This window comes from Bradyrhizobium sp. F1.4.3, assembly GCF_040548375.1.
GTDB lineage: Bacteria > Pseudomonadota > Alphaproteobacteria > Rhizobiales > Xanthobacteraceae > Bradyrhizobium.
This window is the reverse complement of sequence record NZ_JBEPRN010000018.1, coordinates 1-56,464: the sequence shown is the minus strand read 5'-3', so window position 1 is coordinate 56,464 and position 56,464 is coordinate 1. Positions and strand designations below refer to the sequence as shown.

The window sequence follows — 56,464 nt, the reverse complement described above, 5'->3', positions numbered from 1 at the left end:
CCGCCCTGATTGGCGACAGCCTGCGCGACATCGGTGCCGGGTGCGCCATGGGGCTCAGGGCCTATGGCGTGCACACCGGCTATGGCTGCCGCGACGTCGAGCGCTATCCGGATCAGGCGCCGCCAGTGCCCGACCGGATGTTTTCCGACGTCCGCGAGGCCGTCGCTTTCTGCGTGACCCATCGCGCCATTGCGGAACCCGGACAGGATGTCTGGGCAGAACGCAAAACTGATTCGGGTTAAAATCGACCATCATTTGTGCGGCGTGGCAAGGCCTGGCCCGACGGCTCCGTACAACTCCGGTGGATCAACGCGACCACTCTCAAATCACATAGAACCCGTGCGTTCCGTCGCGGCGGAGCTGGTCGACGAGGCCATATTCCCAGTCGAGATAGGCCTGCATCGCGCGCTCGGCGACGTCGGTGCCTTCATAGGGACGGCGGTAGCGGTGGGCCGGATCGGGCTTCGGCAGGACATACGGCGGGCCGACCTCGAGCGCGCCGTCATAGCCGCCTTCGCACACATAGACCTCCCAGCCCATCTGCGCGAGCCAGGAGGCCGTTATGTCGGCGCGCACGCCCTTGTCGTCGGTCAGGACAATGCGCGCGCCGCGCACCGGCGCGGCCATGTCGGTCTCCTGGACAAGCTGGCCGCCGGGATAGTGGCGGAAGCCCGGGAGATGACCGGCCGCATACTCCTCCGCGTCGCGCACGTCGAAGCGGTAGAGCGTGCGATCGGTCTGCGCGGCAAGCGCAGACATCTCGTTCGCGCCGATGTCGCGGACGCCGGCGTGATAGGCGACATCGCGGGCATTGGTCGCGCCGCCCTCGAACGGCCCGATCGCGCCGCGCCGGTCGGCACCATGATCGAGCGTGTGCCGCGCCAGCGTCCAGCCGATCGTGCCGTTGCGCAGCGCCCGCACCTTGTTGGGCACGCCGGCATTGATCAGCGACTGGGTGCCGATGATCGAGCGGGTGCGGCCGGCGCAATTAACGATGATCGTGGTGTCGGGATCTGGCGCGGCCAGCCCCGCTCGCAACACCAGCTCCGCGCCGGGCACGCTGACGGAGCCAGGGATGTTCATGATCGCATATTCGTCGAAGCGGCGGACATCGAGGATGGCGATGTTGGCCTTGTCCGCGATCAGCTTTGCGACCTCGTCGGCGCTGAACGAAGGCGTATGGCGGCGCGCCTCGACCAGCTCGCCGAACGCTTTTGAATAGGAATTGACGTCCTCGAACACTTCGTAACCCGCCATACGCCAGACCTTCAGTCCGCCATCGAGCGCGCGGACATCGGTGTAGCCGAGCGCGGCAAGGCGCTCGGCGCCGGCCGCGACCAGCCCCTCGCCGTCATCATAGAGCACGACCGGCACGTCCTTGCGCGGCAGCCTCACCTCGGCTTCGATCGCGATCCGGTCCACGGCCATGTTGGCCGCGAACAGCGGATGGCCGGTGGCGAAGGCTGCCTCGTATCTGAGATCGAGCAGCGCGATCTCCTCGCGCAGCAACAGTGCGCGGCGGATTTCGGCGGGGGTGACGGTCGAAAGCTTCATGACGTGGACCTTGAGAAGACGGCCACGAGCTTTTGAACCATTGTCGCGCTGTTGGCTAGCCATGCCAGGGAATACCGCGCAGACATTACGCTAATCACATTCGTAAGTGGCCTCGATCCGCGAAAAGTCGAGTTGCGCGAGAGCATCCCGGTCGATCCAGAAATGAAGCACGCACCCAATGTTGGAGTGCCAATCGAAGAATGCGAGATCACCTTGGATCTGGAGCAACAACATGTCCTCCAAATGCACCTCCGTCGCATCTTGCGGGCCGCTGCCGTACCCCAGCATCTGATGGAGGGCCGTGCTGAAATGGCGGCGTTGCCCGTCTTGCACGGTCGGCGTCTTCCAGCGATTCTGCCGCGCGAGATTCTCCAGGTAGCTGGGAGGGACGTCGTCGAGAGCATCGACATCCTGCGTCGCCATGCAACGGATCGTGTGGTTGATGGCGTTGCCTAGGTCGGCCGCGATTTTGTAGGTGTACGTGGACACCTGTTTGTCCATCCTCTCATAGGCCTGCTCGACATCGATCCACCAGGACCTGAAAGCCGCTTTAGTGTCCACATCAATGTCGTCCATTGGCGTCAGCGCCCGGCAGCGCTCAAGCCACCCGATTGCACCGGCGCGAAGGCGCTTCAACTCCAAGGCTGCTTCGTCTGTGAGCGGCTTGTAGTAAGATCCAGACGTCAGATCGCGCTGCACACGTGACAATACCGCCCGAACCACATGGGTGATCAGGAGCCAGTTGAACGGCCAATGCTCATCTTTCGCAAATTCGGCCGCTCCTCGAAACTGCAGCAGATCCCTTTCCTTCGGCTCACCCGGGCCTAACGCCTTACACAATTCCTCGATCATGAGCTCACCTCCGACAGTATCCTCTCGGAGAGTAAAAATCGCGGAAAAGCCGGAAGGAAAGTGGATATTTGAACTCGACCTTTGAATGGAAATCGAGAGTGGGATCGAGCCATTTGACCTGGGCATCACCGTCAGTGCCCACCAGCGGCATCAGATCTGGCGGTGGCGCCCGTTCAGGATACGCGCCACCATCTTTGGGACTATAGAGCACGCGGCAAGGTGGACGCCCTTCGCCAACGAAGACCGAGCTGCAGAAGAAATACAGCGTGCCTCGTTTCGGAAGCGGCGACCACTTGGCGCCAGGCACTTCGGCCAAGTCGATCTGAGCCACGAAGGTGAGCGCGACTCTCTCCAGCTCGACGTTCGCCCTGACCTCCGCCGTCGGCCACTCGAACTGCGGGGGTAGCCTGGGGAGGCCGCCGAAGAAACTTCGCGCCGGATGGGTCAGCGGCACGGGCAGATCGCTGCGCCTGACAAGTACTGCAGGCAGTGCGGACTCTTCGAGTTCGTCTCGTTCGGATCGCGCCATCAACCACCACGACTCTAGCGTGTACGGCTGGGATCGAACCATTTCGTGGACGGCCAGACAAGTGCTTCTTGTCCGTCGCGCGAGATACGGCTTCGCGTTGCAATCACCCGGGATGAGTTCAGCCCGTGGCCGCCACCTGCTTCTCGATGATGCTGGCGACCCGCACCGGGGTCTCCAGCATGGAATAATGGCCGGCATCATCGATGGTCTCGAACGTCACGCGTGGATAGGCGAGCGCAAAAGCATTCCGCAAGGGCTCGCCGCGATAGAAGAGGATGTCCAGCGCGCCGGTCACGACATGGAGAGGCGCAGCCAGCGCATGCGTGTCGCCGGTGATGGCCGAGGTCGTGAACATCGCCAAATAGCCACGCATGGCCTCGACCGTGCCGGCGCCGCGGGCGATGGCGAGCTTGCGGTGCAGCCAGCCGGTCCCATAGCGGCTGGAGGTGCGGGCCGTGATCGCGCGCGCGGCCGCATCGTCCTCGTCGATGACGGCATTGAGCGCCTTCAGCGCGGCCTCGTCGGCGCGGAAACCGGTGGGCGGCACCGGCGAGAACAGCGTCACGCTTTGAACCCGGCCAGACGCCTGAAGCGGGATTTTTTGCGCCACCAGGCCCGACATCGAATGTCCGATGAGATGGAAGCGGCCGATAGCGAGCTCATCCGCGGTGCGCAGCACGTCCGCGACGGCTTCGTCCAGCGTGTAGCTGCCGCTCACGCCGCGCGACCAGCCGTAGCCGCGCAAATCCATGAAGACGAGGGTGTGACGGGCGGGATCAAGATAGGGCAGCACCGGCTCCCAGTTGACGTGATCGCCGAGCCATTCGTGCAGCACCACGCAGACCACGGGGCCATTGCCGACGCGGCAATGGCCGAGCCGTCCGCCCGTCGCAAGTTGCGGTGCCGGCCAGGACGATAACGACGTCGATGGCGGCGCAGCGGCGCCTTGCGCAAACGCCGGCGTGGCAGCGATGGCGGCAGTGGCGGTCAATCCCAGGGCTTTCAGAACATTGCGGCGTTGCATGTGTTTCCCCCGCGCCTTCTGTCGCGACCGGCGCGCATGCCTGATAGCCCGAACTCCCCGCACGGGAGAAATTGATTTCTGCAATGGCTTCATTGATAAATCTCATTCTGACTGCCCGTCTCGCCGGAGTCGCGTCCGGCAGGCCCGTCCGGAGTTTTCCCATGCCGACGACCCTCGATATCGACACGCTGCGGTCCCTGCTCGCCATTGTCGAGTTGAAGAGCTTTTCACGCGCGGCGGCGCAATTGGGGCGGTCGCAATCCGCGATCAGCCTCCAGATCGCCCGGCTCGAAGGCGTGGTCGGCCATTCCCTGCTGGAGCGGGCGCGCGGCCGCGTGCTCGGCCCCACAGTGAAGGGCGTGGAGCTCGTCGCGCATGCGCGAGAGATCATCACGCTCAACGAGCGCGCGGTCGCAGCGATGCGCCGGCCGAAGTCGGATGAGCGGATCAGGCTCGGCATGCCTGCGGATTTTCTCGAGCGCGATTTCACGTCGGCTTTCGGCGAAATCCGCTCACGCTTCCCGAAGGCACGGCTATCGGTGCGCACCGACCTGTCGGCACGGCTCGCCGAGGACGTCGATTACGGCCGGCTCGATCTCGCCTTCTACAAGCGCGCGCCGTCGAACGCCGTTGATGCCGCGATCGCATTCGAGCCGATGGCGTGGTTCGGCAAGGTGGCCACGTCAAACCGATCCGACGATACCGTTCCGCTGGTGGCATTTGCGGACGGCTGCGCCTATCGCGACGAGGCACTGCGCGGCCTGCGCCTCGCCGGACGCGAATGGACGATTGCCTGCGAAGCGCGCAGCCTCTCCGCGCTGGTCGGTGCCGTCAAGGCCGGCCTCGGCTATGCGGCCCTGCCCATCATGCTGGGGATGCGCAAATCGCTGCGGCAAGCGGGCGATCTAGCGCACCTGCCGCAGCTCAATGCCGTCGAGCTCGCCCTTGGCATCGCCGAGGGCTGCGACCTGCCTTTCGCCCGTGCGATCGGCGGCATCATTGCCGAGCGTTGCGCGCTGGCGTGATGGTCGCAGCTTGCGGCGTGAGAGGTACAAGAACACGCCGGTGATCGCGAACAACGGCATCAAGGCCGCGGCGATCATGAAGGCAAGCTTGCCTGGCCAGCCCAGCGCCGCGCCGCGGTGGATGTCGAGCACACCCGCAATGGCCTTCTCGCCCAGCGTCTTGTCGGCATAGCGCTCTGCGGTGACCACCTGACCGGTGACGGCGTCGATGCGGAACTCGTCGCGCATGGATTCCAGTGTGGAGTCCTTCGGCCACGACCGGAACCGTATCACGGTGCCCGGGCCGGCCGGCAGCGTCAGCAGGGCCCGGGAGAAACGGCGGCCCTCTTCGTGCAGGAAGGTTGACCACGCCCGATCGAACCCGACCGGCTGAACCGGCTCGGGATGGCCAGGAGCGCGCGGCTGCTTCGGCTGCATCCGCGCAGCGGCCACCTGCGGGCGCGACAGCAGCCACGCGGCACCGTCCTTGTACCAGTCGAACGAGTACCAGAGCCCCGTCAGCGTCATCACCAGATAGATCGGCAGGACCCAGGTGCCGATGACGGCGTGCAGTGACCGGTGCAGGCCACGGCCGGTCAGCCCAAGATTCGGCTTCAGCCACATCTTCACGCTGCTGGTGCGGCGCGGCCAGCGCAGCACCAGGCCCGAGATCAGCATGACGATCAAGCCGAGCGCGGCAACGCCGGTGATCTGGCGCCCCCAGCCCTTGGCATCGCCGGGAACGAGCAGCCAGCGGTGCAGCCTGCGGACGGTTGCAAAGAATTCCTCGCCGCGAGGTGCGCCAAGCACGCTCCCGTCATAGGGATCGACATAGAGCGAGGACGGCCGCGCGCCCTGCTCGTCGCGAGCGAAGCGGACATGCACGGCCGCCGACGGATCGCTCGAAAGCGTCACGGCAGCGACCTTGCCGAGATCAGGCACAGCCTTCAGGCGCGCGACCAGCTCGTCCGGCATCAGCGCCGGCGTCGTTCGCGGCATGACCTGCATGATCCCGGCATTCAGATGGTCGACGATCTCATCCTCAAAACTCATGATCGTTCCCGTGAGGGCGATCAGAGCAAGCAGCAGCGCGAGCACGAGGCCCGCAATGGAATGGAGCTGAAGCAGGGCCGCCTTGATCTTGTGCCCCAGCCTACTCATCGAAGCCGACTCTCTTGATGAGCGCGGTCGCGGCCTGCTGATGCACGGCAATCCGATCGATCGGCATCGCGTCGGGAGTGAATAAACCAATCTCGGTGAGGATCTGAGCCCGCTCTGCCATGGCCAGTACGGGATATTCGAGCTCAGCGGCGGCAATGATCCGTTGCGCGGCCGGCGTGACAAGGAACTCGAGGAATTTTTGCGCGGCAGCTGGATGCGGCGCGTGCTTGGCGATGGCCGCTCCGGTGAGGTTTACATGTGTGCCGCCGCCCTGAAATGTGGTCGGAACCGCCTTGACCGCCGCCGCCCAGGCGCGCCAGTCGGCGCCCTCCCGTCCGTCACGCAATTGCGCCAGCGCCACGGTGTTGCCGATGCCGATCTCGCACGTCCCTTGCGCGATCTCGCGGATCACGTCGTTGTCCTTGCCGGCTGGCTTGTGAGCGAGATTGGCTTTCAGGCCGGTGAGCCAGGCCTCCGTCGCAGCCTCGCCGTGATGCGCGAGATAGGTCGCGACCAGGGCGACGTTGTTCTGATGTAAGCCTGCACGTATGCAGAGCTTGCCGCGCCATCTGGGATCGGCGAGGTCTTCATAGTCGATCGCGGCGAGCGCGCTGTCCTTGCGCGCAAATACGACGCGCGGGCGGATAGCGAGCGCGAACCATTGCGCGCTGCCGCTGCGCAGATTTGCCGGCACGGCCTGTTCGATGCGCGCTGACGAAAGCGCCTGCGTCAGGCCTCGGGCGGAGAGCTGAGTCGTCTTGTCGAACCCGATTGTCAGCAGGACGTCGGCGGGCGACGACGTGCCTTCCGAGGAGAGTCGCTTGACGAGACTGTCCTCGACGAAGACCACGTTCACCTTGACGCCGCTGGCCTCCGTGAAAGCCGCAACAGCAGGCTCGACCAGAGCCGCCTCCCTGGTCGAATAGAGCGTGAGCTCCTCGGCGGAACTCACACCTGTGGCAACAAGGCAGGCAGACGCCAGCGCGATGAGGACCGAGATGGCCTTGTGCCGCGCCGCCATCGCTAGAACTTCACCGTCGCCGACAGCGAGAAGCGTCGGGCATCGCCGATCGCGACGGCCAAGGCGCTCCCGGTGGTGGACGTATAGTAGACCTTGTCGAACAGGTTCTTGATGTTGAACTGATAGGTCACCGGCAGGTTGTCGATTTTGGTATCGTAGGTCGCAAAGACGTCTGCGACGGTGTACGCCGGCATGAAGAACGTGTTGGCGGAGTCGCCCGGCCGGTCGCCGACGTAGTGCGCGCCGCCGCCGAGCCGCAGGCGTCCGGGCAGCCGGTCACCGAAATCGTAGACGAGATAGAGCGAAGCCGTGTTCATCGCGGCGTTCAGCAGCTTGGCGTTGCCGACAACGGGATCGTTGATCAAGCGTGCGTCGGTATAGCCATAACTTCCGATCATGCTCCATTGATCGGTCAGCCTGCCGGTCACGTCCAATTCGACGCCGCGTGACCGGGCCGCGCCGGACGTGCGCCCCGTCGACTTGCCGTTGCCGAGATCATCCAGCACCAGCACGTTCTTCTTCTCGATGTCGTAAAGCGCCAACGTGCCCGAGAGCCGCTTGTTGAGATCGAACTTCAGGCCGGTCTCCCACTGCGTCCCCTCTTCGGGCGCGATGGTGGAGTCGACGACGAAACCGCTGGTGAACGCCGCGATGGTCGAGGTCGGCTTCAGCGACTGCGTATAGCTCACGTAATACGAGAGCTGATCGTTCAGCTTGAAGATGACACCGCCAAGCGGCAGCACCTTGTCGCCCGCCAGATTGGTGTTGGTGACAAAGACAGGCCGACCTTTTCCCGCGAGCTGCTCGTATTCCATCCAGCGCACGCCGCCGACCACGGACAGCCAGTTGGTCAGATGGAATGTGTCCTGGGCGAAGAAGCCGCGGGTGCCTAGCTTGTCGGTCTGCTCGCTGTCGGTTGCCGAAATGGTCGTGCCCGGCTGCGAGACCAGTCCGTAGACAGGGTTGTAGAAATTAAAGCTCGGGGTCGCCTGGCGAATCAGGTCGCGGCGATCGATCGTGCGATACAACGCCTCGCCTCCGAACAGGATCTCGTTGCGGAAGCCGCCGACCCAGACGTCACCCTGCAGATAAGAGGTGCCATAACTGGCGTTACTCAGCGAGTTCTGGGTGCCGTCGTTGCTGCGGGTCTCGACGCCGGTCGTGGTGTTGACGCCGGTGATGCGGAGCTGATTGGCGCTATAGCTCTCGGTGTTGTAGCTGTAGGCCGCCGTGACCTTCCAATTGTCGCTGAGCTTCTGCTCGACCGAGCCCTGGATCAGGTCCGAGGTGCCCCACATGTTGTTGAAGGGCTCGTCCAGCCGGCGCGTCGCCGGGATCGCCAGCGGCGCGCCGTTGACGAAGGCGGTGCCGCTAGATGAATTCGCGGTGCTCATAGGTGAGCTGGACCGTTGTGGTCTCGCCGTACCAGGCGAGCGACGGGTTCACCAGCATTTCCCTGTGGCGGCCGAAATTGCGCCAATAATCCTCGCTGACGCCGTAGCCGATGAAGCGATAGGCGAGACCGCCGTTGCCGATCGGACCGGTGATGTCGAGCGTGCCGTCGGCGCCGCTGCGGTTGTTCGCGAAGGTCGAGCCGAGCAGCGTGACCGAGCCGTGCTGGTAGAGCTCCGGACGCTTGCTGATGGTGTTGACGATGCCGCCGGGATCCATGATGCCGTAGAGCAGCGAAGCCGGTCCCTTCAGCACCTCGACGCTCTCGACCGCGGCGTTCAGGCTGCGGCCCTGCACCAGCGGCATGCCATTGCGCATGATCGAGCCGTCGCGGTTGTCGCCGAAGCCGCGGCGGATCACCGCGTCCTGGGTGCCGGCGAGCGTGTTGGTCTGAGTGATCCCGCTGATGTTGACCAGCGCGTCGTCGATGTTGCGCGGCAACTGGTCCTTCAGGACCTGCTCGGGCACGACGTTGACCGCCTGCGAGGTGTCGAGCGGCGAGGCGCCGCTGCGCAGCGTGGTCGCGCTCGGCATCGCACGATAGCCGAGCTTTGCGGCCTGTTGCGCGGCGGCTTCAGCCGCGGCGCGTTCCGACGGCGTCGGAGTTGCAGGTGTGGCGGCATTCCGGCTGCGCTGACGTGCGGCCGCTTGTGTGCGTCGTTGAGACTGCTCCGACGCGCGCGCCGGTTTCGGTCGCTGCATCGGCGCATCGACCGTCACCGGCGGCAGCGCCGATTGTGCCTGCGCGGTCGTCGTGTTGGAGGGGCATTCGGCGAGCAGCACAGCCGCGCCGATCAGGAGACCCGCACGGCTCTTGCCGGCGCGATTTCGATGACCGCTGACGCGCTGGCCATCCACAGAGGCACGCACTTTCGATTCACTTCCAGGTCAGAGACAGCATTGAAGCTGGCGCCTCTAGCAGCCGCGGTGAACGAAGAGAACATGGCGACGACTTGAATCGCTCTAGTGTTGAATCGTTCTAAGAGCAGTCGCGATCGCATGACGATGCGCGGATTCCGGGTTGCGGTGCTTTCTTGAGCATGAATCGGCGCGTCGCAATTCGAAGACGCGTGAAAATGAGCACGCCTGCATATCGGCGATGCTGACCGCGCGTCATCGACGACGCGAGATCTTCACCAAGCGGGCGGCAACGCGACGCCGTGTCGCACAATCACCCCGGGCCCCATGAACTCGCACAACTTCTCCATGTCGTCATCGGGCAGCCAGTGGCTCCCTGCTCACGTCATTTTGTACAGCTCAGCTGTGCAGATAATCTTTGCAGTCTATCTTCATATATGGCATTGACCCAGCATGATCAATTCGTCGGACCAACGCCCGTCCGCGCGCGCCGGCGCGCTCGCCGAAGACCTCCGTTCGCTGGTCGGAAAGCTGAAGCGGCGGCTTCGCGAGCAGGCAGGCCCGAATGACCTGACGCCGTCCCAGGTATCCATCCTGCTGCGTCTGGAAAAGGACGGCCCTGCGACGGTGTCGAGCCTGGCGCGATCGGAAAAGATGCGACCGCAATCGATGAGCACCGCGGTCGCCGGACTTCAGGCCGCAAGCCTGGTCAGTGGCGCCCCCGATCCGGAAGACGGCCGTCAAACCATTCTGTCGCTGACAAAGGCGTGCCGCGACTGGATCCGGGTCGGTCGCGCCGCGCGGCAGGATTGGCTCTCGCGCACAATTTCTACACGGCTTTCATTGCGGGAACAGGATGAACTGGCCGCCGCCGTCGCTTTGCTCAAGCGGCTTGTCGACGATTGACGCGGCCTCGCCGCATCCGTCGACGGAAGATTCGGCTGCCGGAAGGACACGATCATGGCTCTCACGACGCTCGACCCGATCACGGCCCTCATTGTCGTCGACCTGCAACGCGGCATCGTCGGCTCACCTTTCGTCGATTCCATCGGCGACGTCGTGGGGCGCTGCTGCACGCTTGCCGCTGCGTTTCGGCGGCATCGCCTGCCGGTCGTGCTGGTCAACGTCGATGGCGGAGCGCCGGGTCGCACCGAGCGGCCGCGTGCTGGCGGTCCGTTCCCCGACGGATGGACCGCTCTCATTCCAGAACTTGATCAACAGCCCGGCGATATCGCCGTCACCAAGCGGACATGGGGCGCATTCGCCAGCACCGATCTCGAAAGCCGGCTGCGATCGCGCGGCGTCACGCAGGTCGTCATCGCCGGCGTCGCCACCGGCACCGGCGTCGAGTCCACCGCACGCCAGGCCTACGAGGCGGGCTTCAATGTCACCCTTGCCACCGACGCGATGACCGATTCGCGTTCCGAGGCTCACGACTACAGCATCGCAAACATCTTTCCGCGGCTCGGCGAGAGCGGCTCGACGCAGGCGATCATCGAATTGCTGTCAACACGGAGCGCGCAGGCATGAACTGGCTTCAATTGGTTTCCTATTTCTTCGGCGGCGCTTTTCTGGCGAACGCCATTCCGCATCTCGTCAGCGGCCTGCGCGGAGAGCCGTTCCAGAGCCCGTTCGCGCAACCGCGAGGGCAAGGGCTATCCTCGTCGACGGTCAACGTGCTCTGGGGCTTCTTCAACATCATCGTCGGATATCTCCTCGTCTGTCGTGTCGGGGAGTTTGACCTGATGGACACGCGCGATGTCGCCGCGCTCGGACTCGGTGCCCTGCTCCTCAGCCTCTTTTGCGCGCGACACTTCGGCCGGTTTCACGGCGGCAACGCGCCGACAGGCTCGTGAGCGTGCCTGCCGCGGGCACGTTTCGCTCACTGCGGAACTTCAACTACCGTGTCTGGGCTGCCGGCGCGCTGGTGTCCAATACCGGGACGTGGATGCAGCGTGCCGCCCAGGACTGGCTCGTTCTCACCGAGCTCACACGGCACAATGCGTCGGCCGTGGGCGCGGTGATGGCGCTCCAGTTCGGACCACAGCTCCTGCTAATGCCATGGACGGGTTTTGCGGCCGATCACTTCAATCAACGACGACTTCTGATCGCGACACAGGCGACGATGGGCGTGTTGGCGCTGGTCCTCGGCCTTCTCACCGTCACCGGGTTGGTTCAGCTCTGGCACGTCTACGTGTTCGCCTTCCTGTTCGGCTGTGCCGCGGCCTTTGACGCTCCGGTGCGCCAGACATTCGTGGCCGAGCTCGTCGGCGACGGCGACCTCTCCAACGCGATCGCGCTGAACTCGACGTCCTTCAACGCCGCGCGGATGATCGGGCCCGCGATCGCTGGGATCGTCATCGCTTCGATCGGCACCGGATGGGCTTTCCTGATCAACGCCGCATCCTTCATCGCGGTGCTTGGCTCACTCTCCTTGCTGCGCGCCTCGGAGCTTCGCCCGAACGCACGAGCCTACCGGGCCAAGGGCGGCATGACGGAGGGTTTTCGCTATGTGTGGTCGCGTGCGGATCTCAGGGCGATCATGATCATGCTGTTCCTGATTGGCACGTTTGGGCTGAACCTCCCGATCTTCATCTCGACCATGGCCGTCACCGTCTTCCACACCGATGCGCGCGGCTTTGGCCTGCTGTCGTCGACGATGGCGGTCGGCACGATCTCGGGCGCGCTGCTGGCCGCAGGGCGTGCCCAGCCGCGGTTCGTCTCGCTGCTGCTGGGCGCTGCAATTTTTGGCGCCGGGTGCACGCTGGCCGCGCTTGCGCCGAGCTACTGGCTGTTCGCCGGCGCGCTTGTCGTGATCGGCGTCGCGGCCCTGACGGTCACCAATACGTCGAACAGCCTGATGCAACTCTCAACCGAACCGAAGATGAGGGGACGCGTCATGGCGTTGCGCCTCGGCGTCGCGCTTGGCGGCACGCCCATCGGCGCGCCGATCGTCGGATGGGTGGCGGACAATCTGGGCCCGCGCTGGGCACTTGGCGTCGGCGCGGCGTCAGGCTTTGCGGCAGCGCTCGTGGCGATCCGCGCGATGTCAGCACGCGTCTCACGCGACTGCCGCGAATGAAAAGCGGTCTTATGCGATGGCGGGGCTGGTCAGTTCGTCCAGCTTCGACTTGAACGCAGCACCATCGGACAACGCACGCAACGGCGGACGCACGCGCAGCCAGCTTGCATCGCCGGTCTGTGCCGCGAGGATGGCCTTGAGCGTCGGGAGGAAGGATGGTGTCTTCAGTACGACGTCGACCGCGGCCTGCATGCGCGCTTCGACATCCTTGCCGTCGATCATCGCCTTGACGAGCTCCGGCGCGATGTTGGCCATGCCGCAGATGGTGCCGGCTCCGCCGGCGGCGATCGCGCGGGCGATGTCGGCCTCATTGCCGACGGTGATGGCGAGTTCGGGTGCCGCGGCGCGGAACGCCTGGAACTGCTTGAAGTCGCCACTGGAGTCCTTCAGGCCCGCGACCAGCTTGCCGTAGCGCTTGCGCAAGCTCGCGGCGACCGTAGTCGGGATCGCAACTCCCGAGACCTGCGGGATGTGATAGAGCGAGGCGCGCAGGCGATCGTCGCTGACGCCGTCGAAGATCGCGGCGAAGGCATCCTCGATGCCGGCGGGCGTGACGTTGCGATCGAAGTAAGGCGGCAGCAACAGCACGTGGCGCAGGCCAAGGCCGAGCACCGCGCGCGTCAGGGCGACGCTGTCGCTGATGGCGGGAAAGCCGCCGCCGATGCCAATGCGCTCCGCGGCGACGCCGGCCTTGAGCAAGGCTTCGACGGTCGCGACGCGTTCGGCAACATTGAAGGAAGTCCCCTCGCCGGTGGTGCCGAACAGCACGACGCCGTCGACGCCTTTGCCGAAGAGCTGCTTGGCATGCGCGGCGAGCCTGGTGGAATCCACGCTGCCGTCCGACGCCAGCGGCGTTGCCGACGCCACCCAGAACCCGCGAATTGCCTCCGTCATAGCACCACCCATCGCTGCGCCTTCGGAATAAGCCCCTGATCTATAACGATCTTCAAGGCTCACTGAAGTCTTGTTTTTGCTTTACTTTTTATCTTGTACCTTACATACAAGGAAGAAGCAATTCCCTCGCCACGATGGCGCGCAATGTGCGTCCAGCCAGATCTGCAAGAGGTCTCACATGGATATGGTGACCCCCGCGGGACATCCCGACCAACTGCTCGGTGGCCTGCGCGAAAAGCTCGGGGCGACCGCCGTGCTGACCGGCACCGAGGTGCCCGCGCGCAATGGCAATGACTGGAGCGCGAGCCTGCCGCAAACGCCGCTGGCGGTGATCCGTCCGCTCGACGCGCAGGGCGTTGCGGACGCGATCACCACCTGCCGGCAGGCCCGACTGCCGTTCGTGCCGCAGGGCGGATTGACCGGACTGTGCCGCGGCGCCTCACCCGAGCCGGGCTGGGTCGCGATTTCGCTCGAGCGCATGACCGGCATCGAGGAGATCGATCGTGCCTCGGCGACGATGACGGTGAAGGCCGGCACGCCACTGGAAACGATTCAGAAGGCCGCAGATGAGGCCGGCTTCTTCTTTCCGCTCGATCTCGGCTCGCGCGGTTCGTGCGCGATCGGCGGCAACCTCTCCACCAATGCCGGCGGCAATCGCGTAATCCGCTACGGCATGACGCGCGAACTGGTGCTCGGCTTGGAGGTGGTGCTGCCGGACGGCACCATCATCACCAATCTTAACAAGCTGATGAAGAACAATGCGGGCTACGATTTGAAGCATCTCTTCATCGGCTCGGAAGGCACGCTTGGCATCATTACCCGCGTGGTGCTGAAGCTGTTTCCGAAGCCCCGCTCGACCATGGCTGCGCTCTGCGCGCTGAAGGATTATGCCGCGGTGATCGCGCTGCTGGATGCGGCGCGAAGCGGACTCGGCCCGCTGCTGTCCGCGTTCGAGGTGATGTGGCCGGACTATTGGGACGTGATCACATCGCGCGCGGGCGTGAAGCCGCCGGTCGCCGCGGGCCACGGTCTCTACGTGCTGGTGGAAGCGCAGGGCACCGACGAGGGCCTCGATGCGCCGCGCTTCCAGAGCTGGCTCGAAGAATTGATGGAGCGCGGGCTGCTCGTCGATGCCGCCGTGGCGCAATCGCTGGCGCAGACGCAAGCGTTCTGGCGAGTGCGCGACATCTGCGCCGAATTCGGCCAGGTGCTGGGGCCGCACATCTCCTACGACATCGGCCTTGCGGTGGCGCGGATGGACGAATTCGTCACCCGCTGCAAGGCCACGCTCGCCGACGGCATCAAGGGATGCGAGAGCGTGTATTACGGCCATATCGGCGATGGTAATTTGCACCTCGTCTCATGGGTCACCGGCCTTTCCGTCGAGCAACAGCCGAAAGAAGAGATGGACGCGATCATCTATAGTCTCGTCCGCGAGATGGGTGGAAGCGTCTCCGCCGAGCACGGCATCGGCACGCTGAAGAAGAAGTGGCTGGGCCATGCCCGCAGCGAAGCCGAGATCGCGCTGATGCGAACGTTGAAGGCCGCGCTCGATCCCGATCACCTGCTCAATCCCGGCAAGGTGATCTGACCAGGAGAGCGCATGAGATCGCTAAGGCTCGATACGCCGAAATCGCTGTCGCAGCGGGTGATGCAGCGGCTGCGCCAGGCCATCATCGACGGCGAGTTCGCACTGGGCGCTGCGATCTCCGAGGAAATGGTGGCAAATTCCTTCGGCGTCAGCCGCACGCCGGTGCGCGAGGCGTTGGGACAATTGCAGGCCCAGGGCCTCGTGGTGATCAGGCCGCAGGTCGGCAGCTTCGTCTTCACGCCGAGCGCCGGGGACATCCATGCGCTCTGCACCTTCAGGATCGCGCTCGAACCAAAGGCCGCCGAGCTCGCCTTTCGCCACGATCGAGACGGCGCTGTCGCGACGATGAGCGATGCAATCGCGGCGATGGAGCCGGCGGTCGCAGCACGAGACAACATCGCCTACGGCCGCGCCGACGCCGCCTTTCACGAAGCATTGTTCGCGCATTGCGGCAACCGCTACCTCGTCGAATCCTACCAGCTGGTCTCGGGCCGCGTCGCTGCGCTCCGCACCAACCTGACCTCGCCGATCGACGTGCGGACCCGCACTTCCTTCGAGGAGCATCGCAAGCTGCTCGACCTGTTCGCCCGCGGCGAATTTGCTGATTTCGAAAAACTGATGACGACGCACATCACCAATTCGGGCGTGGTCTATGCCAAAGCCTTGAAAGTTGAGGCCGTGAAGGTGGATTGAGCGCGGCTACCGTCCGCCGTTCGGTTCAGGTCTATCCAGAAAATCCAGCGCGGTGTTGATCTGCTCGAGCTGGTGCTCGATCTTGTCGCGTTCCTCGACCGTCTGCGCCATCTCGAGCTGTTCCACCAGCTTCTGCTTCCGCGCCAGCAAATTCTCTATGACCGTACTCACAAGTCCCCCATCGTCCGAGGCGAGCATCTAGGCAGAAATCCGGTTGTGGGTAACGAGCATCGAGATTGTGAAGGCGCATGCGAGCCGAGTTCGCGTCGATCCCATTGGTCAGAATGTTCGCGGAGGCAATTGGTTCCTGCGGCTGAACCACGGCGCATGCCGAAACTATTTGCGCAGGCTGGCCCAGACCCCGCCAAGGATCAGCAGGCCGCCGAAAAAGTGGATCAGCTTCGGCGGCTCGCCGAGGATGGCGAACGACAGCAGGGCACTGGCGACCGGTCCGATGTAGAGCACGAGCGACGTCCGCACCGAGCCGAACTTGCCGCCAAGCCAGGCAAAGCCGGCATAGGCGAGCAGGCCTGGAACGATCCCGGCGAAAAGATAGGCGGCGAGCGCTTTCGTGCTGAAAACCTGGGCCGGCATGGTCCACATCTCCAGAAGCGCCTGCGGCAGCGAGAACACGGCGCCTGCTCCCGCGAACAGGCTCATGCGCGCAAGCAGGGACGCGCGCGGCGCGGCGCGCGATTGCAGCAGGGTGTAGCCGGACCAGCCGAGCATCGCGATCACGACCAAGCCGTCGCCCGCTGCCGTCTCCAGCTGTATCAGCGTCTCCGGATGGCCGCCGGAGATGATGAGCAGCGCGCCGGCAAGGGCAAGCGCCGTGCCGAGCCATTGCAGCGGACCGACGTGCTCCATGCCGAGCGCCGCGGAGATCAAGAGCACGGTGATCGGCGACAGCGCCATGATCAGCGCGATGTGGATCGCCGTCGTCGACACGCCCGCGATATAGACCGGGCCGCCGCAGAGAAACATCCCCATGAAGCCAGCGGCGAGGATCGGCCAGATGTTTCTCCCGAGCGGCACGCGGCCGGCCCGGATCTCTGCAAGCGCGATCGGCGCAAGCCCGATGGCAACGATGCTCCAGCGGAAGAAGGCGAGCGCAAAGGGCGGCACTGAGCCGGCAAGCCCGCGCGCCAGAATCTGATTGGAGGCCTGCGCGGTCGCCACCAGGATGAAGCCGATCAGCGCAATCGCGCCGAGCCAGGCGTCAGTGGACGGCGCTGCGCCGACGGCCGCGCCATCGCCGCCCTCTGTTGTTCCCTTGCCCATGAAGCAACCGAATACCCCATGCGCACTGCGGCGAGAACCCAAAAGACGAGGTGGCTATGGGCATATGCGACGATTGCAAGACTCAATGCGTCGAGACGACGCCAGCAAGCGACGCTGCCCGCACGGCCGGCTAGCCTGTCAGGGGAACCGCAATCGGCGAAAGCGGCACAGCGATCGGTTGTATTCGCCGCCCCGGAGTCCTATGCCTGTGCGCCATGGACACCCAAATCACCGCCGAAAAGCCCCTGATGGCCCAGGCCCGGCCGCGCAAGCCGGCGCCGTTCCTGCCGATGAGCCGCGCCGAAATGAATGCGCTCGGTTGGGACGCCTGCGACGTCGTGCTGGTGACCGGCGATGCCTATGTCGACCATCCAAGTTTCGGCATGGCCATCATCGGCCGGCTGCTCGAGGCGCAAGGATTCCGGGTCGGCATCATCTCCCAGCCGGACTGGCATTCGGCCGAGCCGTTCAAAGCGCTCGGTAAGCCAAAAGTGTTCTTCGGCGTCACCGGCGGCAACATGGACTCGATGGTGAACCGCTACACCGCGGACCGCCGCCTGCGCCATGACGACGCCTACACGGCGGGCGGCGAAGGCGGCAAGCGGCCGGACCGCTGCACCGTCGTCTACGCGCAGCGCTGCCGCGAGGCGTTCAAGGACGTGCCGATCGTGCTCGGCGGCATCGAGGCCTCGCTGCGCCGGATCGCCCATTACGACTACTGGTCCGACAAGGTGCGCCGCTCGGTGCTGGCCGACGCCAAGGCCGACCTGCTGCTCTACGGCAATGCCGAGCGCGCCGTCGTCGAAGTCGCCAACCGCCTTGCTGCGGGCGAGGCACCGCGCGAGCTCAATGACATCAGGGGCGTCGCGCTGTTCCGCCGCGTCCCCGAGAACTATGCAGAGCTGCACGCCGACGATCTCGATTCCGCCGACGAGGGCGCAACGCGACAAAAGGGCGCGACCGTGATCCGGCTGCCGGCGCTGGAGCAGGTCGAGCAGGACCGCGAGGCCTATGCGCGCGCCTCACGTGTGCTGCATCGGGAGAGCAATCCCGGCAATGCGCGGCCGCTGGTGCAGCGTCACGGCGACCGCGACCTCTGGCTCAACCCGCCGCCGATCCCGCTGACCAGCGACGAGATGGACGCGGTCTACGACCTGCCCTATGCGCGCGCCCCGCATCCGTCCTACGGCGAAGCCAAGATTCCCGCCTGGGACATGATCAAGTTTTCGGTGACGATCATGCGCGGCTGCTTTGGCGGCTGCACCTTCTGCTCGATCACCGAGCACGAAGGCCGCATCATCCAGAACCGCTCGGAAGGCTCGATCCTGCGCGAGATCGAGAAGATCCGCGACAAGACGCCGGGCTTCACCGGCGTGATCTCCGACATCGGCGGCCCCACCGCCAACATGTACCGGATGGCGTGCAAGGATCCCAAGGTCGAGGCGGCGTGCCGGCGGCCGTCCTGCGTCTTCCCCGAGATCTGCCCGAACCTCAACACCTCGCATGACGATTTGATCCGGCTCTATCGCAAGGTGCGCGAGACCAAGGGCATCAAGAAGGTGATGGTCGCCTCCGGCGTACGCTACGACCTCGCGGTCGAGAGCCCCGAATACATCAAGGAGCTCGTCACCCATCATGTCGGCGGCTATTTGAAGATCGCGCCCGAACATACCGAGCGCGGCCCGCTCGACAAGATGATGAAGCCGGGCATCGGCGCCTACAACCAGTTCAAGCGGATGTTCGATGCCGCAGCCGAACAGGCCGGCAAGAAATACTATCTGATCCCCTATTTCATCGCGGCGCATCCGGGCACGACCGATGAGGACATGATGAACCTCGCGCTCTGGCTCAAGAAGAACCGCTATCGCGCCGATCAAGTGCAGACCTTCCTGCCCTCGCCGATGGCGACCGCAACCGCGATGTACCACACCGGCGTCAATCCGCTGCGCGGCGTGCGGCGCGGCGGCAGCGACAAGGTCGAGGCGATCAAGGGGCTTCGTCAACGAAGGCTGCACAAGGCCTTCCTGCGCTATCACGACCCCGACAATTGGCCGGTGCTGCGCGAGGCGCTGAAGGAGATGGGCCGCGCCGATCTGATCGGCTCCCGCCCCGACCAGCTCGTGCCCGCCCACCAGCCCCCCGGCACCGGCAAGGCCGCCGGCACGCGGCGACCGGTGCGTCCCGGCGACAAGACGCAGCGCTTTACGACCAAGGGCTTGCGGGTGATGAAGTAGCGGGCGAGAGCTGGATGAGGTCCGGTTCGGCCTGATGCTTTCGTACCCCCAAAACAAAAATGTCGAAAACAACCCCATGCACAGTAGCCGGCGGTAGCGGGATCAATGGCTTAGGCGCTTTGCGAAGACGTTGACCCGTCGGGCAAAACAGGCGCAGGATGGCATCATCGGGCGTATGGGATTTTTCTGGCCAGACTTTCCGTTTTGCCTAAACCGGCCACACCACCCGTCGCGCGACTCCTTCCAGATCCAGCTAGTCGGCAAGCCGGGCGAGCGGGCTAGCGTCTGCCTTCTGTTCACCCAGCACCTGGCCCTGCGCCATGCGCTGGCGGATCATTGCGACAACCGGGCCCACCTGTTCGAAAGCCCGATCATGCGCGTCATCGCCGGCGACGGCCAGCTTCGTCAGGTCGTAGACGTTGATCCGGTCGCGATCGAGCTCGCTCCGATACGGCTCCTGGGTCGGATCGATATCGCCCAGGCGAGCGACGTCTCCCCATATCGTCTTCGACAGCGACAGCGCTCCGTCGTCGCGCGAGACGAACAGGGAGATTGGGGGTCGTGCGCTTCCCATCCTGTTCAATTGCGATCGGAAGACATCGACGTCGACGTCGGGAGCCACCAGCATCACATTCATCAGCTTGCTGCGTCTCGACGCGACAAGCGGGCCGCGGATCGCACGCGTGCGTAGCGCTTCCAGCGCGATCCAATTGCCCATCGAGTGAGCCAGAAGATAGACTTCGCTGACGGCGGGGGAGCTATCAAGCGAACTCAGCAGGCTGTCGAGCGCGTCCCGCGAAAAGTTGGCGCTTTCGCGATCATACGTATAGGCGCGCAGCCGGAGCTCGCCCCGTGAAGGCCAGGTGAAAAGCACAGGAACGACCGGCACCTTCGAATCGTGAACGATCTGCGCGAAGCGATAGACCGCATCGTCGAAGCGATTGTTGAAGCCATGGACGAACACGAGCACCTTGTTGCGACCGGACTGCTTCACGGCCGATGCGACCGACGCAGCGAAGCGCGTTCTGTCGAGATAATCCGCCGAGACGGTCGTGAAATCGCGCTGGGGATCACCAGGCAGGCTTGCAGGCCATTGCACTTCACCGATCTTCCGCGAAGCATCGGGCGGTATCGATACGGTCACTTCGGCAAACGACAGCTCGTCGGAACGCTCGCCGCTGAACATCTCGCCCGGATCGACGTCGGATCGCTTGCGATTGGTGACGACATAGATCGGGACATTTGTGTTTCCCGGAGCGACCTGCGCCGTTGGAACGAGAACGCCCTGCGACGGACGCCCGGCGCAACCGCCAAGGACTGCGGCGATCGACAAGGCGAACCAGACCGACGGGGCAATGATGCGACTTGTCCAAGTCACCGGCAAACACTCACAACTCGACGCACGCGCGTGAACATCCCATCATACAAGGTCGCTCAGGCGCCCCGGGTATCGATCAGCCTACACTGGCCAGGCGGCCCTGAATGTCGCGCTTTGGCAACACCCAAGGCCGATAATTGCCGGACCTTACAGGCTAAGGTTGAGAGAAATGGTTAAGGACCATCGCGGCACACACTGATGCGAGAATGCGAGACGAAGCGCACGCCGAATCCATGCGTCGTGATGGTCGCGCGACCTCGGCTCTCAGTGGCAGAATTTTACGGAACCAAAGAACGGCGCAACGCATTCCCCGGTGGGGCGTGCAAAGGAGAGTACAAATGCGGCCGACCAAAGCTCTGTTAGCCCTCGGCTTCGCTGCTGCAGCAGCAACCGCCCTTCCCGACGCGGCGGACGCACGCCGCATGGGCGGCGGCGCTCATTTCCACGGTGGTGGAGCGCAATTCCACGGAGGTGGTGTCAGGCATGGCTGGCACGGCGGGGGCACACGATGGGCGGGCGGAGGGCGCTACTATCGTGGCGGGTACTACCGCGGGGGCTATGGATGGGGAGCCGCAGCGGCCGGCGTTGCAACCGGCGCAGCGCTCGGCGCCGCCGCAGCCTATGGTTCATCGTGCTATCAGACCCAGAACGTGTGGAACGGCTCCACCTACGTTCGGCAGACCGTCAACGTGTGCTAATCGGCAAATAAGCGGCGCCCCGGTTGGGCCGGGGCGTTCCGCGTCACGATGCAAGCCGGCGGCCCTTGCTTTCACTAATCAAGCGATTTCGGATCAAGCGATTTCGCCAGACTTTCAAGGTTCTGCGGCCGGACGTGGATCAAGCCATGTCGGGGATCATCGATATCGGCGATCAATAGAAATGCGATCGAAACGACAAATGGTAGAACCACAGCTACCGCACTCAAGACGTTGCGGCTTCGCAATTGATAACCGAATAGAACATTGGAACACAGCGCAATGGTCGCGAGGAGGTACCACGCCGCGGCCGGAATTCGATTCCAGTATGCCGCCTGGCTATAACCCTGAGAATTGAGTACGTCGTTCATGCCCGAGATCGTCAACGCTGTGACTGGATTCGGTTGCATAAGCGCTGGCCCGCGGACCGCCTTCCAAAGCTCGGCTTGCAGTTGGCTCGTTCGCACGCCTAGCTCTGCTCGTCTAGCTGCGTCGCTCTCATCATAGAACTGTATCCGTTTGTCCAGATATTCCCTCAGGAGCTTGCGGACAATGTCGGCATCCGTCACCGGTAGAAGATCGGCGCGCACCAATTCGGTCCCGATCGCGTTGGCTTCGGCTTCCTCGAGGTTCTTGCGCTGATCGTAGCGACTGGTGGCCATCGAAAAGCTGAAGCCGATGATCAGCCCGAGGAGAGTTAGCGTGGCCGCAAGGACCACGCCGAGATCTTCGTACCGCTGCTCGCCGGCCCCCGCGCTGCGCCCACGCAGCCATGACCCCACCCCGACAGCGAGCCACAATGCCGCGAAAATTGTCGCGAACAACAGCAGAGGATAGTGCGACAGAGATTCCATGGCCCCACCAGCTCAATCCGGAACCGGATGCTATCCCATTTTTTTCGGCAGAGAGAAAGGGTTTGATGAGCGCGATGGACCCGTCCGACAATGCGCTGCGCCGAGCGCGTTTCTCCTCCGGCTCCCCTGTGTTGCAGCGGCGTCGATCACGTCACAGGCTTTTGACGTGTTTGGAGAAGATGCGGACCCGCTGGCCGTTCGGTTTGCCCTGCTGCTCGAAAGCGTTTGACGCAACGCGCTCGACCGCTTCGCGCAGGCGCCCGAACTGAGCCTCCCTCTCGCCGGGCCGCGTGCTCTTCGTCCCGTCGAGGTCGTCCAGCGCGGTACTGCTGATCTCGAAGTCAACAATTCGCGCGCCGTACGTCATCGTGAATACGAATGCCATCCGCTCTGCGTCATACCCCAGAGCCCGGCCGCGCATCAGCAGCACCGTGCCTCCTTCGGGAGGCATCGCAGGTGGACGCGGCAATTGTCAGCCTACCGCTTCGCCGAGTTCGCACAGCGACACCTCCGCCAAGCGGCTCGCCTGCAAAGCAAAATCTTCGAATGCCGCTACTGCGTCGGTCATGTTGTGACAGCCGTGGCTATCTCGCGACGAATGAAAGCGAAGGTCAAACAGCTCCATCCAAAACAAGGGAGCCTCGGGTGAACCGGCTCCCAACGTTTCGAACATGCTGATCTCGCAGTCCCCAACCCGTTCGAGTGCAACGGTCCGCGTGCCATGGGCGACATGGGGAATTCCGAGCAATTTTCCGTAACCTCGCAATATCTTCAAGGTTACAGGCGCGTCGCCGTCACAGCTGGACATCAAGGCCTTCGGACTTTGGGGAGGGGGCCGCCCTTGAGGGCGCAAGTCCGATCTAAGTCACGCGACACCCGGTTTCTTGTTATCGTAAGCCAATCATTTGATTTTTCATGCCATGATCGCGATCTGCGAGCCCAAGGACTCAAGGCCGCAGCGGCAATGACGAAAGGGTTGGGTGTGCCTTCTGCCCGTTCGCCGCGTCTGCAAGCAATGCCCAGTGCGACCGGCGGAATCGCCCGCTTGGTATGGGCGCGCCTGCGGGAAGCCGGCATTCAGGCCGACAATTTGCTGTCCAAGGTCGGATTGACCCTCGCGCAGATCAAGGACCGCAAGGCGCGTCTCAACGTTGAAAGCCAGATCAAATTTCTGGAGCTTGGTGCCGAGGCCCTGCAAGACGACGCCCTTGGGTTCCACCTGGCATTGGACTTCGACCTCCGGGAAATTGGCCTGCTCTACTACGTCGCGGCGTCCTCCGGGACAATCGCCGAAGCCTTGTCAAAGGCCGAGCGCTATTGCCGGCTCGTCAATGAGGGGATTTCGCTGCGCTTTTCCGCGAAGGAAATGGCGATCATGCTGCGATATGTCGGTGTGGAGCGCCGATCAGATCGACACCAGATCGAATTCTGGCTGACCGCGATCATTCGAATCAACCGCGTCCTGACAAATCGCCGCCTGGTGCCGAGCCGGGTCAAAGTAGCCCATCACCGTCGAACGACGCCCGCGGAGGTCAGGTCGTTCCTGGGTTGCGAAGTCGAGTTCGGGTCCGATGTCGACGAGATCGTTCTCGCTCGATCCGTCGGGCCGATGCCGGTCGAGAGCGCCGACCACCATTTGAACGATCTGTTGGTGACATTCTGCGAGGAGGCGCTCGCACACCGGAAGCCTGGCGGAGTGCCGCTCAGATCGAGCATCGAGAACGCGATCGCGCCACTGCTTCCCCACCGCGAGGCACGGGCCGAGGAGATTGCTCGCCGGCTGGGCATGAGCCACCGCACGTTGGCGCGACGCCTCGCATCGGAGGGACTGACCTTCACGGGCATTCTCGATGAGTTGAAGATCGATCTCGCCAAGAGCTATCTGAAGAAGGCCGAATTGCCGATTTCGCAAACCGCCTGGCTGCTCGGCTACGGCGAAGTCAGCGCATTCACCCACGCCTTCAAGCGCTGGACCGGAATGACGCCAAGACAATGGCGTGCCGAAGGCAATCCCGAACGCGCCAACGACGTCAACGATAGGCCCCATCGCGCAAAGGGCGCACAGGCCAGGTCGTCCCGGCGGTAACACCGGAGTGTCCCGCTGGTGACCAAATTTGCTTCAGAGCAGCCCATCGCAAACCGGCCCGATCGTCCCTAGATTGCCCTCATGAAAAAGATCGGATTCCTCTCCTTCGGGCATTGGACGCCCTCGCCGCAGTCGCAGACCCGCTCGGCCGGTGACACGCTGCTGCAATCCATCGAGCTTGCCGTCGCGGCGGAAGAGCTCGGCGCGGACGGCGCCTATTTCCGCGTCCATCACTTCGCGCGCCAGCTCGCCTCGCCCTTTCCGCTGCTCGCGGCCGTCGGCGCCAGAACCAGCAAGATCGAGATCGGCACGGCCGTCATCGACATGCGTTACGAAAACCCGCTCTACATGGCGGAGGACGCGAGTGCCGCCGATCTCATCGCCGGCGGGCGGCTGCAGCTCGGCATCAGCCGCGGCTCGCCCGAGCAGGTGATCGACGGCTGGCGCTATTTTGGCTACCAGCCGGCCGAGGGCGAGAGCGACGCCGACATGGGCCGGCGTCACGCAGAGGTCTTGCTCGATATCCTTCGCGGCGAGGGTTTTGCAAAACCCAATCCGCAGCCGATGTTTCCAAATCCCCCGGGGCTGCTGCGCCTCGAGCCCCATTCTGAGGGCCTGCGTGGACGGATCTGGTGGGGTGCCGGCTCGAACGCGACTGCCGTGTGGGCCGCAAAGCACGGCATGAACCTGCAAAGCTCGACGCTCAAGAACGACGAGACCGGCGAGGCCTTCCATGTGCAGCAGGCCGCGCAAATCCGAGCCTATCGCGCCGCGTGGAAGGAAGCCGGCCACACCCGTCAGCCGCGCGTGTCCGTCAGCCGCAGCATCTTCGCGCTGATCGACGATCGCGATCGCGCCTATTTCGGCGGAGAGCGCGGAGGCGAAGACCAGATCGGCTTCATCGACCCGCGAACGCGGGCGATCTTCGGCCGCTCCTATGCCGCCGAGCCGGATGTGCTGATCGAGCAGCTCCGGCAGGACGAGGCGATCGCGGAGGCGGATACACTTCTGCTCACCGTGCCCAACCAGTTGGGCGTGGCTTATTGCGCACATTCGATCGAGGCGATTTTGACCCACGTGGCGCCGGCGCTTGGGTGGCGATGACGACGGACGGCGGGCGCGATCTTGCGCAGCTCTGACCTCACCCCGACGCCTCGGCCGGCCCTGACATCGTCACACGGTTCTTGACGCTGGGACGCTGCTGCATCCGGGCGTACCAGGCTTTGAGAGCTTCGCACTGCGCCGGGAGCGGCAGCTTCAAAAGATCCGCAAAGATCAGGCCGCCGATCACGGTGATGTCGGCCATCGAGAAGGCCTCGCCGGCGACGAATGGCTGCTTCTTCAGAATGCCGTTGAAGTAGTGCATCCCCCTCAAGGCCTTGTCGCGCTGGCGCAAGCCCCACTCGGCGTTCTGATAGATCTCGACCTCGGGCCCGAGGCCCGGCGTCGCGTGGTGGAAGTAGACACTGATTGGATCGAGCAGCTCCAGCTCGGCGCGTTTGCTCATCATGTGAATGACGCCCTTGTCGCGCGGCGTGCGGCCGGTGAGCGTGGGAGCGCCGTCGAGCGCGTCGAGATATTCGGTGATCGCGGTGCATTCGCCGACGAAGGTGACGTCCTCGAGCTCAAGCACCGGCAGCGTGCCGGAGTAGTTCTTGGCGAGGAATTCGGGTTTTTTGTGCTCGCCTTTCCAAAGGTTGACCGAGACGAATTCGACGCGCGGCCGCAGATTCTTCTCGGCCAGCGCAATGCGGACGCGCGCAGGGTAAGGGCCGGTGGGCCAGTCATAGATCTTCATCATCGGCATTTTCCTTCTCTACCTGCCACTTGGTAGATAGGATAGCCTTTGAATTCCGGAGGTCAAAGCCTATCTGTCACTTGGTAGATAACAAAGCGGTGAGGCGGCGACATGAGTTCCAGCGCGCGGGAAGCCATCCTGGCAGCCGCCAGACGAACCGCACAGGCGCATGGCTATGGCGGGCTGAACTTCCGCGATCTCGCCGCTGAAGTCGGCATCAAGGCGGCCAGCATCCACTATCATTTCCCGAGCAAGGCCGATCTCGGCGCCGCGGTCGCAAGGCGCTATTGGGAAGACACGGCGGCGGCTCTCGACGCCATGTTGGCCGAAACGCCCGATCCCATCCGCTGCCTGCATCGCTACCCCGACATTTTCCGCAAGGCGCTCGCGAACGATAATCGCATCTGCCTGTGCAGCTTCATGGCGGCCGAGCATGACGACCTGCCGGACGCGGTGGAAAAGGAAGTGCAGGCCTTTGCCGACGTGAATGTCGCCTGGCTGAGCAAAGTTTTGTCTGCAGCGGCGCTGGCCGGTCCCGAGGAGAGCGAACCGCGGGCGCGCGCGATCTTCGCCGCCATCGCCGGCGCCCAGCTGATGGCGCGGAGCCGCTCGGATATCTCGCTGTATGATGCCTTAATCGACAGCTACCGCACGGCCGGTCTGCTGCCGGCATGATGGATGACGTGCATCTCGTGCGGGAACCGGCCCGCTTGTTGCAATCTTTGCGATGCAGGCTGCCGGCGGGTAATCTTCTCAAATGATTCTCGACTGACAAAGGGTGCGGATGCCGCAGCCGTCATCGGCGCGGTCATGTCTGGCGGGAACAATTTTGGTGCCGACGATGATTTCGGCGTCGTCTGGGGAGGACAATTTGCGGGAACGCGAATGCGAATGTAAGTTCGGCTAGCGTCAGCCGAAATGCATCACCATACGACTTTTCACGATCCCGTTCTGGTCGCGCTATCGATTTTGATCGCGGCACTCGCTTCCTATACTGCGTTGGACTTGGCGACCCGGATGCGAGCTGCTTCGGGGAGGACTCGCCGATCCTGGCTCGTAGCCGCTGCGATTGCCATGGGCGGTGGCATCTGGTCCATGCATTTTGTCGGCATGCTGGCCTTCAACCTGCCCGGAATCGAGATCTCATACGATCCATTCCTGACCCTCCTTTCGCTTGTCATTCCTATTGTCGTCGCCGCTGCCGCCTTCGCCGTTGTCGGACGACGCCCGCAGGCGCTCCTTGCATCGGGCTTCGCGATGGGACTTGGTATCGCCGGCATGCACTATACCGGCATGGCCGCAATGCGAATGGCGGCCTTCATGGAGTACGATCCCCGGTGGGTCGTGCTCTCGATCGCGATCGCGATCAGCGCCTCGGTCGTGGCGCTCTGGCTCGCTTTTCGCAACACCAGCGCGGTCCAGCGGCTGTTCGCGGGATTGGTGATGGGCCTTGCGATCTCCGGCATGCACTACGCCGCGATGGAAGGCGCCATGTTCCTGCCGACGAGCCCCATGGCAGGGCAGGCGGGACATCTCGGCGTCGGTCAGGCGCCGCTCGCCTTCCTTCTCGCCGGCATCACCATTGGGATCCTGAGCATCGGGATCGCCGCTGCCGTCTATGACAGGGCATCCGCGGAGCGCGCCCAACGCGAGGCCAACGCACTGAGGCGCAGCGAAGAACGCTTTCGGCTGCTTGTGGAGGGGATCGTCGACCACGCGATCTTCATGCTCGATCCGGATGGGCGCGTGGGTAACTGGAATCTCGGCGCGCGCCGGCTGATGGGTTACCGCGATGACATCGTAGGAACGAGCTACACGATCTTTCATACCGAGGAAGATTGTGCGGCCGGGGCGCCCGCGCGCGCGCTCGTTGAAGCTGAGCGGGAAGGAAAGTCCGCAATCGAAGGCTGGCGTGTGCGCAAGGACGGCAGCCGCTTCTGGGCGGAGGCAACGATCGTCGCGGTACGGAACGAAAGCGGCGCAATCGCCGGCTTTGCCAATATCGTGCGCGACGTCAGCGAAAGGAGACGGGCGCAGGAAGCACTGGATCGGGCGCGCGAAGCACTGATGATGTCGCAGAAGATGGAGACCATCGGCCAGCTTACCGGCGGCGTGGCCCACGATTTCAACAACCTGCTCGCGGCCGTTCTCGGCAGCCTTGAGCTTTTGAAGAAGCGCCTGCCGTCGGGCGATCCGAGGATCCAGCGCCTGGTGGACAACGCGATGCAAGGCGCGCAGCGGGGCGCTTCCCTGACCCAGCGTATGCTTGCTTTCGCGCGCAAACAGGACCTCAGGCCGGCTGTCGTCGATGTCCGCGAGTTGGTGCATGGCATGGCGTCACTGTTGAAATTCGAGGCCGGAATTCGTGTCGAGACGTTGTTTCCGATGGACCTGCCGAAGGTCAAGGTCGACGCGAACCAGCTCGAACTGGCTGTCCTCAACCTGGCGGTCAACGCGCGTGATGCGATGCCGGACGGTGGCCTGATCACCATCGCCGCTCGCGAAGAGCGGGATGGCGGCCTTCCGACGAGCGGCTATGTTGCGCTCTCGGTGAGCGACACGGGCTGCGGCATGGACAATGAGACCCTCAAGCACGCTCAGGAGCCGTTCTTTACGACCAAGGGCGTCGGCAAAGGCACCGGGCTCGGTCTGTCAATGGTCCACGGACTTGCCGAGCAGTCTGGCGGCAGGCTCGTATTGAAGAGCCGTCCTGGAGAGGGCACGACAGCCGACATCTGGCTGCCGATAGCCGAAGAGACCGCGGTGCCAGACCTGCGCGCGGAGGCTCCGGCACCCGTACCTCGGGCCAGCCGGCAGCTTGCCGTGCTTGTCGTCGACGACGATCTCCTGGTGCTTGAGAACACGGCCGTGATGCTGGAGGATCTCGGGCATACGGTGATCGAGGCGCGCTCGGGCGAGGAGGCGCTGGATTTGCTCCGCCGCACTGGTACCGTCGACCTGGTTGTTACCGACTATGCCATGCCCGGCATGACTGGACTGCAGCTTGCGAGCGCTGTCGCTGCGGAGCGCCCCGGGACGGTGATCCTCCTGAGCTCGGGATACGCGGACCTTCCCAGCGACGCGCGATCCAGCCTGCCGCGTTTATCAAAGCCTTTCGACCAGGCTGCGCTTGCGAAGGCCGTCGAGGCGGCGATGCACGAAGAAGAGCCAACCGGATCTATCGTCGCGTTTCGGCCGAAGAGCGCGTGAATGCCGAATGATGAATGGCGCGCCACGGTCGACGAAGATGGGCACTATTGTATCGCTGTAGCGCTATGATGCCGCATCCGGCCACGCGCCACAACCGTGCACTGGCCGATGCTCACGCCGCGCTGAATTGACAGCCTTGCGACGCTCGACGACACTACGAGGAGCGCGCCAGACAGGGCGCCTCCCGCCCGCGGCAAGGGAAAATTCCCACCTGTTCTATCTCGAAGAGCGTGCCCAGCACCTTCTTTCAGCCTGATATCAGCGGGTCACAGGCGCTACGAAAGGAGGTCGCCATGACCACGCCGAAGGTTTTGCCCGCTCGTCCATCTTTGGGATCCCTGCGCAAGCAAGCAAAGAAGCTCGCGCGCGACGTCGCCGCCGGTGACGTTGGCGCCGTCGCGCGTGCACTCGCGCAGTTATCCAGTGTCGATGCGGTGCTGACGCAGCGTAACGCACAACTCGTGATCGCGCGGGAATACGGCTATGCCGGCTGGCAAGACCTGACCGCAGAGGTGAGCAAACGGCTCGGCCAGGGATTGGATTGGGCGGTGACGCAGGCTCGAGGCGTCATCCACGACAACGACGTCGAGCATTTGAGACAGCTGTTGGCTGAATACCCTGCGCTGCTTTCCCGGCAGGACGACGGCGGCCTGCTCGCCATGGCCACGTTCGCCTACGGGGACGCAGGCGACGCGGAAAGAGAACAATGGTTCACCCGCGGGGCATGCGCCGAGCTTTTGATCGATGCCGGCGCAGTTGTCACGAGCGACGTACTTGAGGGTCTCCTCCTGTCCCGCGCCTGGGGGCTGCTGCAGCTGTTTCAGCGACACGGCCTGCTGCCGCGCGCGCTCAGGTTTCTTGCCGCGCTCGGTGATATCGACGCGGTTCGCGGCGAACTTGCCGAGAGCCCGCACGATCTCGCAACCGTCAACGAAGCCTTCGTGCGCGCCTGCAGCTTCAAGCATGAGGACGTCGCATCCGTCCTGCTGGAGCGATCGATCGCGCTCGATCCCGAACTCGGCAAACAGGTGGACGAAAGCCCCGGCCGTCGCGCGTTCATCGCCTATTTCATCGAGCACAGGCCTTCCCACGCGATCAACGCGGGACCGTGGAAGGCGTTCGTCATCGAACGGATCACCCGCACGATCCACAATGACGATCCGGCGGCGTTCGTAGACCAGCTGCAGCGTGCGCCGTGGCTGCTAGGCGCCGACTGGGTGGACTTTCAGTCCCGCCTCATCGAGATCGCAACGCTGAACGATCGCGGTAAATTCATCGCCGCCTTTCTCGACCTTGATGCCGCCATCCTGCGGCACCGGCCGCCGCCGCCATCACAAGCCATCGAGTTCGCGTTCGTTTACAAGCATACTCACCTCGTGCCATTGCTCACGCGCATCTGGCCGATTCCGGACGATCTGCCGCATGCGGCAGGCATGGGCAATCTCGCGCGGGTCAGGCAATGGTTCGACGAATCCGGCGCGCCCGTGGACGATCTTCACAGCCATTATCCAGCCAACGACCCGCGCGCACGCAGGCATCTCGACTGGAATTCGCCCACGACGCAGCAGGTGCTCGACGTCGCGCTTGCTTTCGCAGTAACCAACGATCACTTCGACGTAGCGGACTTCCTGCTCGCGCGCGGCGCCGACATCAACACCAGCTGGGGCTCCCACGAGCCGGCGAGCCTGCTGCACCACTTGATCTCCAACGGGACTTACGAATCGATGCAATTCGTCATCGACCGCGGCATCGACATGACCATCAAGGACTATCGGTGGGACGCCACGGCCGAAGGTTGGGCATACAATGCCAACAAAGATCTGAAGATGGCCCAGTGGCTCGCGGATGCGGAGCGAGAGCGTGGAAATAACAAGCGGGTGGGCGAACCGCCTCCGCCGTGAAGCTCGAGTGCGTGCCACGGCGTCCGGGTCGTTTGCAAGGACTGTCAGCAGCACGGCATCACAACCCGTCGCCGCGGACGATCGACGGCAAACGCCTCTTGACCGGTGAAGATTGGATGATCGACGTGTTGGTCATCGCATAGGAGATCACGTGGTCGATCAGCTTCTCCAGAGCCTCGACAGATGGGACATGGGCTCGTGCGATGAAGCAGTCTTCGCCGGTAATTCGATCGCACTCCACGATCTCAGGCAGTCCTCGCAAGATGTCCGCGACTTTCTGCAGTTGGCCAGGAATAGGCCTTATGCGCAACCAAGCCGCGATTGGCAGGCCCAAGGCCTTCGGATTGATCGTGAGAGTGTAGCCCTCGATCACGCCGACTTCCTCCAGGCGCTTGATCCTCTCGGACACGCTCGGCGGCGATAGGCCCACTGAACGCGCCAGGTCGGCGATGCTGATCCGCGCGTCGTCGACTAGGGCACCCAGGATCTCGGCATCGGTTGCGTCGAGATCACCATTTTTATATCGAAGCCGTTTCACGTTATTTGCCTCCGATAAATCGACAAACGACCCTGTATAGCATTTCAAATGCTGTACAGAAAGGCTTCTGCTCCTCTCATACTTGGATGAGAGGAGCCGCATGCCGCGCCCCAGCCTGACGTTCACCAAGATCGCTCATTCCGCTCCACCGCACGTCTGGTTCGGCGTGAGCGCAATATTCCACTATCTAGGTCCATCCTTCGCCGTCCTGCTTTTCCCGGCGGTCGGCGTCCTTGGCGTCGCGTGGATGCGGGTTGCATCCGCCGCGGCGATCTTTGCGCCGTGGACCAGGCCGTGGAGGACCATCAAGGAGGCCGACCCGCGAACGCGATTTTTGCTCATCGGCCTCGGCGCCTGTCTTGCGATAATGAACACGTCGTTCTATCTGGCGCTCGATCGGCTGCCCATGAGCCTTGTTGCGGCAATGGAGTTCGTTGGGACGATAGGCGTTGCGTTGTACGGACTCCGAACGGCTCGCAATTTTACAGCGCTCGCGCTCGCCGTGCTCGGCGTGTTTCTCCTGATCGGCGTGAAATGGTCAACCGACCCGCTTGGGCTATTCTGGGCGTCTCTGAATGGCGCACTGTTCGTCGGCTATATCGTGCTGGGACACAAGATATCCGAAGGCGGCGCGAGCGGCGGCGTCGAGCGGCTTGGAGCGGCGATGGCAATGGCGTTCTTCGTCATCATGCCGATTGGGTTCGTCCAAGCAGCACAGGCCTTCACGATTCCTGTGCTGGTCCTCGCGGGTGTCGCCGTCGGTGCCTGCTCATCCGTCATACCTTATGTGTGCGATCAATTGGCGATGTCCCGCCTGCCGCGAGCGAGTTTCGCCCTGATGCTCGCGCTGCTGCCGGCGATGGCCACCCTGATCGGCGTCATGGTTCTGGCACAAATCCCCAGCGGGCAAGACATGATCGGTGTGCTGCTCGTTATGTCCGGGATCGCAATCCACAAGCCCACCGTGCCGGAAGCCCCAATTCAGAAGGCGGAATCCACGGCGCCGTGAGATGTGTGTTGCCGATCGGCCTGCACGGAAGAGTAGCAAATGATGGCGCGGGATCGGGAGCCAAAGGTCGCTACTGCGCACTTTGATTTACACTGGCGCACCACGGCCGATGAAGATGGGCACTATTGCTTCGCCGTGGCGCTATGATGCAACGTTCAATTTTGCTCGACTGCTGCCCAGGGCGTACGTGAGCCGCCGATGCTGCTATGATGATCACCCGGATTTTGGATGGGGCCAGCGCCTACTTCCGTTGAACGCGCTGACCGGACATGGCTGCATTAACCTTGCGACAGGACGGGAAGGAGGCGCCGTGCCGAAGACGATCGCGGTATTGGGCTCTGCCCTCTTCTTTGCGGTTGCGCCCAGCTCGGTGGCGGGGCTCGTTCCCTGGTGGATTACGCGTTGGGAGTTTCGGCCGCCCTTCTTCGATCTCGACGCGACGCGCGCCGTCGGGATCCTGTTGATCGTCGCCGGTCTACCCGGGCTTGTCGACTCGTTTGCACGCTTTGCGCTGCAAGGATTGGGCACGCCGGCGCCGATCGCACCGACGCAGAACCTCGTGGTGACGGGTCTCTATCGCTACGTGCGCAATCCTATTTACGTTGCCCTTGTCGCCGTCATTCTAGGCCAAGCGGCCTTGTTCGGCGACCAGCGCCTTCTTGCGTACGGTGTGTTGGTGTGGATCGCCTTCCACGCGTTTGTCGTGGGGTACGAGGAGCCGGCGCTCGTTCGTAGGTTCGGAACGGAGTACGAGGATTTCCGGGCCAACGTCCCGCGCTGGATTCCGCGGATCACGCCCTGGCGAGCCGCACGACGCCGGAATCATTCGTGACTCGGGCGCCGCCGCGGGAAGGGCGTGGTGGCGTGCCCTGTCGTGAAATGGCGCGCCACGGCCGATGAAGATGGGCACTACTGCTTCGCCGTGGCGCTATGATGCCCCACCCCACCGCGCGTTCAAATTGGTAAATCCACGACGGCACGCGATCTTGCGCTACCCCACATAGGCGGCTGTCTTCCGGATCTCGCGGGGTGGTCCGGTCACCCTTCGGTAGCGGCCTTTCGATCAATCTCGGAATCGACGTGATGAGCTAAATCCGGAGGGCCGCAGTTCCTTGTGAGACAGTCTTTACGGCACCAATTCAGGCTCACGCGGCGAGAGTACTTATTGGCGATATCTGGTCGCTAGAGGAATATGTTCCAGATCGCGACGCCTGCATCGCTCAGATGCCCGTCGGCATCGAATTCCAAGTCTACGATCCAGTGTTTGTACCCGAGGACGTTGGGGGTCATCGCTTGACAATCGACGAAGTCTTTTCTCGTCCGACCGTTGTTCGGGATGTTCGTTAAGCCGCGAGCCTCTATGAAGCGTTGGCGCAGCCGCGTGTCTGTGATTGGCTCGGCGATAGTCTGACAGCCAAGTCCTTCCCGGCGGAGCACTGCGACAGCCGCTTCCCTATCCGTTCCCAGCGGTACTATCTCCAATAACACTCGGCGTGCAGGTGCGGAATTATTCGTACTGTCCTTTTGTCCGGCGCGCATTTCGCCAAGCAGGCGATTTTCTCGATAGAAACTCTCAACTTGAGCGGTCTTGTACCAAGACCAGAGCCACAGCGATGCGAACAGTACGACCGGAACAGCCGTTACCGCCAGGCAGACAATAAGCGCGATTTTGCCGAATTTCCGCACGAGGCCCCAGTTACAGCCAGCTGGTTAGATCTGGCAGCGCCACTTCAATGCGCGGCGCACGAGCAACAGCGCCGCGATAACGGTTGCCAAGGTGATAAGGTAGGCACCTTAGCATATGAGTTCTTAAGGGGGCTAATCAGTTGTCTAAAAGGCAATGCATCAGTGCTCCAAAGTCGCTCAGATCGCGTCTGTTGTTGGAACGGTGAAGGAGACCGCCGGCCCGCCGGCCGATAAGGACGGCAAGATAAAGGCGACGGTGTCGCTCGGGGCCGTCGGGTGTCGTAAGTGTCTGTTTGCACATTGTTTTGAATGGCACTGTAACGGCACCGTGCAAGAGGCCTCGGTGCCGCTTCAACGAAAAAGACGTTTGGAATCAATATCCCGACCGCCACCCATTCGCAGCGTAGCGTTTTGCCGCGCGTGTTCGGCATGACGTCCGGCCATGATCGCATGGGAGGCCGCTGCCGGACCAACGGTGCGCCGTCAAGGCTCGCGCTGCGCGCGACCGGCTCCGCCGGCTTGCGGCCTTGACGGCACTCCGCTGGCCCAGCTCTTTGCTGCCATGCGATCATGGCTGGCTGTGAGCGATTGCGCTCAAGCTGCCGACGAAGTGCAAGTTCGCGGCGCTGTAGCGTGACGTGGCGTGGACTTCGGCTGTTCAGTGGATCGGCCAAGCTTGCCACAGTGGCGCCATGGCTTCCTCGCAAAAATCGCAGCCACGGCATGCGCCGGGCAACGCGCAATTCGACGATCTCTATGACTATGTGGCCGCGCCCGCTCGTCCTGGCCGTCGACGGGCGAAGCGCGATAGGATGACATTGACGGTGACGGATGACTGGCCGGAAGACGTGCCGGCGACCGAGGCCGAGATCGCCGTGTTCGAGGCGTGGTTTGGCGAGTTGTTCGACGAGCTATTTGGAGACGGCTGAGGGGGACATCACCATGACGGCGACGGTTCGGGCGGCTCTCTATCTCCGAGTCTCGACGGGGCGGCAAGCCGACAACGATCTCTCCATTCCGGATCAGCGCCGCCAGGCAAAGGCCTATTGCGCGTCGCGCGGCTGGGAGATCGTCGCCGACTACGTCGAGCCGGGCGCCTCCGCCACCGACGATCGGCGGCCCGAGTTCCAGCGCATGATCGACGCGGCGACAGTCAAGCCAGCGGCGTTCGACGTGATCCTGGTCCACAGCTTCAGCCGCTTCTTCCGCGATCAGTTCCAGCTTGAGTTTTATGTCCGCCGGCTTGCCAAGAACGGCGTGCGTCTGATGTCGATCACCCAGGAGCTCGGCGACGATCCGATGAGCAACATGATCCGCCAGATCATGGCGCTGTTCGACGAATACCAGTCCAAGGAGAATGCCAAGCATACACTACGGGCGATGAAGGAGAACGCGCGCCAAGGCTTCTGGAATGGCGCGCTGCCGCCGATCGGCTACCGCGTCGTGGAAGCCGCCGAGCAGCGCGGCCACCGCACGAAGAAGACACTAGAGGTCGATCCCATTCAGGCCGAAACCGTGCGGCTGATCTTCCGCCTGGCGCGCGAAGGCAACGGCTCTTCCGGGCCCATGGGCGTCAAGTCGATTGCCAAACATCTGAATGAAGCCGGCATCCGGACCCGCGACGGTGGACGCTGGGGCGTCGACGCCGTCCACAAGGTGCTGACGCGAACGACGTATATCGGCCGCCACCGCTTCAACACCAAATATTGGAAAACACGCGAGCGAAAGCCAGAGGCCGAGGTGGTCGAGATGGCCGTTCCGCCGATCATCGACGTAGCCGAGTTCGAGGTCGTGCAGACGCTGCTCAAAACGCGCAGCCCTGCAATGACCGCGCCGCGCGTCGTCAGCGGCCCGACCCTCCTTACCGGCATCTGCTTTTGCGCCGCTTGCGGCGGAGCCATGACCTTGAGGACCGGAAAGAGCGGAAGATACAGGTATTACACCTGCTGCACCAAGGTCCGGCAGGACGAGGCCGGCTGCAGGGGACGAACCGTTCCGATGGAAAAGCTCGACAGTGTGGTCGCAGAGCACATCGAGCAGCGCCTGTTGCAGCCCAAACGTCTCGAGCAAATCCTGTCGCGTGTGCTCGACCGCCGGGAGGAGCGCGCCGAGCGCCGAACGGCGCACGTCGTCGAATTACGCAAGCGTGCGGCCGAAGCAGGCGCTAAGCTCAAGCGGCTTTACGACGCCATCGAAAACGGAATCGCCGATGTGTCCGATCCGATGCTCAAGGAGCGCGTGACCGAGCTGAAGGCCGTCCGCGACCAGGCTGGTGCCGACGCAGAACGGGCCGAGGGCGCGCTTGATCGGCTCGGGTCGAGCATCACACCGCAGGCGCTGAAAACGTTCGCCAGCCAGGCCCGCAGGCGCATGCGGACTGAGTCGGGCGGCTACCGCCGCGACCATCTCCGCGCGCTGGCCCAGCGCGTCGAAGTGGACGCGAAAGAAGTTCGCATCATGGGCTCGAAAAGCGTTCTGCTGCGTACTCTCGTCGCGGCCTCAAGCGCAAAAACGGCAGGTTTTGGAGTGCCCAGTTTTGTACCGAAATGGCGCGCCCGACACGATTCGAACGTCCGGCCTTTGGATTCGTGGTCCGACGCTCTATCCAGCTGAGCTGCGGGCGCGTGTTTTCGTAGACAGCGGTGGCCCACCTCACCCCGTCTTCACACTCGCATCAATCAGCAGCTTCGCGGCCGCGAGCGCCGACTGTGCGGGGCCGTCTTCGGACTGCTGGCCGGTGACGTAGATGCCTTCGATCAGCAACAGCAGGGCGTCGCCAAGCACGGCCGGGTGACGCGCGCCCATGTGGGCCGCGAGCTCGCGCAGGCGTTTGCGGAACACCTTCTTGTGCGCTTCGGCGACCTGGCGCGCCGGATTGTCGCGCGACGGATATTCTACCGTGGCGTTGCTGAGGCCGCAGCCGCGATAGCCCTTGCGCGCGGCGCGCGGCGCCAGCTCGCCGATATAGGCGAGCACGTGTTCGCGTGCGTTGCTGTAGGACTTGCCGCCGGGGTGCTCGAACTTCTCCCAGAACTCCAGATCGTAGTCGCGCAAATAGGCGGCGGCGAGATCGTCCTTGGAGGCGAAGCTGCGATAGAGGCTCGGCTTGGTGACGCCGGCGCGGTCGACCACCTCGTCCACGCCGACGGCGCGGATGCCCTCGCGGTAGAACAGCTCGCTCGCGGAGGCGCGAATCCGGTCGGCGGCCCGGATCGGGGCGGCCGCAGGCATATCGGCTTTTTTCCTCATCGGGCTCCCTCGACCTCTCGCATGGGCTTGACAATGTTACTAACCGGTACGTATCAATACCGCATCGCAATACGTACCGGTAAGTAACATGCCCCCAGCTTCCGTTCAATCCACCACCTCCGTTCCCAGGCGGCCGTTCGGCCAGAACTACGCCTTCGTGGTCGTCGCCGTGATCTTCCTGGCGCTGCTTGCCGCAGCGGGACTGCGTTCGACGCCGGGCGTGCTGATGCTGCCTTTACAGAAAACTTTCGGCTGGGACGTCAGCGTGATCTCGTCGTCGGCCGCGGTCGGCATCTTCCTTTATGGCCTCGCGGGCCCGTTCGCCGCCGCCGTGATGCAGCGCTTCGGCATCCGCCGCACCGTGCTCGGCGCGCTGGCGCTGATGTCTGTCTCGACCGGCGTGAGCTACTTCATGACCGCGCCGTGGCAATTGTTCCTGACCTGGGGGCTGCTCTCCGGCATCGGCTCGGGCGCGGTCGCCAACGTGCTCGGCGCCACCATCGTCAACCGCTGGTTCACCACCAATCGCGGCCTCGTCATGGGCCTTTTGACCGCGAGCACGGCCACCGGCACGCTCATTTTCATGCCGGGCCTCGCGGCGCTGGTCGAATGGGGCGGCTGGCAGCCGGTGGTGCTGACAGTGGCTGCGTGCTGCGCGGCACTGATTCCGCTGGTGTATGTCCTGGTGCCGGAGCGGCCCGCCACGATCGGCCTGCGTTCCTACGGCAGCGCGCATGAGGACCAGCCCGCGCCGCCGGCGCAGGGCAATCCGTTTGTCGCGGCACTCAGCAACCTCGCGCGCGCGGCGAAGACACCGACATTCTGGTTCCTGTTCGCGACCTTCTTCATCTGCGGCTTCACCACCAATGGCCTCGTCGGCACCCATCTGATCGCGTTCTGCGGCGACCATGGCATCTTCGAGGTGCAGGCCGCGAGCCTGCTCGCATTGATGGGATTCTTCGATCTGTTCGGCACGACATTATCGGGCTGGCTCACGGACCGCTTCGATCCACGCAAGCTCTTGTTCTTGTACTACGGCCTGCGCGGGCTCTCGCTGATCTACCTGCCCTACTCGGATTTCTCCTTGGTCAGCCTGTCGGTGTTCGCGGTGTTCTACGGGCTCGACTGGATCGCGACCGTGCCGCCGACCGTGCGCATCGCCAACGAGGCGTTCGGTGACAAGAATGCGCCGTTGATCTTCGGCTGGGTCGTCGCCGGCCATCAACTCGGCGCCGCCTGCGCCGCCTTCTTCGCCGGCTTCATGCGCTCGACGCAGGGCGATTATTTGCAAGCCTTCATGATCGCGGGCGCAACGGGCATCGTCGCGGCCGTGCTGTCGCTGATGATCGGCCGGCGGCCGGTGCAGCCGGCACTAGCGACGGCGTGAGGGGCACGAAACATCCAAAGTGCGCCGGTCCAGACCTGGGAGGGCGCCATCCAACTATCGGCTCAATAATATTAGGTCTGGCATCGAGGCATACTCCCTCGTTTTGGACGAGGGAGTATGCCTCGGGAAATCAATGTTATCGGCGAATAAAGCTTGCAACCGCTGCACTCGCGACAGCACACGCCGAGACAACGAGGAACACGACCGATGTCGGATGGCCGTCCATGAAATGCCCGATGATCGGTTCACCCAAACCGGCAAACAGGTAAGCGCAGAAGTTCATGACGCCTGTCGCCGTGCCCGCCCGCTTGTGCCCGACCAGGTCGGGACAGAGCGCCCAGAACGAGGATTGCGGGCCGTAGACGAAGAAGCCGCACAAGAACAACACGACCATTCCCTGGTAAACGGCAGAGGTCGGAATGGTGTACATGTAAAGCGCCGTGATCGCTGCCAGCACCATGTAGAGCACGATCGCGGACGAACGGCGCGAGTTGAACAGCCTGTCCGAAATCCAGCCGTTGGAAAATGCGCCGAACGCCATGCCGACCGGCAGGGCAATGCTGATCCACCTGGGATCGATCGCCGCCGCTGCATCCGCCTTGGTCCAGTTCGCCCCCAGAAAATGCACGGGCACCCACACCAGCAGCCCGTATCTGGCTGCATTCTGAAATCCGATCGCAAGGCCCGCGACCAAGAGCCGCCAGTTCGACAAAACCGCCTTGTATCTGGCAAACGAGCTTTCGGAGTCCGCAACTCTCGGGCCATCGTCAACCGTATCATCATGAGGCGATACGAAGCCCATATCCTCCGGTCTCTCGCGGGCGATCAGATAGAACGCGATCCCGCCGATCAGCAAAAGCAGGACCGGAATTCTGAATATCCAGCGCCAGTCGAGTTGGAAGTAACCGACGACGATCAGCGAAGTCACGAACGAGAGAACCGAGGCCAGTCCGGCGGCGAAGGTGTAAAGCCCATAGACCGTTCCGCGCTCGTGACGCCCCCACCAGTTGGACAACAGCCGGCTGCCCGGCGCCCATCCCATCGACTGAAAGTATCCGTTGATGCCCCAGAACACCGACAGGCTCACGATGCCGGTGGACAGGCTTGTGGCCCAGTTCATGATGAACGACAGGATCGCACCAGCGCTCATCACGCGACGGCCGCCGAGCTTGTCGCCAAGGTTGCCGTTGATGGCCTGACCGATGGCGTAACACCACAACAGTGCGGCGCTGGCCCAGCCCAATGTGGCCTTGCTCACGCCAAACTCAGCCTGAATTCCAGGGATGGCAAAGCCGAAGGTCTGACGACCCGTATAAAAGAACAGGTAGCAGAACATCGCGGCCAGCAGCATCCGCCATTGCGCGTGCCGAAAACTGGCCGCGAGTTCGGGATTTGCGATACCGACGGAGCCTATGCTCGCCGGGCTTTGCATAACGGACATTTCAACCTCCCTGTTTTGACTTCAATAATGGTCGGCACTTCTTCCGGGCCGATTCCAACTGACCTATTTGAATGAGCTCGGCGCGGCCGCTCGATGGGCCCCGACGGCTACGTGGACCAGGGAAGCGAGTATGTTTTCACGTTTGTGAAACCCTTCATCGCTTCCTGCACGCCTTCCTTGTATCCAAGCCCGGAATCCTTGATGCCGCCAAACGGAGACATCTCGATGCGATACCCCGGGACCTCCCAGACATTCACGGTGCCGACATCGAGTTCGTTGACGAATCGCGAGATGTAGTCGAGGCGGTTGGTGCAAACGCCCGACGACAGACCGAAGGCGGTCGAGTTGGAAATCCTGATCACGCTCTCGATGTCATTGGGAACCCTGACGATCGGAATCACCGGGCCGAACGTCTCTTGCAGGACCAGCTCGGATTTGTACGGGACGTGATCGACGACCGTGGGCGGGTAAAGCGCTCCGTTGCGGTCATTTCCGTGAAGCAGATGAGCACCGTCTTTCACAGCATCGTTGACGCGTCGCTCGAACTCCTTTGCCGCGCCTTCATGAATGACCGTTCCGACATCCACCGAAGGATCCATCGGATCGCCGCACTTCAGCTTCCTGGCTCGCTTGAGCACGAGCGCGGAAAACTCGTCGGCGACGGCTTCCACGCAAAGAATGCGCTTGACGGCGGTGCAGCGCTGACCTGAATTCTTGGTCGCGCCCAGAACCGCCAGTTCGGCCGCCTTCGCGAGGTCGGCATCTTCCATGACGATCAGCGGATCGTTGCCGCCGAGTTCGAGAACCAGCCGCTTGTAGCCTGCATTCGCAGCGATGTGCTTGCCGACGCGGACCGAGCCGGTGAAGGTGACGAGATCGGCATCGGGATCCGTGATCATGGCGTCCCCCATCGAATGGGGATTGCCGGTGACGATCGAGAGCATTTCCGGCGGCAACCCGGCTTCGTAGAGCACGTCGGCCAATGCCAGCGCGGTGAGCGGCGTCAGTTCGGTCGGCTTCAATACGATCCGGTTGTTGGTGGCGATGGCGGGCGCGATCTTGTGGCTCACCATGTTGAGCGGATGATTGAACGGCGTGATCGCCGAGATGGCGCCCAGCAAAGGCGTGCGCATGGTGAATATCTTGCGCGACTTGCCCTGGGGGCTGATATCGCACGAGAACACCTCGCTGTCGTCCTTGATGGTCAACTGGCCAGCGAACGAATACACGTCGTAGGCGCGGCCGGCTTCGTAGAGCGAATCCTTCCAGCACAGACCCGATTCAGCGGTGATCAATCGCGCGAATTCTTCCTTGCGGCTTGCCAGAATGTCGGCGGTCCTGAGCAGGATTTGCTGACGCTCATAACGCGTGAGTCTGGACTTGAAGGCCTTTGCCTTGGCGAAAGCTTCCCGCACATGTTCGGGTCGCGCGGCCGGCACCGTGCCTATCACCTTGTTGGTATAGGGATTGACCACGTTGACGCGTTCGTCGGTATCGACGAGTGCGCCTGCGATCCGCATCTGTTCATGACGAACGGCTTGAGCCTGTATGTTCATGGAACGCTCCTGTCGGACTGCTGCCGATCACTGAATGCGGTTGAGGGCCACGTCGAATACGTCGAAGTTTCGCAACACATGACCGGGAGGAATGACGATCTTGCCGTTGGCGATCAGCGGAACACGCTCCTCGGTAATTCCGCCATGCGACCTCAACGGCTCGGTCAGCCCCGACAGATCGTGGCGGTCCCGACTCGTTCCCAGCACCTTGTGCTGCGACGAGATGACGACGATGTCGCCGACGCGATCCGCGGGGAGCTCGAAACGATCGCAGGCGGCCTTGCGGGTGATGGCCACTTCAACGCCGGGCGTGTTCTTCAGCCTGGCGATGAGCGCATCGACGTCGCTGCCGGCGGGGGTATAGATCGTTGCAAACGAACCGAGCGAGCCGTGATGGGCCACGTAGGGATCGGTGATCGGCAAGATCACGCGGGCCTTTCCCTTGCCCATCCAGTCGTCGAACAGATCCTGGAGGTACAGCACGTCGGGCTGGCCGCCGGGGATGAACTTGTCGTTCATTCCATGGTCGGCGGTGGCAACGATGTTGCAACCCAGCGCATCGAGCTGCGCAAGATAGCCGTCGATCATGCCGTAGAAGTCGTTGGCGATCTTGGTTCCCGGACCTACCTTGTGCTGAATGTAATCCGTCGTCGACAGGTACATCAGGTCGGGTCGATAGCGCTCGACCAGCTTGACGCCAGCGGCGAATACGAACTCCGATAGATCGGCAGAGTAGACTTCGGGAAGCGGCAAGCCGACGAATGTGAGAACGTCGTCGATCCCGTTGTCCTTCATCGTTGCCTTGTCGGCCTTCTCCGATGAGAACGCGAAGGCGCGTCCGGTCGAATAATCCAGTCCGTGCGACAACAGCGTACGCAGCTTGTCCTTGGCGGTGACGGCCGCGACCTTGAACCCGGCATCGTGAACGCCCGCCAGGATGGTCGGCGCTCGCAGGAACTTCGGGTCGTTCATCATCACTTCGACGCCGTTGGCAGCGTCGTAGAAGAAGTTGCCCGCGATCCCGTGCACCGATGGCGGCCGGCCAGTGATGATCGACAGATTATTCGGATTGGTAAAACTCGGAACCACGCTGTTGGCGTGAACGTGTGCGCCGTCCTTCATGAAACGCGCAAAGGTCGGCGCGACACCGGCTTCGATGGCTTTCTCGATATATCCGGGCTCCGATCCGTCGAGGCAGATGACGACAGTCGGCCGCGTGGGCGGATTGTAGTTGCGGCCATTGACGACGATTGGCTTTCCGTTGGTCTTCATGATCATTCTCCCTGTCATGCCCGCGGTGAGGACGCTTCGCGAGTGCAACCTCCGCCGCTTGTCTTACGCAGTCCTTGCTGTCGGCAGCCGCAGCATCTGCGACGCCTCGATCAACCGCTCTCCCGAACCGAGGAAATTCCTGCCGCGTTCGCCTTGAAGCGAATCCGCGATCAGAAGACGCCACTCCTGGCGATCGATCTTGTATGCAGCGGGGTTGCTGGAGATTCCGAGCCGTCCGAGGAAGTCTTCCAGGTCGTCGGCGCCACGCATCAGGTCGGCGCCAAAGATCTGCTTCAGGCTGTCTTCGCAGATACCCCCGACGCCCTCGACGCTGCGCAGCACCATCGGCAGCGAGAACGAACATGCGATCCCGTGCTGAACGCCGTGCCGCAACGTGATCGGGTAGGATAACGAATGAGCAATCGCGGTTTTGGTATTCGAGAATGCCAGGCCCGCGAACAAGGCGGCCATCGCCATCCGGCTGCGCAATTCGATGTTGCCGAGGTCCTTCGCAAGCTTGGGCAGGACATCGAGGATATTGCGGGCGGCGGAAACGGCGTGATTGGCAGACACCGGATTGTTGTTGACGTTCCATAGGCTTTCCAGCGCGTGCGACAAAGCATCAAGCCCGGTGCTGATCGTCAGTAACAGCGGCTTGCCCAGCATCAGGCGCGGATCGACGACGGCATGTGTCGGATAGAGGGTCGGCCGGGCCAGGGAATATTTCTTGCCGTTCACCTCGTCCCAGACAGTCCCCCAACAGGTCACTTCGCTGCCGGTACCTGCCGTCGTCGGAACGGCGATGATGGGGATCGCCGAGAGCTGTTCGCCACCCTTCTGGCTTTCCAGGAAAGTCCTGATCTTTCCGAAATCGCCGCCGGCCGCTGCGAAGACCTTGGCCGAGTCGATAACAGAGCCGCCGCCGAGAGCGACGATCACGTCTGGCTGCCGCTCCAGTTCGGCGAAGCGGCCGGTTTGTTTTGCCAGCAACCGGTAATCGGGATTGGGCGCCACGTCGCGGATGACGAGAACGGGTGCGCCGGCGGCCTCGGTCAACCGGCCCGCAAGCTCGTCAAAGAACGGCTCTCCATAGGTGACTAGAGCATATCGGCGGCTTCCGATCAGTTCGGACAGTTTGTTGAAACTGTCGACGCCGAATTCGATCTGGACCGGGTTTCCGTATTTCCACACCATCGCGCTTCTCCCTTTCGAGCGATGGTAGGGTCTTGCCTAATATTGACAAATTCATCTTTTCAAGGACATCTATTGATCATGTCAATAGTATTCAGCCGCATCCGCGCCTTCCACGCCGTCGCAGAGCACGGCGGCTTCACCGCGGCCTCCCGCGTCTTGAACGTCGGGCAGCCGACGCTCACCATTCAGGTCAAGGAGCTCGAGGAGAGTTACGGCGTCGAGCTTCTCATCCGCAAAGCGAGAACAGTCGAGCTGACGAAGACTGGCGCTGCGCTGTTTGAAATAACACGCGGCATCATGAAATTTTGTGATGAGGCCCACGAGTTGCTGGACGCGCATGGCCAATCCACAAAAGGTCACCTCCGCCTCGCCACTGTGGGCCCGTTTCACGCGACCGAGATTCTGGCGGCGTTCAACCGCGACCATCCTGGCGTGCAGATTTCGACGCTGCTTGGAAATTCCGAACGCACATTGCGCCATATCATCGACTTCGAAGCGGAGGTCGCCATTCTCGCGGAAGTCCCGGACGACCCGCGGGTCGTGATGATCCCTTATCGAACGCATCGCGTGGTCATCTTCGTCAACGGAGATCATCCGTGGTTTAATCGAAAATCGGTCAAGCTGCACGAGCTTGCCGATCAGCGCTTCGTTCTGCGCGAGCGCGGTTCAACGACGCGACGCGCGTTCGAGGCGGCGATCCAGGAAGAAGGGCTAAAGATCAATCCGGTTTTCGAGATCGAAAGCCGGGAAGGTGTGTGGAAGGCCGTCGAGCGGGGGCTCGGCATAAGTGTGGTCGCCGATTTTGAGTTCGTTCCGCATCCCAACCTGCGCGCACTGGAAATCCAGGGTCGCGCCATCAAAACGCAATACAGCGTGGCCTATCACAGGGATCGCGAGCACTCCCCTATCATCAAGGCCTTCATTGATACGGTCGGCCAAATGAAGGCCGGTTTTGCCAAGGTGGCCGCGAAACAACCGCGGCGCGGGATGTAGAGAGTTTCAGAATCGAGGGGGCATCCTGATGCTACTCACTCGACGATTCTCTGGCGTCGACCGGAGTTCGCTGTTTTGTTCTGAATGGTGGCAAAATGGCGCGCGCGCCGACCCAATTGCGGCATTCGAGGGCAAGGCCTATGCTGAAGCCCGGCAATCACGCGGCCGCCCATCGTGCGGCGGGGGCAGCCTCACGGTGGGTGGCTCGCATACCATCCGGAGGCCACGCCATGTCCATTGCCCCCACGCTGCACCGATATCTGGCTGCCGAGAACATCCAGTATGCCGAGATTCCGCACGATCTCACCACGTCATCCACGCGCACGGCGCAGGCCTGCCACGTCTCGGGCGATCGTCTCGCCAAGGCCGTCGTGCTGCGGCATGACGGCGGCTATATGCTCGCAGTCGTGCCGGCATAGCACCATCTCAGCCTGCCGGACTTGAAGGAGAGGCTTGGCCAGGATCTCGCTATGGCCAACGAAACCGAGATCAACCGGCTGTTCGCGGACTGCGCGCACGGAGCCGTTCCGGCGATCGGGCGGTGCTACGGGCTCGATCTCATCGTCGATGACAGCATCCGGCCCAGCCCGACATCTATATCGAGGCCGGCGATCACGAGACGCTGCTCCAGCTCACCGATGCGCAGTTCGCGCGCCTGACGGCCAATGCACCGCATGGATGCTTCAGTAGGCATGACTGACGCGGCAGGGCGGCGGGATGATCCCCGGCACGCCCGTCGCGGCGCACGTGCGGTCGCGCCCGGTTCGGTGTATAGTGACATCACGGGGGCTGCGTTCGCAACGGAGGTCCTCCATGAAGGTCAGGGACGTGATGCACAAGGGCGTCGATTGGGTCAGCCCCGACACCCCGATCAGCGAGATCGCGAAGTTGATGCAAGGGCACGACATCGGCTGCATTCCGATCGGCGAAGACGACCATCTGATCGGGATGGTGACCGATCCCGACATCGTCTGCAAAGGCCTTGCGGGCAACGGCTCGAACGCCGCGCGCATGACAGCGCGGGATGTGATGACCGGAGGCATCCATTGCTGCCGGGAGGACGACGATCTGGCGAAAGCCGTGCATCACATGGAGACGCTGAAAATCCGCAGGCTGCCTGTGATCAACAGGAACAAGCGGATGGTCGGCATGATCAGCCTGGGTGATGTCGGCCAATCCGCCACCACTGATCTGTTGACCCAGTGCGTCAAGGGCGTGTCGGCCCATCATCATTGAGGCAACGCCGGCCCGATTCCGGAACTTCGTCGGATCGCGGCCGGCGAACGCGGACGCCAAAGCTGCTCCGCCGTCTTCTCGCCCCCATTATCATTCAGGGAGCTAGGCGGGGCGGCTACGGTGGGCAAAGTTCCCAAAGGTTTCGTGTGATCGTCCGACGTCTCCTGCAACGCGCCTCTGATTATTCTCTTTCGCGCCGCGCGCTCCTGGGCGGGCTTGTGTCGACGGGCAGTGCCCTCGCGCTCGGCGGATGCGCGGGCTTGGGCGCGACCGGCGCGCGCTTCGACGCGTCGTCCCTCTCCGTCGACCCCACATTGCTTGTCGCCACCACGCGCAAGCCCGTGAACGGCGGTCGCACGAAACCCTGGTTCGGGCCGGAGCGCGCGACCACAATGACGGTTGCGCGGGCAACGCTGGTGGCGCCGGACGAGAGCCGTCTTTCTCTCGCCTCAGTCGGACTTGGCGATTGGCGCCTTGATCGGGTCGAACCGGTAGCGACCGAGGTTGGCGATCTCGTTGCGCAGGGCGGCGGGGGAGGAGACGTCCTGATCTATGTGCACGGCTTCAAGCAGACATTCGAGACGGCGGCACTCGATGCCGCCCATCTCTCCGATGGGATCAAGTTCCGCGGCCGGACCATGGTGTTCTCCTGGCCCTCCAGGGCTGGACTGTTCGACTATGCCTATGACCGCGACAGCGCGATGTGGTCCCGCGACGATTTCGAACGCGTGCTCTCTTCCCTCGTGTCGGCTTCAGGCGGCGGCCGCGTGCACATCGTTGCGCACAGCATGGGAACCATGCTGACGCTCGAAAGCCTGCGTCAGCTCTATGCGCGATACGGCGACACCGTTACGAGCAAGATCGGCGCGGTCGTGTTTGCCGCGCCTGATATCGACATGGACGTGTTCTCGTCGGCGATCCACCGCATCGGTCCGCTTGCCGGCAAGATCACCGTGATCGCCGCGACGAACGATCGCGCACTGGCGCTGTCGGGGCAAATCGCAGGTGGAATGACCCGGGTCGGCGCCGCCGAAAAGGCCGTCATCGAGCGGCTCGGCGTGCGCGTGGTCGATGCTTCCCAGGAAGGCTGGGGCATCATCAACCACGATCTGTTTCTATCGAATTCGGAAGTACAACGGGTGATCCGCCGCTCGATCGACGGTACGACCGCGTAACGGGGCGCCGGCGCACGCTCGTTGCGGGTTCAAGAGCACAAGCGTCAGGTTTTGGAGTGCTCGGTTTCAGACTGTATGGCGCGCCATCCAGAACAGAACTACGAACTCCTATATCATTGAAGTAAATATATAATTTCCGACGCGTCCTCTCACCCCCAAATCCAGAGCGAATTGAAGGTACTGAGTTGGTAGTTGGCACGGCCGCCGTACTGCAAAACCCGCTACCCGGCCATGCGCGAGAGCGCGAATAGGATCGACATCAAGATCACAATTGCTCCCGTGGACAAGACCAGTCGGTAGGCAAACAAGCGGCGCATCGGGAGCCTCCCCTACACAAAGCTGTAGCGCTCGGAATGGTACTTCGACATCGGCACTTTCATCTCGCCGAGCGCATTTTCGATCGCGTCCATCATCACGTTCGGCCCACAGATGAAATACTCATGGTCGGCGTATGGTGGAGGCAGGTGACGCCTAAACATGGCCTCATCGATGAAGCCCCGCTCACCCGTCCAATCAGCCGGTGGCTTTGCGACCACGTACACAATTGTCAAGTTGAGCTGCGCCTTCAGCGCTTCGAGCTCTTCACGGAAAGTGATCGATTCCCAATCCTGAACGCCGTAAAGCAGGACGACTGGCCGCTCGTCGCCTCGGTCGGCAAGCGTGCGGATCATGCTCATCATTGGTGTCACGCCGATGCCGCCAGCGATCAACACATGCATGTCCGCCGGGTTGCCGATCGTGAACGCGCCGTACGGTCCATCGAGATAGACACGCTTTCCGGTCGGGACCCTGCCAATCTCGCTAGTAAAATCGCCGAGGCTCCTGATCGTCATCTCGACACGTCCATCCGCGGCCGCCGCGCTGGATGAGAATGAAAACGGGTGCGCGGTAAGCTTGAAAGGACTGCCCCACAGCGTCAGCCAGCCGAACTGGCCAGGGCTGAACCGAAAGCCGGGGTGACCATCCGGCCGCATCACCAACGTCAAGGTATCCCCGCGTTCCTTGCGTACTTCCGAAACAATGTACGGCCGACGAAGCATGAACAGCGGCTTGGCGATTCGCACGTAGAGCAGCAATCCGATCCAGAAGATTGCCAAGCCGATCCACAAAGTGCGTTTCCAGGGGTCGACCAGGTAGAAGCCAGATCCTGCCATGTGGACGACTCCCGCGGTGATCGCGACAACCGCAAGTACGACATGGATGAAATGCCATGTCTCGTATTTGATCTTCAGCGCCAGTCGCCAAAGGGCGGTCACCACAAGTGCAATCACCGAGAAAATCGACAGAAACGCGAAGTAGGCGCTCAGCGGCGCGTCAATCATATTGGATGGCGCCAGCAATTGCGGCTGAACGACGACCAGAATGACCGGATGCGCCACGACTAGGCCGACCGCTATCAGAGAAATCTGACGGTGAAAATGATAGATGACATCTTCGCCCCATGGTTCGGTGACGTACTGGAAGCGCGCAGTGAGACCGAACTGCAGGCCCATCATTGCAAGACCTGAATAGCCAAGGGCGACCGATAACTCGGTCCAGAAACCGCGCGTCGGTGGATGCGATCCTGCCAGCAGCGCGAACAAGGGAGCGAGAATGAACAGCAGATAGACGAGGATCCAAACGGCCCCGCGCAAACTGTAGAGAAGCTGCATAAACCGATCCTTCTGCCGTGGATACGGTCACCTAGGCGCAGCGAAATCTAGCAGCATTGCGAACTGAAAGCCCGTCCAAAAAGATTTGCACTCATGACATCTCGACTGCGAATCCGCGGGCAAATAGAACGGCGGCCCATCGGAATTGGAACGGCCTGAGTAATCGCTCGCTCTTATTGCAACGCGGTGCAGTGTTGTTCGCCCACTAACTTCCTTTTCGTCTTTTTCCGGTCTAGTATGCATTCTCTGATTGCAAGAGAACCGCGCGTTGTACCGGGCCACAGACCAGGGGAAACCGCCGTATCATGCCGGATTCCATGATCGCCTACTGCGGTCCCGCCGCTGCCCCGGACGACTTCTGGGCCCGCTGGAATCTGGATCCGCTGCTGATCGCAATACTCGCTGCCTTGGCGCTTGCGGTTGGTCGCAGCCGATGCTCCGACACCCGAGCAGGCTGGGGCGCGATCGTGCTGATGTTCGTCATCTTCGTCTCGCCGCTTTGTGCGTTGTCATCAGCGCTGTTTTCGGTACGGGTATTGCACCACGTCTTGTTGATCGCCGCCGCAGCGCCTCTTCTGGCACTGGCTTTTCCGCTACGGCGTGCGGGCTCACCGCCACTCTTGATGCTTGTCGCAGCACATGCAGTCATTCTCTGGCTATGGCACACACCGGGGCCCTATGCTTGGGGCCTCGCCAGCGTGCCTGCCTATTGGCTGATGCAGACTTCGCTCCTTGGCAGCGCCTGGCTGTTGTGGCGGTCGATCCTGGCGCCGCCGCAGTCCGGCCCGGCTCTGGTTGCACTCGCAGCAACGATTGGGCAGATGGGCCTTCTCGGCGCGTTGGTCTTCTTCGCGCCCAGGCCACTCTATCCCGTGCATCTGGCAAGCACGGCAGCTTGGGGGGTCGCGCCGCTCACTGACCAGCAACTTGCTGGCCTGCTGATGTGGGTGCCGGCGATGCTGCCCTATCTCGGTGCGGGGATCTGGATCGCGTGGTCCAGCCTGCGGTCGAGCGAACTGGCGCTGTGACAACCTTCTTGAAATTCGTGCATCTTGCTGCGATCGCGCTCTGGTCGGGCGGATTGGTCGCATTACCCTTTCTGTTTTGGCAACGCCGCAGGCTTGCGGCGGGGCTGGATCTCGACCGGCTACACCGCGTCGCCCGCCTGGTCTACGTAGAGCTAACATCGCCCGCCGCATTCGTCGCCATCGCAAGCGGAACAGCGCTGATCTTCCTGCAGTCTACTTTCACGGAGTGGTTCTCGCTGAAGATGGCGCTGGTCGCGATCATGGCAATGCTGCACGTCGTGGCGGGCTTGGTCCTCGCGCAGTTGTTCTTGCCCGAAGGCCGCTTCGGTTGGCTTTCCTATTTGGCCCTGACCAGCGCGTATATCCTATTGATCACTGCAATCATCTGGGTCGTGCTGGCCAAGCCCCACCTTGATGCGAACCAGTTCGCCGTACAATTGTTCGAACCTGGCGGACTAGGGCGTTGGCTGCATCAGTCCTTCGGCGAAATCAGAATGCCCACGCCATGATCAAACACGAGCTTGCCCCCGTGCCAGCCGGCGAAGCCCACCATCACCGATGCGAGGGCCGAGAGGGCAAGGCCATGCGGCAAGATCGACGCCGGATCCATCAGGCGCAGGCCCCAGTTGGCGCCTGCGATCGCAACCAACGTCATCGCCGCCACGGCATGGGACCAGCTTGCTTCAAGCAGCCGAATACCGCGTACGAGCAACAACTCGCCGGTGCCGACGATGCTTGCGGCCACGCCGCTCCAAAAGGCCATACCGGTCGACCAGATCCCGACACGCGCCCAGAAGGTGTCTCCCGAAAACCAGTAAAATACGTCGACGCCGAGGGTCGCGATAGCGAATGCGATCGGGAAATGCACCATTATTACATGGATCGGATGCCCGACCAGAGCAACCGCCGAACCGACGTCGAGTCGCAGCAGTTCCAGCATGACGGCACTACGGGGCTGGGTCTCGAGGTCGTCTTGCTTTGCCATCATTCCACTCCATCGCCGCATCCTTCAGGCCTATATCGTAGTCTCCTGTGCGTTGCGGTCCAAGTCGGGACGCTCGCAGTACTTCCCGGCTGCAAAGGGCCGAGGTCGACACTCGATCCCTCGGGACCGGCTGGGGCTTCGATCGCCACGCTGTGGTGGGTGATGCTGGTCGGCGCGGCAGTTCTCTTCGCACTGGTGATGGTGCTGTTCGCGCTGGTGATCCGGCGTCCAGGCTGGGGCTCGAGCGTGTCGCCCGGGCGCTGGATCGTGTTCGGTGGCCTGGTCCTGCCAGCCCTCGTCCTGCTGCCGCTTGTCGCCTATGCATTGATTGCCGGAGAGGGGCTCCTGCCGATACCAGGACACGCGGCGCCGCGGATCGAGGCCGTGGGTCGGCAATGGGTCTGGACCTTCCGCTATCCCGACCATGGCGGGGTGGAGACCCGGAACGTCCTGCACATGCCCGCGGGCGCGCCGGTCGACATTTTCGTCACGAGCCAGGACGTCATCCATGCCTTCTGGATACCTCGCTTCGCAGGCAAAATCGACGCTGTTCCCGGGCATGTGACTCGCCTGCGCATTCAGGCCGATCAACCAGGACGCTACGCGGGCCAGTGCAACGAATTCTGCGGTCTCGATCACGCGAGGATGCGGTTCGATGTCATCGTCCATCGCCCGGAAGATTTCTCTGCCGAGCTTGCGCGGGCGACCGCATCAGGGGAGTCGGATAGAAAATGAGTGAATCCGTCGAGCAGCCGTCGCAGGGGGCTACAGCGCTTCGGCTGCACCGCGAGCTCGCCGCGATCTGGGGCACCGGGCTCGGACTGCAGCGTCTCGCTGCTGTCAACCACTCCATCATCGGCATACGCATGATGATCACGTCGTTCGTGTTTTTCGCCATCGCCGGCGTGCTCGGCATGCTGACCCGGGTACAGCTCGCGACGCCGAATGGGGACTTCATGGACCCAGAGACCTACAACCAGGTCTTCACCATGCACGGGTCGATGATGCTGTTCCTGTTCGCCATCCCGATGGTGGAGAGCTTCGCGGTCTACCTCACCCCGAAGATTCTCGGCACGCGCGATTTCGCCTTTCCGCGGCTCACCGCCTATGGATACTGGTGCTACTTGTTCGGCGGCACGATTCTGACCGTGGCATTGATCGCCGGGGTCGCACCCAACAGCGGCTGGTTCATGTACACGCCGCTGAGCTCCAGTTTATATACACCGGGGGTCAACGCGGACGTCTGGCTGCTCGGCGTGACCTTCGTCGAGATCTCGGCGCTGTCACTGGCCATGGAAATCGTCGTCTCGATTCTCAAGATGCGCGCGCCAGGCATGTCGCTCGATCGCATGCCGATCTTCGGCTGGTATATTCTGGTCACCGCCATGATGATGATCGTAGCCTTTCCGCCGCTGATCCTCGGCTCGATCCTGCTCGAAGTAGAACGCGCCTTCGGCCTGCCCTTCTTCGACCCGACGCGCGGTGGCGATCCGCTGCTCTGGCAGCATTTGTTCTGGTTGTTCGGCCATCCGGACGTCTACATCATATTCCTGCCCATGGCCGGCGTACTATCGACGATCATCCCGGTCTTCGCCAACCGGCCGCTGGTCGGCTACCGGGCGATTGTCGTCGCGATCGTTGCACTCGCCTTCCTGAGTTTCGGCATCTGGGTGCACCACATGTTCACCGTCGGAATCCCGCATCTCGCGCTCGCCTTCTTCTCCCTGGGCTCGGCGATCGTCGCGGTGCCGACTGCGGTGCAGATCTTCGCCTGGCTCGCCACGTTGTCGCACGGCAGGCCGCGCTGGGACGTGCCGATGCTTTACGTCTTCGGATTCTTTTTCATCTTCGTGATCGGCGGCCTGACTGGCGTCATGGTCGCCATGGTGCCATTCGACTGGCAGGTCCACGACACCTATTTCGTCGTCGCCCACATGCATTATGTGGTGGCTGGCGCCCTCGCATTTCCGATGCTTGCGGGGTTCTACTACTGGCTGCCATTGCTGACAGGGCGCGCGGCCTTGCATCGACTGGCGGTACCGGCCTTCTGGCTGGTCTTCGTCGGTTTCAACCTGACATTCTTCATGATGCACTTGACCGGTCTGCTTGGGATGCCCCGTCGCATCTATACCTATCAGGGCGATGAAGGCTGGAACTGGCTCAACCTGCTATCCTCGGTTGGCGGATTCGTCATGACGATCGGATTCGCGCTGGTGGTGATCGACCTAATCGTGCAGCTCCGTTACGGGCGTCGCGCGCGTCGCAACCCCTGGGGGGCGGCGACGCTGGAATGGGCTATGCCGATCCCGCCGCCACCGTATGCCTTTGCTTCCATCCCGTCTCTAGGACCCGGCACTGGCCGGATTGCCCCCCGCGATCTCGGACTGTCCCTGGCGCGGGGCGAAGGGTATCTCGGCTTTGCACGCAATGGCTGGCAGGAGACGCTGGGCGTACACGTGACGACCGGCGCGCCGGAGCAACTGATTGTGCTGCCGCAACCGACCTACCTGCCGCTTTTCACCGGGCTCGCAACCGCGGCGGCGGTGTTGGCGCTCCTTTTCAAGTTCTACCTGCTTTCCCTCGCCGCGGCGCTGGTGACCGCCGGCCTGTTCGTGCTCGCCGCGCAACGCGCCGGTCTCGCGCGCGACTATGGCCCGATGCCAGTCGGTCATGGCGTCAGCGTGCCGCCTCACACTGAGGTGGCCGAAGCGCCAGCGTGGCTGGCGTTGATCTGCACGCTGTTCGCCGATGGCACTCTGTTCACATCGCTGTTGTTCGGAACCTTCTATCTTTGGATTGCTGCGCCGAATTGGCCCGCGGCGATCGCACCCGAACCGAGCCGCATGCTCGCCCTCGTCGCGATGGCCACTCTCGCTGTAGCCGCTACGGCGGCGCGCGGATCGATGCGAGCGGTCACCGCCGGTGGCTCGGCGAGCGGCTGGATTAGTCTCGCCGTGCTGGCGCTTCTGGCGGCCATCGCCGCGACCATCGCGCTAATGGTCGATGTCGTGCCGCATCCGCGCGAGCATGCGCTCGGTGCGACCGCGGCGGCACTGCTCGGCTATGTGGCCCTGCACGCCGGTATCGGCCTTCTGTTCCTCGTCAGCAATTTCCTGCGTCTCGGCGCCGGCTTCATTGCGCCCCGGCGGGTGCTGGATCTTCGGCTCACGCGATTATGGCTGGACTACACGTTGGTCACGGGAGGCATTGCGATGGGCCTCGTTCTCGCGTTGCCCGCGCTCGTTACGGTGCTGGGAGCTCGACCGTGAGCGAACATCATGTACTACCACCAAAGCACCTCTGGTGGCTCGCGGCGGGTTTCACTGTCTGGTGCAGTGCGTTGGTTGCTCTCTACGCGATCCACAGTATCGGCTGCGCGTTTGGCTGGTCAACCAATTCGCTGCGCCTATGGCTTGCCGCTGCTCTCCTCGCGCATCTGATCGTGCTGGGCTGGATGTTGCGCGACATAGCCCGCGCTGGCCCCGATACCGATTTCGGTCCGACCGGTGCGTTTCTGCATTGGGCCATCACCGGGACACTTATCGCCGCTCTCGCCGCAACCGGCGTTACCTTCGGTCCACCGCTGCTGCTCGCCGCATGTACCTAATCCGCATGGATTAACCCTCAAACGTTCCGCGATGGGCGGGTGGGTCGTCTTTTGCGTCCGTTGCTTCGCTATCGTGCATAGCTTGACCGTCAACTCCAGAACAATACGATGCGTCGTGTTGAAGCCCTGTTGCACGGTGTGATTGGCAACCGCTCCTAAACTCATTCGTTGTGACGGGGTGTTAGAATTCCGAACAGATTTATAGCTTGATGACAAGTATCGCGCTTTATCTATCAACCGTGGGTAGCAGGTGGTGTGATGACGACTGTAATCAAGATTGAAGGCGACTCGCCATATTCACTCCCGAACGTGGATCATATCTCAGCAATCGCCCACGGTGAAAACGTGGATCTGACAATGTACGTGGCTTTGCCGGGGCATGCGGACTTGGAACAGGTTTATGTACCACTGAGTCTCCCCGCCGCGGACGACCTATTAGCTCAGTTAACTCGCGCCGTGGCCGAGACGGCGAAGGGTCGTTCAGAACCATAATCGCGCGCGGGACGATAGGCGAGGTTTCCGCCGCACTTCTCGGCAGTGAGATCGCTCCGAGCGGATCGCAAAGACATAACCTTCGATCAACATCCTGATCATCAGATCCGGATCGATCGATGGGCGACCCATCGTTCGTTTCCTCGGTTGCGCCGGCGTGTCGCAACCCGATCCTACCGGCGCATCGTCGGTGACCACCGCAATGCCGCCTTTAGTCAAGATCGACGAGCCGCGTTTCTTGCGGTCCGCTGGCAATACCAGGAATGCTTTGAGCTGCAGTCCCGTCGACATTTATCGTCGGCTTGAAGTCTTCCGGGTTCCGCAGACGCAAGAATGTCCGAACGTTCAACGGAACGAAACCCGCTGAGCAACGGGGTACCGGTCGACACCATGGCAGCTCCCGGCAAGATCGTCAGTTTTCCACGAGCGCGAAAGCTAGGGGTTTCGTTCTGGATGCTGGAAAAATGGCGCGCCCGGAACGATTCGAACGTCCGACCCTCAGATTCGTAGTCTGATGCTCTATCCAGCTGAGCTACGGGCGCGTGTTTCGCAAACAGCGGTTGCGGGCAGGGCCCGCACGCAGCCTCCGGACAACGCCGGAGGGGCGCGAAAGAGCGCTCTGACTAACCGCTCTTGCCCCGATTGGCAAGGTCCGGTTTGGGGAGATTTGGGGCATTTCTGCCTCCCCGGCTCGTCATTCCGGGATGGCCCGAAGGGCCAGGCCCGGAATGGGGAACCGGGGGGGGGGCCCCGGGGCCGCCCCCCTATCCCCCGCCCCCGCGATGGGGGTCGTCCCGACGTCCCCCGGGCGG

General features: G+C 62.8%; 53 protein-coding genes, 1 tRNA gene and 2 pseudogenes (1 of these 56 cut by a window edge). 30 read left to right on the top strand and 26 right to left on the bottom strand.

The window, feature by feature from the left end; all coding sequences use genetic code 11:
* Positions 1-242: the end of a D-glycero-alpha-D-manno-heptose-1,7-bisphosphate 7-phosphatase gene (locus tag ABIB73_RS31315; protein ID WP_354230415.1), read on the top strand. It extends 565 nt beyond the left edge of the window; only the last 242 of its 807 coding nucleotides appear in the window; the start codon falls outside the window, past its left edge; the stop codon is at positions 240-242.
* Positions 243-321: 79 nt separating this feature from the next.
* Here ABIB73_RS31315 and ABIB73_RS31310 read toward each other — a convergent pair whose 3' ends face one another.
* From ABIB73_RS31310 to ABIB73_RS31295, 4 genes are all read right to left on the bottom strand, one after another.
* Entirely contained in the window at positions 322-1,554 is a 1,233-nt protein-coding gene (locus ABIB73_RS31310; protein WP_354230413.1) for a rhodanese-like domain-containing protein, read from the bottom strand.
* Positions 1,555-1,644: 90 nt separating this feature from the next.
* Positions 1,645-2,406 carry a DUF1963 domain-containing protein gene (locus ABIB73_RS31305; RefSeq protein WP_354230411.1) on the bottom strand — a complete coding sequence of 254 codons (762 nt, stop codon included), beginning with the start codon at positions 2,404-2,406 and terminating at the stop codon, positions 1,645-1,647.
* Between the two features lie 4 nt (positions 2,407-2,410).
* A complete protein-coding gene (locus ABIB73_RS31300) occupies positions 2,411-2,935 on the bottom strand; it encodes a DUF1963 domain-containing protein (protein ID WP_354230550.1) in 525 nt (174 codons plus the stop codon).
* Between the two features lie 118 nt (positions 2,936-3,053).
* Positions 3,054-3,959: an alpha/beta fold hydrolase gene (locus ABIB73_RS31295; RefSeq protein ID WP_354230409.1), complete on the bottom strand. Its 906-nt coding sequence runs from the start codon at positions 3,957-3,959 to the stop codon at positions 3,054-3,056.
* Positions 3,960-4,120: 161 nt separating this feature from the next.
* Between ABIB73_RS31295 and ABIB73_RS31290 the strand changes: the two genes are divergently transcribed.
* Positions 4,121-4,984 carry a LysR substrate-binding domain-containing protein gene (locus tag ABIB73_RS31290; protein WP_354230407.1) on the top strand — a complete coding sequence of 288 codons (864 nt, stop codon included), beginning with the start codon at positions 4,121-4,123 and terminating at the stop codon, positions 4,982-4,984.
* Here the strand turns inward: ABIB73_RS31290 and ABIB73_RS31285 are convergent.
* The 3 genes and pseudogenes from ABIB73_RS31285 to ABIB73_RS31275 all read right to left on the bottom strand — a co-directional run bounded on the left by ABIB73_RS31285 (position 4,865) and on the right by ABIB73_RS31275 (position 9,467).
* Complete coding sequence (locus ABIB73_RS31285) at positions 4,865-6,124, bottom strand: PepSY-associated TM helix domain-containing protein (RefSeq protein WP_354230405.1); 1,260 nt, start codon at positions 6,122-6,124, stop codon at positions 4,865-4,867. The two genes, ABIB73_RS31290 and ABIB73_RS31285, sit on opposite strands and share 120 nt — an antisense overlap.
* Positions 6,117-7,145, bottom strand: coding sequence for an extracellular solute-binding protein (locus tag ABIB73_RS31280; protein WP_354230403.1), 1,029 nt, complete (start codon positions 7,143-7,145; stop codon positions 6,117-6,119). The genes ABIB73_RS31285 and ABIB73_RS31280 overlap by 8 nt, the downstream gene beginning before the upstream one ends.
* A gap of 2 nt (positions 7,146-7,147) precedes the next feature.
* Positions 7,148-9,467, bottom strand: a pseudogene (locus ABIB73_RS31275) (TonB-dependent siderophore receptor).
* A 441-nt stretch (positions 9,468-9,908) separates the two neighbouring features.
* Here ABIB73_RS31275 and ABIB73_RS31270 point away from each other — a divergent pair.
* The 4 genes from ABIB73_RS31270 to ABIB73_RS31255 are packed head-to-tail and all read left to right on the top strand — an operon-like array spanning position 9,909 to position 12,537.
* Positions 9,909-10,361: a MarR family winged helix-turn-helix transcriptional regulator gene (locus tag ABIB73_RS31270; RefSeq protein ID WP_354230401.1), complete on the top strand. Its 453-nt coding sequence runs from the start codon at positions 9,909-9,911 to the stop codon at positions 10,359-10,361.
* Between the two features lie 54 nt (positions 10,362-10,415).
* Positions 10,416-10,985 (top strand): isochorismatase family protein, encoded by a 570-nt coding sequence (locus ABIB73_RS31265; protein ID WP_354230399.1) that lies wholly within the window; start codon positions 10,416-10,418, stop codon positions 10,983-10,985.
* Positions 10,982-11,311, top strand: a complete 330-nt coding sequence (locus ABIB73_RS31260) for a hypothetical protein (protein WP_354230397.1) — start codon at positions 10,982-10,984, stop codon at positions 11,309-11,311. The genes ABIB73_RS31265 and ABIB73_RS31260 overlap by 4 nt, the downstream gene beginning before the upstream one ends.
* Positions 11,308-12,537: an MFS transporter gene (locus ABIB73_RS31255; protein WP_354230395.1), complete on the top strand. Its 1,230-nt coding sequence runs from the start codon at positions 11,308-11,310 to the stop codon at positions 12,535-12,537. The genes ABIB73_RS31260 and ABIB73_RS31255 overlap by 4 nt, the downstream gene beginning before the upstream one ends.
* Before the next feature lie 9 nt (positions 12,538-12,546).
* Here ABIB73_RS31255 and ABIB73_RS31250 read toward each other — a convergent pair whose 3' ends face one another.
* Entirely contained in the window at positions 12,547-13,431 is an 885-nt protein-coding gene (locus ABIB73_RS31250) for a dihydrodipicolinate synthase family protein (protein WP_354230394.1), read from the bottom strand.
* Between the two features lie 178 nt (positions 13,432-13,609).
* Between ABIB73_RS31250 and ABIB73_RS31245 the strand changes: the two genes are divergently transcribed.
* Positions 13,610-15,022: an FAD-binding oxidoreductase gene (locus tag ABIB73_RS31245; protein WP_354230392.1), complete on the top strand. Its 1,413-nt coding sequence runs from the start codon at positions 13,610-13,612 to the stop codon at positions 15,020-15,022.
* Positions 15,023-15,034: 12 nt separating this feature from the next.
* Complete coding sequence (locus tag ABIB73_RS31240) at positions 15,035-15,715, top strand: GntR family transcriptional regulator (RefSeq protein WP_354230390.1); 681 nt, start codon at positions 15,035-15,037, stop codon at positions 15,713-15,715.
* Between the two features lie 6 nt (positions 15,716-15,721).
* On the opposite strand, the gene ABIB73_RS31235 is transcribed toward ABIB73_RS31240, so the two are convergent.
* Together ABIB73_RS31235 and ABIB73_RS31230 are read right to left on the bottom strand one after the other, a co-directional pair.
* On the bottom strand, positions 15,722-15,886 hold the full coding sequence (locus ABIB73_RS31235; protein WP_354230388.1) for a hypothetical protein: 165 nt from the start codon (positions 15,884-15,886) through the stop codon (positions 15,722-15,724).
* A 165-nt stretch (positions 15,887-16,051) separates the two neighbouring features.
* Positions 16,052-16,996: a DMT family transporter gene (locus tag ABIB73_RS31230; RefSeq protein ID WP_354230386.1), complete on the bottom strand. Its 945-nt coding sequence runs from the start codon at positions 16,994-16,996 to the stop codon at positions 16,052-16,054.
* Between the two features lie 215 nt (positions 16,997-17,211).
* On the opposite strand from ABIB73_RS31230, the gene ABIB73_RS31225 reads away from it, so the two are divergent.
* Positions 17,212-19,230 carry a YgiQ family radical SAM protein gene (locus ABIB73_RS31225; RefSeq protein WP_354230384.1) on the top strand — a complete coding sequence of 673 codons (2,019 nt, stop codon included), beginning with the start codon at positions 17,212-17,214 and terminating at the stop codon, positions 19,228-19,230.
* 253 nt (positions 19,231-19,483) lie between these two features.
* Here ABIB73_RS31225 and ABIB73_RS31220 read toward each other — a convergent pair whose 3' ends face one another.
* Entirely contained in the window at positions 19,484-20,608 is a 1,125-nt protein-coding gene (locus ABIB73_RS31220) for an alpha/beta hydrolase (RefSeq protein ID WP_354230382.1), read from the bottom strand.
* Positions 20,609-20,946: 338 nt separating this feature from the next.
* On the opposite strand from ABIB73_RS31220, the gene ABIB73_RS31215 reads away from it, so the two are divergent.
* On the top strand, positions 20,947-21,306 hold the full coding sequence (locus ABIB73_RS31215) for a hypothetical protein (protein ID WP_354230380.1): 360 nt from the start codon (positions 20,947-20,949) through the stop codon (positions 21,304-21,306).
* A 74-nt stretch (positions 21,307-21,380) separates the two neighbouring features.
* Here the strand turns inward: ABIB73_RS31215 and ABIB73_RS31210 are convergent, their stop codons facing one another.
* From ABIB73_RS31210 to ABIB73_RS31200, 3 genes are all read right to left on the bottom strand, one after another.
* Positions 21,381-22,157 (bottom strand): bestrophin-like domain, encoded by a 777-nt coding sequence (locus ABIB73_RS31210; protein WP_354230378.1) that lies wholly within the window; start codon positions 22,155-22,157, stop codon positions 21,381-21,383.
* 151 nt (positions 22,158-22,308) lie between these two features.
* Entirely contained in the window at positions 22,309-22,578 is a 270-nt protein-coding gene (locus tag ABIB73_RS31205) for a DUF1488 family protein (RefSeq protein ID WP_354230549.1), read from the bottom strand.
* A gap of 51 nt (positions 22,579-22,629) precedes the next feature.
* Positions 22,630-22,965 (bottom strand): hypothetical protein, encoded by a 336-nt coding sequence (locus ABIB73_RS31200; protein WP_354230376.1) that lies wholly within the window; start codon positions 22,963-22,965, stop codon positions 22,630-22,632.
* A 33-nt stretch (positions 22,966-22,998) separates the two neighbouring features.
* On the opposite strand from ABIB73_RS31200, the gene ABIB73_RS31195 reads away from it, so the two are divergent.
* Both ABIB73_RS31195 and ABIB73_RS31190 read left to right on the top strand, forming a co-directional pair.
* Entirely contained in the window at positions 22,999-24,243 is a 1,245-nt protein-coding gene (locus tag ABIB73_RS31195) for an AraC family transcriptional regulator (protein WP_354230374.1), read from the top strand.
* 81 nt (positions 24,244-24,324) lie between these two features.
* The gene (locus ABIB73_RS31190; protein ID WP_354230372.1) at positions 24,325-25,347 is read left to right on the top strand and encodes an LLM class flavin-dependent oxidoreductase; all 1,023 of its coding nucleotides are present in this window, start codon (positions 24,325-24,327) and stop codon (positions 25,345-25,347) included.
* Positions 25,348-25,384: 37 nt separating this feature from the next.
* Here the strand turns inward: ABIB73_RS31190 and ABIB73_RS31185 are convergent, their stop codons facing one another.
* On the bottom strand, positions 25,385-26,041 hold the full coding sequence (locus ABIB73_RS31185) for a glutathione S-transferase (protein ID WP_354230547.1): 657 nt from the start codon (positions 26,039-26,041) through the stop codon (positions 25,385-25,387).
* Positions 26,042-26,152: 111 nt separating this feature from the next.
* Here ABIB73_RS31185 and ABIB73_RS31180 point away from each other — a divergent pair, with 111 nt between their 5' ends.
* The 3 genes from ABIB73_RS31180 (at position 26,153) to ABIB73_RS31170 (ending at position 31,152) form a co-directional block, all read left to right on the top strand.
* Entirely contained in the window at positions 26,153-26,716 is a 564-nt protein-coding gene (locus ABIB73_RS31180) for a TetR/AcrR family transcriptional regulator (RefSeq protein ID WP_354230370.1), read from the top strand.
* 243 nt (positions 26,717-26,959) lie between these two features.
* Positions 26,960-29,251 carry an MHYT domain-containing protein gene (locus ABIB73_RS31175; RefSeq protein WP_354230368.1) on the top strand — a complete coding sequence of 764 codons (2,292 nt, stop codon included), beginning with the start codon at positions 26,960-26,962 and terminating at the stop codon, positions 29,249-29,251.
* Positions 29,252-29,544: 293 nt separating this feature from the next.
* Positions 29,545-31,152, top strand: a complete 1,608-nt coding sequence (locus tag ABIB73_RS31170) for an ankyrin repeat domain-containing protein (RefSeq protein WP_354230366.1) — start codon at positions 29,545-29,547, stop codon at positions 31,150-31,152.
* 58 nt (positions 31,153-31,210) lie between these two features.
* Here ABIB73_RS31170 and ABIB73_RS31165 read toward each other — a convergent pair whose 3' ends face one another.
* Positions 31,211-31,690 (bottom strand): Lrp/AsnC family transcriptional regulator, encoded by a 480-nt coding sequence (locus ABIB73_RS31165; protein ID WP_354230364.1) that lies wholly within the window; start codon positions 31,688-31,690, stop codon positions 31,211-31,213.
* Between the two features lie 100 nt (positions 31,691-31,790).
* Here ABIB73_RS31165 and ABIB73_RS31160 point away from each other — a divergent pair, with 100 nt between their 5' ends.
* Positions 31,791-32,699 (top strand): EamA family transporter, encoded by a 909-nt coding sequence (locus ABIB73_RS31160; RefSeq protein WP_354230362.1) that lies wholly within the window; start codon positions 31,791-31,793, stop codon positions 32,697-32,699.
* 310 nt (positions 32,700-33,009) lie between these two features.
* Entirely contained in the window at positions 33,010-33,531 is a 522-nt protein-coding gene (locus tag ABIB73_RS31155) for a methyltransferase family protein (RefSeq protein WP_354230360.1), read from the top strand.
* Between the two features lie 350 nt (positions 33,532-33,881).
* Here the strand turns inward: ABIB73_RS31155 and ABIB73_RS31150 are convergent, their stop codons facing one another.
* Positions 33,882-34,385, bottom strand: coding sequence for a hypothetical protein (locus ABIB73_RS31150; RefSeq protein WP_354230358.1), 504 nt, complete (start codon positions 34,383-34,385; stop codon positions 33,882-33,884).
* Between the two features lie 692 nt (positions 34,386-35,077).
* Here ABIB73_RS31150 and ABIB73_RS31145 point away from each other — a divergent pair.
* Entirely contained in the window at positions 35,078-35,314 is a 237-nt protein-coding gene (locus ABIB73_RS31145; protein WP_354230356.1) for a hypothetical protein, read from the top strand.
* Between the two features lie 13 nt (positions 35,315-35,327).
* Entirely contained in the window at positions 35,328-36,998 is a 1,671-nt protein-coding gene (locus ABIB73_RS31140) for a recombinase family protein (RefSeq protein ID WP_354230355.1), read from the top strand.
* A gap of 39 nt (positions 36,999-37,037) precedes the next feature.
* On the opposite strand, the gene ABIB73_RS31135 is transcribed toward ABIB73_RS31140, so the two are convergent.
* Entirely contained in the window at positions 37,038-37,616 is a 579-nt protein-coding gene (locus tag ABIB73_RS31135) for a TetR/AcrR family transcriptional regulator (RefSeq protein WP_354230353.1), read from the bottom strand.
* Positions 37,617-37,722: 106 nt separating this feature from the next.
* Here ABIB73_RS31135 and ABIB73_RS31130 point away from each other — a divergent pair, with 106 nt between their 5' ends.
* A complete protein-coding gene (locus tag ABIB73_RS31130; RefSeq protein ID WP_354230351.1) occupies positions 37,723-39,021 on the top strand; it encodes an MFS transporter in 1,299 nt (432 codons plus the stop codon).
* Between the two features lie 136 nt (positions 39,022-39,157).
* Here ABIB73_RS31130 and ABIB73_RS31125 read toward each other — a convergent pair whose 3' ends face one another.
* From ABIB73_RS31125 to psrA, 4 genes are all read right to left on the bottom strand, one after another.
* Positions 39,158-40,453 (bottom strand): MFS transporter, encoded by a 1,296-nt coding sequence (locus ABIB73_RS31125; protein ID WP_354230350.1) that lies wholly within the window; start codon positions 40,451-40,453, stop codon positions 39,158-39,160.
* Between the two features lie 116 nt (positions 40,454-40,569).
* On the bottom strand, positions 40,570-42,018 hold the full coding sequence (gene phnY, locus ABIB73_RS31120; protein WP_354230348.1) for a phosphonoacetaldehyde dehydrogenase: 1,449 nt from the start codon (positions 42,016-42,018) through the stop codon (positions 40,570-40,572).
* A gap of 27 nt (positions 42,019-42,045) precedes the next feature.
* The gene (gene phnA / locus ABIB73_RS31115; protein WP_354230346.1) at positions 42,046-43,290 is read right to left on the bottom strand and encodes a phosphonoacetate hydrolase; all 1,245 of its coding nucleotides are present in this window, start codon (positions 43,288-43,290) and stop codon (positions 42,046-42,048) included.
* A 63-nt stretch (positions 43,291-43,353) separates the two neighbouring features.
* On the bottom strand, positions 43,354-44,484 hold the full coding sequence (gene psrA / locus ABIB73_RS31110; protein WP_354230344.1) for an iron-containing alcohol dehydrogenase PsrA: 1,131 nt from the start codon (positions 44,482-44,484) through the stop codon (positions 43,354-43,356).
* 78 nt (positions 44,485-44,562) lie between these two features.
* Here psrA and ABIB73_RS31105 point away from each other — a divergent pair, with 78 nt between their 5' ends.
* The 5 genes from ABIB73_RS31105 (at position 44,563) to ABIB73_RS31085 (ending at position 47,888) form a co-directional block, all read left to right on the top strand.
* Complete coding sequence (locus ABIB73_RS31105) at positions 44,563-45,477, top strand: LysR substrate-binding domain-containing protein (RefSeq protein WP_354230342.1); 915 nt, start codon at positions 44,563-44,565, stop codon at positions 45,475-45,477.
* Positions 45,478-45,707: 230 nt separating this feature from the next.
* Positions 45,708-45,896, top strand: a complete 189-nt coding sequence (locus ABIB73_RS31100; RefSeq protein ID WP_354230340.1) for a hypothetical protein — start codon at positions 45,708-45,710, stop codon at positions 45,894-45,896.
* A 51-nt stretch (positions 45,897-45,947) separates the two neighbouring features.
* Complete coding sequence (locus ABIB73_RS31095) at positions 45,948-46,136, top strand: YbaK/EbsC family protein (RefSeq protein ID WP_354230338.1); 189 nt, start codon at positions 45,948-45,950, stop codon at positions 46,134-46,136.
* A 154-nt stretch (positions 46,137-46,290) separates the two neighbouring features.
* Entirely contained in the window at positions 46,291-46,713 is a 423-nt protein-coding gene (locus ABIB73_RS31090; RefSeq protein WP_354230337.1) for a CBS domain-containing protein, read from the top strand.
* Positions 46,714-46,859: 146 nt separating this feature from the next.
* Positions 46,860-47,888 (top strand): alpha/beta hydrolase, encoded by a 1,029-nt coding sequence (locus ABIB73_RS31085; RefSeq protein ID WP_502918471.1) that lies wholly within the window; start codon positions 46,860-46,862, stop codon positions 47,886-47,888.
* A 329-nt stretch (positions 47,889-48,217) separates the two neighbouring features.
* On the opposite strand, the gene ABIB73_RS31080 is transcribed toward ABIB73_RS31085, so the two are convergent.
* Positions 48,218-49,540: a ferredoxin reductase family protein gene (locus ABIB73_RS31080; protein WP_354230333.1), complete on the bottom strand. Its 1,323-nt coding sequence runs from the start codon at positions 49,538-49,540 to the stop codon at positions 48,218-48,220.
* 305 nt (positions 49,541-49,845) lie between these two features.
* On the opposite strand from ABIB73_RS31080, the gene ABIB73_RS31075 reads away from it, so the two are divergent.
* On the top strand, positions 49,846-50,568 hold the full coding sequence (locus ABIB73_RS31075) for a cytochrome c oxidase assembly protein (RefSeq protein ID WP_354230331.1): 723 nt from the start codon (positions 49,846-49,848) through the stop codon (positions 50,566-50,568).
* Complete coding sequence (locus ABIB73_RS31070) at positions 50,532-51,077, top strand: HemJ family protein (protein ID WP_354230329.1); 546 nt, start codon at positions 50,532-50,534, stop codon at positions 51,075-51,077. The genes ABIB73_RS31075 and ABIB73_RS31070 overlap by 37 nt, the downstream gene beginning before the upstream one ends.
* Here the strand turns inward: ABIB73_RS31070 and ABIB73_RS31065 are convergent.
* Positions 51,041-51,553, bottom strand: a complete 513-nt coding sequence (locus tag ABIB73_RS31065) for a DUF2231 domain-containing protein (RefSeq protein ID WP_354230327.1) — start codon at positions 51,551-51,553, stop codon at positions 51,041-51,043. The two genes, ABIB73_RS31070 and ABIB73_RS31065, sit on opposite strands and share 37 nt — an antisense overlap.
* On the opposite strand from ABIB73_RS31065, the gene coxB reads away from it, so the two are divergent.
* The 3 genes from coxB to ABIB73_RS31050 are packed head-to-tail and all read left to right on the top strand — an operon-like array spanning position 51,542 to position 55,160.
* Positions 51,542-52,288 carry a cytochrome c oxidase subunit II gene (gene coxB, locus ABIB73_RS31060; protein WP_502918470.1) on the top strand — a complete coding sequence of 249 codons (747 nt, stop codon included), beginning with the start codon at positions 51,542-51,544 and terminating at the stop codon, positions 52,286-52,288. The genes ABIB73_RS31065 and coxB overlap by 12 nt on opposite strands.
* Positions 52,285-54,822, top strand: coding sequence for a cytochrome c oxidase subunit I (gene ctaD, locus ABIB73_RS31055; protein WP_354230326.1), 2,538 nt, complete (start codon positions 52,285-52,287; stop codon positions 54,820-54,822). Before coxB ends, ctaD begins: the two co-directional genes overlap by 4 nt.
* Entirely contained in the window at positions 54,819-55,160 is a 342-nt protein-coding gene (locus ABIB73_RS31050; RefSeq protein ID WP_354230324.1) for a hypothetical protein, read from the top strand. The genes ctaD and ABIB73_RS31050 overlap by 4 nt, the downstream gene beginning before the upstream one ends.
* Positions 55,161-55,663: 503 nt before the next feature.
* Here the strand turns inward: ABIB73_RS31050 and ABIB73_RS31045 are convergent.
* Both ABIB73_RS31045 and ABIB73_RS31040 read right to left on the bottom strand, forming a co-directional pair.
* Positions 55,664-55,784: pseudogene (locus ABIB73_RS31045) on the bottom strand (transposase); the annotation flags it as partial.
* 333 nt (positions 55,785-56,117) lie between these two features.
* A tRNA-Arg gene (locus ABIB73_RS31040) sits at positions 56,118-56,194 on the bottom strand.
* Positions 56,195-56,464: the final 270 nt, after the last annotated feature.

Coding starts and splice junctions, on each gene's coding strand:
- ABIB73_RS31310 (WP_354230413.1), bottom strand. CDS start 1,554: ATGAAGCTTTCGACCGTCACCCCCGCCGAAATCCGCCGCGCACTGTTG.
- ABIB73_RS31305 (WP_354230411.1), bottom strand. CDS start 2,406: ATGATCGAGGAATTGTGTAAGGCGTTAGGCCCGGGTGAGCCGAAGGAA.
- ABIB73_RS31300 (WP_354230550.1), bottom strand. CDS start 2,935: ATGGCGCGATCCGAACGAGACGAACTCGAAGAGTCCGCACTGCCTGCA.
- ABIB73_RS31295 (WP_354230409.1), bottom strand. CDS start 3,959: ATGCAACGCCGCAATGTTCTGAAAGCCCTGGGATTGACCGCCACTGCC.
- ABIB73_RS31290 (WP_354230407.1), top strand. CDS start 4,121: ATGCCGACGACCCTCGATATCGACACGCTGCGGTCCCTGCTCGCCATT.
- ABIB73_RS31285 (WP_354230405.1), bottom strand. CDS start 6,124: ATGAGTAGGCTGGGGCACAAGATCAAGGCGGCCCTGCTTCAGCTCCAT.
- ABIB73_RS31280 (WP_354230403.1), bottom strand. CDS start 7,145: ATGGCGGCGCGGCACAAGGCCATCTCGGTCCTCATCGCGCTGGCGTCT.
- ABIB73_RS31270 (WP_354230401.1), top strand. CDS start 9,909: ATGATCAATTCGTCGGACCAACGCCCGTCCGCGCGCGCCGGCGCGCTC.
- ABIB73_RS31265 (WP_354230399.1), top strand. CDS start 10,416: ATGGCTCTCACGACGCTCGACCCGATCACGGCCCTCATTGTCGTCGAC.
- ABIB73_RS31260 (WP_354230397.1), top strand. CDS start 10,982: ATGAACTGGCTTCAATTGGTTTCCTATTTCTTCGGCGGCGCTTTTCTG.
- ABIB73_RS31250 (WP_354230394.1), bottom strand. CDS start 13,431: ATGACGGAGGCAATTCGCGGGTTCTGGGTGGCGTCGGCAACGCCGCTG.
- ABIB73_RS31245 (WP_354230392.1), top strand. CDS start 13,610: ATGGATATGGTGACCCCCGCGGGACATCCCGACCAACTGCTCGGTGGC.
- ABIB73_RS31240 (WP_354230390.1), top strand. CDS start 15,035: ATGAGATCGCTAAGGCTCGATACGCCGAAATCGCTGTCGCAGCGGGTG.
- ABIB73_RS31230 (WP_354230386.1), bottom strand. CDS start 16,996: ATGGGCAAGGGAACAACAGAGGGCGGCGATGGCGCGGCCGTCGGCGCA.
- ABIB73_RS31225 (WP_354230384.1), top strand. CDS start 17,212: ATGGACACCCAAATCACCGCCGAAAAGCCCCTGATGGCCCAGGCCCGG.
- ABIB73_RS31215 (WP_354230380.1), top strand. CDS start 20,947: ATGCGGCCGACCAAAGCTCTGTTAGCCCTCGGCTTCGCTGCTGCAGCA.
- ABIB73_RS31210 (WP_354230378.1), bottom strand. CDS start 22,157: ATGGAATCTCTGTCGCACTATCCTCTGCTGTTGTTCGCGACAATTTTC.
- ABIB73_RS31205 (WP_354230549.1), bottom strand. CDS start 22,578: ATGCGCGGCCGGGCTCTGGGGTATGACGCAGAGCGGATGGCATTCGTA.
- ABIB73_RS31200 (WP_354230376.1), bottom strand. CDS start 22,965: ATGTCCAGCTGTGACGGCGACGCGCCTGTAACCTTGAAGATATTGCGA.
- ABIB73_RS31190 (WP_354230372.1), top strand. CDS start 24,325: ATGAAAAAGATCGGATTCCTCTCCTTCGGGCATTGGACGCCCTCGCCG.
- ABIB73_RS31185 (WP_354230547.1), bottom strand. CDS start 26,041: ATGAAGATCTATGACTGGCCCACCGGCCCTTACCCTGCGCGCGTCCGC.
- ABIB73_RS31180 (WP_354230370.1), top strand. CDS start 26,153: ATGAGTTCCAGCGCGCGGGAAGCCATCCTGGCAGCCGCCAGACGAACC.
- ABIB73_RS31175 (WP_354230368.1), top strand. CDS start 26,960: ATGCATCACCATACGACTTTTCACGATCCCGTTCTGGTCGCGCTATCG.
- ABIB73_RS31170 (WP_354230366.1), top strand. CDS start 29,545: ATGACCACGCCGAAGGTTTTGCCCGCTCGTCCATCTTTGGGATCCCTG.
- ABIB73_RS31160 (WP_354230362.1), top strand. CDS start 31,791: ATGCCGCGCCCCAGCCTGACGTTCACCAAGATCGCTCATTCCGCTCCA.
- ABIB73_RS31145 (WP_354230356.1), top strand. CDS start 35,078: ATGGCTTCCTCGCAAAAATCGCAGCCACGGCATGCGCCGGGCAACGCG.
- ABIB73_RS31140 (WP_354230355.1), top strand. CDS start 35,328: ATGACGGCGACGGTTCGGGCGGCTCTCTATCTCCGAGTCTCGACGGGG.
- ABIB73_RS31135 (WP_354230353.1), bottom strand. CDS start 37,616: ATGCCTGCGGCCGCCCCGATCCGGGCCGCCGACCGGATTCGCGCCTCC.
- ABIB73_RS31130 (WP_354230351.1), top strand. CDS start 37,723: ATGCCCCCAGCTTCCGTTCAATCCACCACCTCCGTTCCCAGGCGGCCG.
- ABIB73_RS31125 (WP_354230350.1), bottom strand. CDS start 40,453: ATGCAAAGCCCGGCGAGCATAGGCTCCGTCGGTATCGCAAATCCCGAA.
- phnY (WP_354230348.1), bottom strand. CDS start 42,018: ATGAACATACAGGCTCAAGCCGTTCGTCATGAACAGATGCGGATCGCA.
- phnA (WP_354230346.1), bottom strand. CDS start 43,290: ATGAAGACCAACGGAAAGCCAATCGTCGTCAATGGCCGCAACTACAAT.
- psrA (WP_354230344.1), bottom strand. CDS start 44,484: ATGGTGTGGAAATACGGAAACCCGGTCCAGATCGAATTCGGCGTCGAC.
- ABIB73_RS31105 (WP_354230342.1), top strand. CDS start 44,563: ATGTCAATAGTATTCAGCCGCATCCGCGCCTTCCACGCCGTCGCAGAG.
- ABIB73_RS31100 (WP_354230340.1), top strand. CDS start 45,708: ATGTCCATTGCCCCCACGCTGCACCGATATCTGGCTGCCGAGAACATC.
- ABIB73_RS31095 (WP_354230338.1), top strand. CDS start 45,948: ATGGCCAACGAAACCGAGATCAACCGGCTGTTCGCGGACTGCGCGCAC.
- ABIB73_RS31090 (WP_354230337.1), top strand. CDS start 46,291: ATGAAGGTCAGGGACGTGATGCACAAGGGCGTCGATTGGGTCAGCCCC.
- ABIB73_RS31080 (WP_354230333.1), bottom strand. CDS start 49,540: ATGCAGCTTCTCTACAGTTTGCGCGGGGCCGTTTGGATCCTCGTCTAT.
- ABIB73_RS31075 (WP_354230331.1), top strand. CDS start 49,846: ATGCCGGATTCCATGATCGCCTACTGCGGTCCCGCCGCTGCCCCGGAC.
- ABIB73_RS31065 (WP_354230327.1), bottom strand. CDS start 51,553: ATGGCAAAGCAAGACGACCTCGAGACCCAGCCCCGTAGTGCCGTCATG.
- ctaD (WP_354230326.1), top strand. CDS start 52,285: ATGAGTGAATCCGTCGAGCAGCCGTCGCAGGGGGCTACAGCGCTTCGG.